Origin of the sequence: Streptomyces sp. NPDC091376 (assembly GCF_044757085.1) — a bacterium.
GTDB classification, from domain to species: Bacteria; Actinomycetota; Actinomycetes; order Streptomycetales; family Streptomycetaceae; genus Streptomyces; species Streptomyces pratisoli.
Window position 1 is genome coordinate 54661 of the sequence record NZ_JBIVUF010000008.1, and the last position, 56123, is coordinate 110783.

Here is a 56123-nt window from a genome sequence, read left to right on the forward strand (position 1 = left end):
GCTGGAAGTCGACGGTGAGCCGGACGATCCGGCCCTGGGCGTCGGGAGTGTCGAGCCGCTCCACGATTCCGCCGTCGAGGAGCGAGCGATAGATGGCGATGGCCCGGCGGATGTGGCGCAGCTGCTGCTTGCGCGGCTCGTGGTTGTCCTCCAGCAGCTTGCGCATCGCGTCGAACGCGTTGCCCGGGCGGGCGATCACCGACAGCAGCATGGCGTGGGTGACCTTGAAGCGGGAGGTCAGCGGCTCGGGATCGGAACCGATGAGCTTCTCGAAGGAGTTCTGGGACCACGCGACGAAGCCTTCGGGGGCCTTCTTGCGGACCACCTTGCGCTTCTTCTTCGGGTCGTCGCCGGCCTTGGCGAGGGCCTTCTCGTTCTCGATGACGTGCTCGGGCGCCTGGGCGACGACGAACCCGGCGGTGTCGAACCCGGCCCGGCCGGCCCGGCCCGCGATCTGGTGGAACTCGCGCGAACGGAGCGTACGCACGCGACTGCCGTCGTACTTGGTGAGCGCGGTGAACAGCACCGTGCGAATGGGCACGTTGACACCGACGCCGAGCGTGTCCGTACCGCAGATCACCTTCAGCAGACCGGCCTGGGCGAGCTTCTCGACCAGGCGGCGGTACTTCGGCAGCATGCCGGCGTGATGGACGCCGATGCCATGGCGCACGTACCGGGAGAGGTTCCGGCCGAATTTGGTGGTGAAGCGGAAGTTGCCGATCAGGTCGGCGATCCGGTCCTTCTCCTCGCGCGTGCACATGTTGATGCTCATCAGCGACTGCGCGCGCTCGACAGCCTGCGCCTGGGTGAAGTGCACGATGTAGACCGGTGCCTGCCTGGTCTCCAGCAGCTCGGTCAGCGTCTCGGTGATCGGCGTCGTGCGGTACTCGTAGGAGAGCGGCACCGGGCGGGTGGCGGACCGGACGACGGCGGTGTCGCGGCCGGTGCGCCGGGTCAGGTCCTTCTCGAACATCGAGACGTCGCCGAGCGTCGCCGACATCAGGACGAACTGCGCCTGGGGAAGCTCCAGAAGAGGGATCTGCCAGGCCCAGCCGCGGTCCGGCTCCGCGTAGAAGTGGAACTCGTCCATGACGACCTGGCCGATGTCGGCGTTCCTGCCGTCGCGCAGCGCGATGGAGGCGAGAACCTCGGCGGTGCAGCAGATGACCGGTGCGTCCGCGTTCACGGACGCGTCGCCGGTGAGCATGCCGACGTTCTCCGTGCCGAAGAGCTTGCAGAGGTCGAAGAACTTCTCCGAGACGAGCGCCTTGATCGGCGCCGTGTAGAACGTGACCTCGTCACGGGCCAGCGCCGCGAAGTGCGCACCGGCCGCGACCAGGCTCTTTCCCGAGCCGGTGGGTGTGGAGAGGATCACGTTGGCCCCGGAGACCACCTCGATCAGCGCCTCCTCCTGGGCCGGGTAGAGCGAGATGCCCCGGTCCTCGGCCCACGACGAGAAGGCTTCGAAGAGGGCATCGGGGTCGGCGTCCGGCGGCAGCTGATCGATAAGGGTCACGCCCCCATCTTGCCTGGCTTCCGGCCGCGACCGGGAACCGGCCACCAATGGGAAGATCGCTACCGGTAGCCTGTCCCGTCAACTGGGCTCAACCACAACAGCAGATGGGGCGGGAACGAGCATGATGGGACCGGCGCACTCCCTTTCCGGGGCGGCGGCCTGGCTGGGGGTGGGAGCGGCGGCGGCCGCCGCGGGCCACGCGATGCCGTGGCCCGTTCTCGTGGTCGGCGCGCTGATCTGCGCGGGCGCGGCGCTCGCGCCGGATCTCGACCACAAGGCGGCGACGATATCCCGGGCCTTCGGGCCGGTCTCGCGAGGCCTGTGCGAGATCGTCGACAAGCTCTCGTACGCCGTCTACAAGGCCACGAAGAAGCCGGGCGACAAGCGCAGGACCGGCGGCCACCGCACGCTCACCCACACCTGGCTGTGGGCCGTGCTGATCGGCGGCGGTACGTCCGTGCTCGCCATGGCCGGAGGGCGGTGGGCCGTCCTCGCGATCCTCTTCGTGCATCTGGTGCTCGCGGTCGAGGGCCTGCTGTGGCGCGCCGCGCGGGTGTCCAGCGATGTCCTCGTGTGGCTGCTCGGTGCGACCAGCGCCTGGATTCTGGCCGGCGTCCTGGACAAACCGGGCAGTGGCGCGGACTGGCTCTTCACCGGACCCGGCCAGGAGTACCTCTGGCTCGGCCTCCCGGTCGTCCTCGGTGCCCTGGTGCACGACATCGGCGACGCCCTCACCGTGTCGGGCTGCCCCATCCTCTGGCCGATCCCGGTCGGAAACAAGCGCTGGTATCCGCTCGGGCCGCCGAAGGGCATGCGCTTCCGGGCCGGCAGCTGGGTGGAGCTGAAGGTGCTGATGCCGGCGTTCATGCTGCTCGGGGGAGTGGGCGGCGCGGCGGCGCTCAACTTCATCTAGCAGCGGCACCGCCCCGGTGCCCCCTGGACCCGTCCGGCGGCATCCGGACGGGTGCCGGCGTGCGGTGTCCGGCCCAGCACCGGGTGCCGGAGCGGGTACCCCCGGGTAGCGTCCCGGCCGTGAGCGCAGCGAGAGGTGAGCGGGGAGCCGAAGACGCCGGTACGGTCGTCAGCCCGGAGCGGCTGCTCACGTTCGGGGACGCGGTCTTCGCCATCGCGATCACACTGCTGGCCCTCGACATCAACGTGCCGTCCGGTCTGCCCGACGCGGACCTCGGCGGGGCGCTCAACGACGCGCTGGCCGACGTGGGTGCGTTCCTGCTGAGCTTCGTCGTCATCGGTGCCCTGTGGCTGGCGCAGTACGCGGTGCTCTCCAGGATCGTCCGGATCGACATGTGTCTTCTGTACCTGTACCTGGCGCTGCTGGCCTTGATCGCGGGGCTGCCGTTCCCGACCCGCCTGATCAGTGAGTACGGGGACACCGCGCTCGCGACTGCGGTCTACGCGGGAGCGATCGCCCTCGCCTCGGGGCTGATCACCGCGATGTCGCTGCGGATCCTCCTCAGGCCGACCCTGGTCGAGCCGGGTGTTCCACGCGCGAGCTTGAGCCACTCCGTCCAGGAGGGCCTGGTCATGGTCGTCGTCTTTGCCGTGTCCGTCCCGCTCACCCTCGTCTCACCGAGGGTCGCCCAGCTCTGCTGGCTGGCCGCCGTTCCGCTCCGCGTCTGGCTCGGCCGCCGGCCCGGGGCCGCCCGGCCCCAGGCCTGAGACCGGGGACGGGGCGGCCGAGCGGGACGGGGCTCACCCGTGCCAGGACCGCCACAACGCCGCGTACGCTCCGTCCGCCGCCACCAGGTCGGTGTGGCTGCCCAGTTCGGTGATCCGGCCGTTCTCGACGACCGCGATGACGTCCGCGTCGTGCGCCGTGTGCAGCCGGTGGGCGATCGCCACGACCGTACGGCCGTCGAGGACCCGGGCCAGGGAGCGCTCCAGATGGCGGGCCGCCCGCGGGTCCAGCAGGGAGGTCGCCTCGTCCAGGACCAGGGTGTGCGGGTCCGCGAGGACCAGCCGGGCGAGCGCGATCTGCTGGGCCTGGGCCGGGGTCAGCGACAGACCGCCGGAGCCGACCTCGGTGTCGAGTCCCTCGTCCAGGGCCTGCGCCCAGTCCTCCGCGTCGACCGCGCCGAGGGCCGCCCACAGCTCCGCGTCCTCGGCCCCCGCCCGCGCGAGCAGCAGATTGTCGCGCAGGGAGCCGACGAACACGTGGTGCTCCTGGTTGACCAGGGCCACATGCTCCCGTACCCGCTCCGCCGGCATCCGGGACAGCTCGGCGGCGCCGAGCGTGACCCGGCCGGTGCGCGGGGCGTAGATGCCCGCGAGCAGCCGGCCGAGCGTGGACTTGCCCGCGCCGGACGGGCCGACCAGCGCCAGCCGGGTCCCGGGCGGCACGTCCATCGAGACCCGGTGGAGCACGTCGACGCCTTCGCGGTATCCGAAGCGCACCTCGTCCGCGCGGACCGCGCGGCCGTCGGGCCGCACCCCGGCGTCGCCCGCGTCCGGCTCGATCTCCCGTACGCCGACCAGCCGGGCCAGCGACACCTGCGCCACCTGGAGCTCGTCGTACCAGCGCAGGATCAGGTTCACCGGGTCGACCATCATCTGCGCGATCAGTGCGCCGGTGGTCAGTTGCCCGATGCTGATCCAGCCCTGCAGCACGAACACGCCGCCGATCATCAGCACCGATCCGAGCACGGTCGCATGGGTGATGTTGATGACCGGGAAGAGCACGGACCGCAGCCACAGCGTGTACCGCTCCCACGCCGTCCACTCCTTGATCCGCCGGTCCGAGAGCGCCACGCGCCGCGCGCCGAGCCGGTGTGCCTCCACGGTGCGCCCCGCGTCGACCGTCTCCGCGAGCACGGTCGCCACCGCCGCGTAGCCCGCGGCCTCCGAGCGGTACGCCGACGGAGCACGCCTGAAGTACCAGCGGCAGCCGAGCACCAGCACCGGCAGTGCCACCAGCACCGCGGGAGCCAGCGGCGGCGCGGTCACCGTGAGGCCGCCGAGCAGCAGCACGACCCAGAACACACCGATCGTCAGCTGTGGGACGGCCTCGCGCATCGCATTCGCCAGGCGGTCGATGTCGGTGGTGATCCGGGACAGCAGGTCGCCCGTACCTGCCCGTTCCAGCACCCCCGGCGGCAGTCCCACGGACCGTACGAGGAAGTCCTCGCGCAGATCCGCCAGCATGCGCTCACCGAGCACCGCGCCACGCAGCCGCACCAGTCGCACGAACACGGCCTGGACCGCGAGCGCGAGCGCGAACAGCGCGGCGGTGCGCTCCAGATGGAGCTCGCGCGCGCCGTCCGCCGCGCGCTCCACCAGCGAGCCGAGCAGCCACGGCCCGGCCATCGAGGCGATGACGGTCACCGTGTTGACGCCGATGAGCAGCGCGAAGGCGCGGCGGTGCCGCCGCAGGAGTTCGTGGACGTACGACCGTACGGTCGCGGGCGTGCCCACCGGCAGGGTGGTCGCCGTCCGGGGGGCCGCCGGATCGTAGTCCGGTGGCGCCACGCCGATCATGCCGTCTCCTCGATGTCGATGCCGATGCCGACGTCGGCCGTCCGGGTCGCTTCGACGGCTTCCAGCGCGCCACCGCCGCTGCCGTTCCTGTGCTTGTTGCCGTTGAGGGCGAGCTGCTCGTCCTCCGTCTCACGCGTCACCACCGCCCGGTACCGCGGTTCCGAGTGCAGCAGTTCGCGGTGGGCCCCGACCGCCGCGACGGTGTCGTCGTGGACGAGCACGACCCGGTCGGCCCGGTCGAGCAGCAGGGGCGACGAGGTGAACACCACGGTCGTACGTCCTGACCGCAGCGCCCGCACACCGCCCGCGATCCGTGCCTCCGTGTGCGAGTCGACGGCCGAGGTCGGCTCGTCGAGCACGAGCACCTCGGGGTCCGCCACCAGTGAACGGGCCAGGGCCAGTCGCTGCCGCTGGCCACCGGAGAGCGAGCGGCCTCGCTCGGTGACGGTGGCGCTCCACGCGTCCCCGTCCAGCGAGGCCTGGCCCAGCGCGTCGAGGACGTCGCCGCACTCCGCCGCTGTCAGCGCCGCGTCCGCCGTCACCGCGCCCGACGAGGGCACGTCCAGCAGCTCGGCGAGCGTTCCCGAAAGGAGCACCGGGTCCTTGTCCTGCACCAGCACCGCGGACCTGGCGGCGTCCAGCGGCAGCTCGTCCAGCGCCACTCCGCCGAGCAGCACGGACGGCTGACCCTCCGGCTCCGCGGGGTGTCCGCCCAGCCGTTCCGCCAGCCGTCCCGCGGCGTCCGGGTCGCCGCACACGACGGCGGTCAGTTCCCCGGCCCGGGCGAGCAGCCCGGTGGCCGGGTCGTACAGGTCACCCGAGGGGGTCGCGTCGGACGTGCCTTCGGCACCGCCCGACGCCCGCTTCAGCGCGAGCACCCTGGCCGCCCGCCGCGCCGAGGGACGGGAGAACGAGTAGGCCATCGCGATCTCCTCGAAATGCCGCAGGGGGTAGGTCAGCAGCATCACCGCGCTGTACACGGTCACGAGTTCACCGATCTCGATCCGGCCGTTGCCGACCAGCCCGATGCCGTGCCAGACGACGGCGATCAGCAACAGGCCCGGCAGCAGCACCTGCAGCGCCGTGATGACCGACCACATCCGGGCACTGCGGACCGCTGCCTTGCGGACCTCCTGCGAGGCGCGCCGGTACCGGGTGAGGAACAGCTCCTCGCCGCCGATGCCGCGCAGCACCCGCAGTCCCGCGACGGTGTCGGAGGCCAGCTCGGTGGCCTTGCCCGCCTTGTCACGCTGGACGTCGGCCAGCCGGGTGGCCCGCGGCAGCAGGGGCAGTACGCCGAGCGCCAGCACCGGGACCCCGATCGCGACGAGGACGCCGAGCGCCGGCTGGTACACCAGCAGCGCCGCACAGACCACGACGATCGTCAGGGCCGCCGCGAGGAACCGTGAGACGGCTTCGACGAACCAGCCGATCTTCTCGACATCGCCCGTGGAGACCGCGACGACCTCACCGGCGGCGACGCGCCTGGTGAGGGCGGAGCCCAGCTCGGCGGTCCTGCGTGCCAGCAGCTGCTGGGTGCGCGCCGCAGCGGTGATCCAGTTGGTGACGGCCGTACGGTGCAGCATCGTGTCGCCGCCGGCGATGCCGATCGCGGCGACGGCGATCAGCCCGCCCGCCAGGGCGAGGCCGGTGCCGGAGCGGTCCACGACGGCCTGGACGGCGAACCCGACGCCGTAGGGCAGGGCCATCACGGAGACGAAGTGGACCATGCCCCAGGCGAGCGCTTTGAACTGGCCGCCGAGCTGGCCCCGCCCCAGCCAGATGAGAAACCGGAGTCCCGACCGGACGTCCGGCTCACCGGGATCGGGATAAGGAAGATCGCGAATCTGCATGACATCCCAGATCGTTCGGAACGTGCGGCTCGGACGTGCAAGGTTCGCTCTCCGCAGTCACGTGGAGCAACCGGTTTTTAGGCATCGCCGCAGAGAACCGGCCATGATCGAACGGATCCTGTGAGCCCCTGCGGACGACGCGCGCGGGGAGGGCGCGCTCGACCGGGTGACGGCGAAGAAGGTGCTGAACGGCGAGGACGTACCCGTACCCGACAAGGACGTACCCGTACCCGAGGAGGGCGCGACAAGGACGCGGACGCCGGTACGGGGCCGGCGTCCGGGACGGCTGCGGAGCAGGTGCGGCCGGCGCCGTCGGCGTGAGGCGGCACGGGACCCGGTTCGGGCGGCAGGGTCCCGTCCGTGCGACCTTTGCGGGCCGGCGAGGCTGACTCCGGCCGGTCCCGCTAGACGCCGGGCTTCTCCGAGTCCACACCCGAGCGGGCCTTGCGCCACTCACCCCGGGTGAAGTCGGGTATCTCCTGCGGAGCGCCGTTCGCCTTCACCGACAGATGACTCAGCGGCACGGGCGCCGTCCAGGTCGCCGCGTCGTACACGTCGAAGTCGGGGACCAGCCCCAGCTGCATGCACTGCATCAGCCGGAACACCATGATGTAGTCCATTCCGCCGTGACCGCCCGGCGGGTTGGCGTGCTCCTTCCAGAGCCAGTGGTCCCAGTCGGCGTACGCGGCGAAGTCGCCCCACTGATGGTCCTTATGGTCCGGCTCCACATAGATCCGCGCTGGATAGTCCTCGAACACACCCTTTGTGCCGCCGAGACTGTTGATCCGGCTGTACGGATGCGGGGTGGACACATCGTGCTCCAGACGGATCACCCGGCCCTTCGCCGTCCGCACCATGCTGATGGTGCGGTCGCTCTCTATGTATGTCTCCTTCCAGCTCGGATCGCCGGGCGGCATGTTCGCCTCGCGGTACTCGGCCAGGCCGAGCGCCGGCGTGCCGAAGCTGCTGATGCTGACGGCGCGGTCACCACGATTGACGTCCATGTAGTTGGCGACGGGCCCGAAGCCGTGGTTCGGGTAGAGGTCCCCGCGCAGCCGCGTGTGCCAGAGCCGCCGCCAGGGCCCCTCGTAGTACGTCGGCGAGAACATCAGGTCACGCAGATCGTGGTTGTAGGCGCCCGCTCCGTGCAGCAGCTCACCGAACGTCCCGGCATGAGCCATCCGCAGCACCCGCATCTCGTTGCGGCCGTAACAGCAGTTCTCCAGTTGCATGCAGTGGCGCCTGGTGCGCTCGGACAGGTCCACCAGCGCCCAGAGCTCATCGAGACGCATCGCGACGGGGCATTCCACGCCGACGTGCTTGCCGTTCAGCAACGCGGTCTTCGCCATCTCGAAGTGCACGTCCCAGGGCGTCGCGACATGGATGAAGTCGACGTCGCCCCGCTCGCACAGGTTCTCGTAGTCGTTCTCGCCGTTGGTGTAGACGGCGGGCGCGGGCTGCCCTGCCTGCACGACCTTGGCGGCGGCGGCCTCCGTCTTGGCTCGCACCGGATCGCACACCGCGACCACCTGGACACCCGGGACGGCGAGATAGAGGTCGATCATGGAGCCGCCGCGGTTGCCGAGGCCGATGAGGCCGACCCGTACCGTGCCGCGCCGCTCGAACGGGACGCCGGCCATCGTGCGGCCCTTGCGGGCCGGCGCGGCGGACTCCGGCCGGTGCGCGCCCTCCGCGGCGGACGCGCTGCCGCCGCCGAGCGCGCCCAGTCCGAGCCCGGCCCCGGCGACGCCTGCCGTGGTCCACAGCACCGAGCGACGGCTCATCGAGCCGTCGTCGTCCTCCGTGTCCCGGCCGGTCTGCGGTGTCGTGTCGTTCATCGAACCTCCCATGGCCATGAAGCGTGGCTGGTTCATGAATTCCGGTAAGGACCATGGCTGTTGGGGCTCGTGATACGCAAGAGTGGCGATTGGACTATTGATGCGAGTCCTTGGACTCTTGCCCCGGCCGCGCCCTCACCGCTCCTGAACCGGCTCGCCCCGACCCGGCACGTGCCCGTGCTCGTCCTCCGGTCGGAGACCCCTCCGCCTGCTCGGCCAATGCCGGTCGTCGCACCTGTGAAGCACGGGTGAAAAGTGCGGTGTTCGGCCCCGCTCGCTCCCGCCGGAGCGCCGCGTCCACAGCTCCCGTGACCGACCTGAATCGTTCAACCCGCGGTCACGCCAGGTTGCCTCGGAGCGGAAAGCGTGACGGAGTCCCATCCGTCCATCGGTCAGGAGCACTTCCGTGCCCGATTCCCTTTCCCGGCGTCGTCTTCTCGGTGTTGCGGCCGGTGCCGCCGCAGGTGTGGGCCTCGGCGCCCACTCGGCCGCAGCCGCCACCCCCGGTAGCGCCCCGGCGTACGCCTCCGCCCAAGCCGCTCTCCCCACCGGCCTCTTCACCCTCGGCGTCGCGTCCGGCGACCCGCTCCCGACCTCGACCGTGCTGTGGACCCGGCTCGCGCCCGACCCCGTCGCCGGCGGCGGCATGCCCGACCAGGCCGTCGAGGTGCACTGGGAGGTCGCGACCGACGATCGGTTCCGCCGAGTCGTCCGCAGGGGCAGCGAGCGCGCGCTGCCCGAGCTCGGGCACAGCGTCCACGTCGACCCGCAGGGACTGCGTCCCGGCACCGAGTACTTCTACCGATTCAAGGCCGGCAAGGAGATATCGCCGACCGGCCGTACCCGTACCGCACCGGCCCTCGGCTCCCGCCCCGGTTCACTGCGGTTCGCGTTCGCGTCCTGCCAGAACTTCTCGGCGGGGTACTTCCACCTCTACCGCGACGTCGTCCAGCAGGACGTCGACTTCGTCGCCTTCCTCGGCGACTACATCTACGAGTCGGCTCCCGTCGCCACCTCCGTGCGTGTCCATGAGGGCACCGGCGAGCCGTACTCGCTCCTCAACTACCGCAACCGGCACGCCCAGTACCGCACCGACGCCGACCTCCAGGCCGGGCACGCCGCCGCGCCGTGGATCGTCACGCTCGACGACCACGAGATCGACAACAACTGGGCCGACGACATTCCGCAGGACCCCGGCAACCAGACGCCGGAAGCCTTCCGCGCCCGCCGGATCGCCGCGTTCCAGGCCTGGTACGAGCACATGCCCGTACGCCGTACCTCGCGTCCCAACGGCCCGGACATGCAGGTCTTCCGCCGCTTCGAGTTCGGCGACCTCGCCCGCGTCCACGTCCTGGACACCCGCCAGTACCGCAGTGACCAGGTCGCCACCGTCGCCGAGGCGGAGGACCCCTCGCGCACCATGCTGGGCCGGCGGCAGGAGAAGTGGCTCGACGCCGGACTGCTGAGCGGCCGGCAGCAGTGGAACCTGCTCGCCAACCAGACGCAGGTCGCCACCAACGACCGCACCGCGGGTGACGCCGACTCCTTCGACCTCGACAACTGGGACGGCTACCGCGCCAGTCGCCGCAAGCTGATGGACACGTTCGCCTCGCCGCGGGTGGCCAACCCGGTCGTGCTCACCGGTGACCGCCACTCCACCTTCATCATGAACCTGGAGCGCAACCCCGAGCAGCCGGGGACCCCGGTCGTCGGCACCGAGCTGTGCGGCACGTCGATCACGTCCGGCGGCGACATCCCGCCGTCCGCGCAGCAGCAGTTCCACACCACGTACGACCCGATCGCGGCCGAGTGGCCGCACTGGCGCTACTGGGACAACCGGCGCGGCTACCTCCTCTGCGACGTCGACCGGGAGCGGATGGAGACCACGCTGCGGGCGACGGAGGTCGTGACCAAGCAGGAGGGTGCCCCGGTGATCTCCGCCGCGCGCTTCGTGACGGAGTCGGGGCGCCGAGGCGTGACAGTGGCCTGATCGCCTGATCGCCTGATCGCCTGATCGCCTGATCGCCTGATCGCCTGAGCCGAACGCCGCGCCGAACGCCGCGCCGGACGCGGCAGGCGGTACACAGGAGGCGGGGGCCCCCCCCCCGGGGGGGGGGCCCCCCCCCGGGGCCCCCCGCCCCCCCCCCCCCCCGGGGGGGGCCCCCGGGGGGCCTCCGCGCTGCCGGCCGCCGCCCCCGCCCCCGCCCCCCCCCCGCCCCCCCCCCCGGCCGCGGGCGGGCCACCCCCGGGGCCCCCCCCCCGGGGGGGGGGGGGCCCCGCCTCCATGTGCGACGGCAGCCCGTCGCCCGGTCCTCGTGCTCTCAGCTGCGGGCCTCGGGCCCTCCGTCGACCAGCGCGGACAGCAGTCCGCCCAGTACCTCCCGCTGATCGGCGGTCAGCGGGGCCAGGATGTCCTCCGCGGCCGCGCGGCGCGCGCTGCGCAGTTGCCGCAGCGTGACGCGGCCGTCGTCGGTCAGCTCGATGCGCACCACCCGGCGGTTGGCCGGATCGGGCACGCGGCGGACCCGGCCGCTCGCCTCCAGCCCATCGACGAGGGTGGTGATCGCGCGGGGCACGACCTCCAGCCGGTCGGCGAGGTCCGCCATCCGCGGCGCCCCGTCGTAGTGCGCGACGACCCGCAGCAGTCTGGACTGTGCGGGGGTGATGCCGACCGGCTCCAGATGCCGCTTCTGAATGCGGTGGAGCCTGCGCGTCAGGCGCAGCAACTGCTCGGCGAGCAGGCCGTCCGCGTCGGGGGCGGGGACTGGGGAGTTCATGCGGGAACAATATCAGGACCTTGTCCATTATGAGTATAGGTAACAGTGAGCTATGCTCTTCAAGTCCGCCCGGCCCCGCCCTTCGGAAGGAGCCCATGCGCCCTCAAGACGGTCCGTCCTGGACACCCCCAGACCGCCCGCTCGACCCGTCGCAGCCGGAGCAGCCCGCGCAGGTGCGGCGCATCCTCCGGCTCTTCCGTCCCTACCGAGGGCGGCTCGCTCTCGTCGGGCTGCTCGTCGGCGCCTCGTCGCTCGTCTCCGTCGCGTCGCCGTTCATGCTCCGCGAGATCCTCGACACCGCGATCCCGCAGGGCCGCACGGGCCTGCTGTCGCTGCTCGCCCTCGGCATGATCCTCATCGCCGTGACCACGAGCGTCTTCGGTGTGCTGCAGACCCTGATCTCGACCACGGTCGGCCAGCGGGTGATGCACGATCTGCGCACGGGTGTCTACGCCCAGCTGCAGCGCATGCCGCTCGCGTTCTTCACCAGGACGCGCACCGGCGAGGTCCAGTCGCGCATCGCCAACGACATCGGTGGCATGCAGGCGACCGTCACGTCCACGGCGACGTCCCTGGTCTCCAATCTGACCGCCGTCGTCGCCACCATCGTCGCGATGCTCGCTCTGGACTGGCGGCTCACCGTCGTCTCGCTGGTGCTGCTGCCGGTCTTCGTCCTGATCAGCCGTCGCGTCGGCCGTGAGCGCAAGTCCATCACGACCCGACGCCAGAAACAGATGGCCGCGATGGCCGCGACGGTCACGGAATCGCTGTCGGTCAGCGGCATCCTGCTCGGTCGCACGATGGGCCGCGCCGACTCGCTCACCCGTTCCTTCGCCGACGAGTCCGAGCGTCTCGTCGACCTGGAGGTCCGCTCCAGCATGGCCGGGCGATGGCGGATGTCCACGATCGGCATCGTCATGGCCGCCATGCCTGCGCTCCTCTACTGGGCCGCCGGCCTCACGCTGCGAGGCGGCGGACCGGCGATATCGATCGGCACGCTCGTCGCCTTCGTCTCGCTCCAGCAGGGCCTGTTCCGGCCGGCCGTGAGCCTGCTCTCCACGGGCGTGCAGATCCAGACGTCGCTCGCCCTGTTCCAGCGGATCTTCGAGTATCTGGACCTGCGGGTGGACATCACCGAGCCCGAGGATCCCGTCCGGCTGGAGAAGATCCTCGGTGAAGTGCGCTTCGAAGGCGTCGACTTCAGCTATGACGAGAGAAGCGGGCCCACGCTCGACGGCATCGAGGTCACCGTGCCCTCCGGAGGGAGTCTCGCGGTCGTCGGGCCCACCGGATCCGGGAAATCCACCTTGAGCTACCTCGTGCCCCGGCTCTACGACGTCACGGGCGGACGGGTCACCCTCGACGGTGTGGACGTCCGCGAGCTCGACTTCGACACGCTCTCCCGGGCCGTGGGCGTCGTCTCCCAGGAGACGTATCTCTTCCACGCCTCCGTCGCCGACAATCTGCGCTTCGCCAAGCCCGACGCCACCGACGCCGAGGTGGAGGCGGCCGCCCGCGCGGCACAGATCCACGACCACATCGCCTCGCTGCCCGACGGCTACGACACCCTGGTCGGCGAGCGCGGATACCGCTTCTCGGGCGGTGAGAAGCAGCGCCTCGCCATCGCCCGCACGATCCTGCGCGACCCGCCGGTGCTCATCCTGGACGAGGCGACCAGCGCTCTCGACACGCGTACGGAGCACGCGGTGCAGCAGGCCATCGACGCCCTGTCGGCCGGACGCACCACCATCACCATCGCCCACCGGCTCTCCACCGTCCGGGACGCCGACCAGATCGTCGTCCTCGACAGCGGGCGCATTGCCGAGCGCGGCACGCACGAGGAACTGCTCGATCGGGACGGGCGATACGCAGCCCTGGTCCGCAGGGACGCCGAGTTGGCCCCCGCCGTGTCCTGAGCCGGGCGGCGGCCCCTGCCCACGTGCATCGCGCGCTCCCGGTGCGTTCGCCGGACCGGTGACGGCGCGCGTTCCGGTATGAGTGGTTTCTGCGGGTTAGCGTGCCCGCATGAAGAGCGAGTTCCCGAAGGCCCGGCGGCGCCGTCGCGGGCTCCGCCTGACGCGCCGCGGCCGACTGGTTCTGGTGGCCTGCCTGGCCGGCCTCGTCGGTGTGGCGGCGGCTGTCGTCGTGACGCTGATGCAGCCGCCGCAGAAGAAGCCCACCAAGCCCGAGGCGAGGCCGAAGACCCTGCTCATCCCGGAGGGGTGGAGGTCCTCACAGGTCTACGCGGCGGTAGACAAGGCGCTCGCCGTCCGGGCCGGCACCACACGACGGACGGCGGCAGCGGCCGGTGGGCGGCTGAGGCTGCCCGCGGACGCCCGGGGCAACCCCGAGGGGTATCTCTTCCCGGCCATCTATCCCGTCAACCCGAAGTCGACACCGGCGAGCCTGCTCAGCTTCATGGTCAACACGGCGGGCCATCGGTTCGGCACCTCGTCCATCAACGACGCTGCGCAACGCAACGGTATGACCCTCTACCAGACGGTGACGGTCGCCAGCATCGTGCAGGCCGAGGCGGACACCGTCGCGGACATGGCGAAGGTGTCCCGCGTCGTCCACAACCGGATGGCCCAGGACATGCCGTTGCAGATGGACTCGACCCTCAACTACGCCCTGAACCGCTCCACCCTCGACACCACCCGGCAGGACACCCAGCTCCAGAGCCCCTACAACACCTATGAGCGCAAGGGCCTGCCACCCACCCCGATCGGGAATCCGGGCGAGGCCGCGATGAAGGCGGCCGTCAGCCCGGCGGCGGGGGACTGGCTGTACTTCGTCACCGTCGCACCAGGGGACACCCGCTTCACCGCCGACTACGAGGAACACCGCAGAAACGTGGAGGAGTTCAACAGGAACCGCAAGACCGCGACCACCTCCACCCCGAGCTGACCCGGCGGCTCTCCCCGGGCAGACCCGGCGGCTCCCCTCTCGGCCGGGGGAGCGGATGCCGGGACGCATCAGCTCCGCACCGCGGTGAGCTCTCCGGCCGGCCCGCCGTCCGTCTCGCCCGCGGACCCCGGCAAGGCGGCGGGTGCGATGTCACGGTCCAGCAGGTGCTTGATCTCGGAGACCGCGGCCCGGCCGGCCCGGTTGGCTCCGATCGTCGAAGCCGAAGGGCCGTAGCCGACGAGGTGGATCCGTTCGTCCCGTACCGCGCGTGTGCCTTCCACCGCGATGCCGCCGCCCGGCTCGCGGAGCCTGAGCGGTGCCAGATGGTCGATCGCGGCGCGGAAACCGGTCGCCCAGAGGATGACGTCCGCGTCGACCGTCCGGCCGTCGTCCCACGCCACTCCGTCCGGTGTGATCCGGTCGAACATCGGCAGCCGGTCGAGGACGCCCTGCGCGCGGGCGCGCCGTATCGCGTCGTTCAGCGGCAGCCCCGTCACCGAGACGACACTCCGCGGGGGCAGCCCCCGCCGTACGCGCTCCTCCACCATGGCGACGGCCTCGCGACCCTGCACCTCGCCGAACGGGCCCTCGCGGAAGACCGGTGGCCTGCGCGTGACCCAGGTCGTCCCCGCCGCCACCTCGGCGATCTCCATCAGATGCTGGGTCCCCGAGGCCCCGCCGCCGACCACGATCACGCGCTGCCCCGCGAACGCCTCCGGCCCCGGGTACTGCGCCGTGTGCAGCTGCCGCCCGCGGAACATCTCCTGCCCCGGGTAGCGCGGCCAGAACGGACGGTCCCAGGTGCCGGTGGCGTTGATCAGCGCACGTGTGGCGTACGTCCCTTCCGATGACTCCACCAGCAGCCGCCCGCGCCCGCCCTCACGCACCGCGCGCACATGGACGGGCCGGTGCACCCGCAGATCGAAGGCGTCCTCGTACGAGGTGAAGTAGTCGCCGATGACCTCGGAGGACGGTCTGGCGTCGTCGGCACCGGTCAGTTCCATCCCCGGCAGCGCGTGCATGCCGTGGACCTTGCCGTACGTCAGCGAGGGCCAGCGGAACTGCCAGGCACCGCCCGGTAGCGGTGCGTGGTCGAGGACCACGAAGTCCGCGTCGGGGCGCAGCCCCACCCGCCGCAGATGGTAGGCGCCGGACAGCCCAGCCTGCCCGGCACCGATGACGACCACGTCCACGTCGCGCGCGTCCTCGTCCCACACCCTGAAGTTGTTCACGCTTCTACCAACTGTGGGGGTGCCGAGGATCTTCCCGTACCGCCTCCGGACCGGCGTCCCGCGTCAGAGGAAGTTGACGCCCTGGGCCAGCGGGAGGTCGTCGGAGTAGTTCACGGTGTTCGTGGCCCGGCGCATGTACGCGCGCCACGCGTCCGAGCCCGACTCACGGCCGCCGCCCGTCTCCTTCTCGCCGCCGAAAGCACCGCCGATCTCCGCCCCGGAGGTGCCGATGTTGACGTTGGCGATGCCGCAGTCCGAGCCGTCGGCGGCCAGGAAGCGTTCCGCCTCCCGCTGGCTCCGGGTGAAGATCGAAGAGGACAGGCCCTGGGGAACTCCGTTGTGCAGCTCGATCGCCTCGTCCAGCGTCCGGTAGGTCAGGACGTAGAGAACCGGCGCGAAGGTCTCCTCGCGGACGATCTCCGTCTGCGCCGGCATCCGTACGACCGCCGGCCGTACGTACGCGGCCTCGGGTGCCGCCTCCAGCAGCTGCCGGTCGCCGCCCGTCAGCACCTTTCCCCCGTCCGCCTGCGCCGTCCGGAGGGCCTTGGCCATCGCGTCGTACGCCGCCGTCGAGATCAGCGGACCGACCAGGGTGTCCGGCTGGAAAGGATCACCGACGGGCAGCTGACCGTAGGCGTTCACGATCCGCTGCGTGAGCTCGTCCGCGACGTCCTCGTGCACGATGAGCCGCCGCAGGCTCGTACAGCGCTGCCCCGCCGTCCCCGCCGCCGAGAAGACGATGCCGTGCACCGCCAGGTCCAGGTCGGCGGAAGGGGTGACGACCGCCGCGTTGTTCCCGCCCAGTTCCAGCAGGCAGCGGCCGAAGCGGGCGGCCACCCGCGGACCCACCTCGCGGCCCATCCGTACCGAACCGGTGGCGCTGACCAGCGCCACCCGCGGATCGTCGACGAGCCGTTCACCGCACTCCCGGCCGCCCAGCAGCAGCCGGTGGACGCCGTCGGGGGCGCCGGTGTCCTCGGCCGCCCTGCGGAGCAGTGCGGCACAGGCGACGGCGGTGAGCGGGGTCAGCTCCGAGGGCTTCCAGACCACGGTGTCCCCGCAGACCAGCGCGATCGCCGTGTTCCACGACCACACCGCGACGGGGAAGTTGAAAGCCGAGATGACCCCGACCACGCCCAGGGGGTGCCAGCTCTCGGACAGCCGGTGGCCGGGCCGCTCGGACGCCATGGTCCGCCCGTACAGCTGCCGGGAGAGACCGACCGCGAACTCGCAGATGTCGATCATCTCCTGGACCTCGCCCAGTGCCTCGGAGTGGATCTTGCCTGCCTCGATGGTGACCAGCCCGGCCAGATCCTCCCTGTGCTCGGTGAGCAGCTCGCCGAGCCGTTTGACCAGTGCGCCTCGGCGCGGCGCCGGGACCGTGCGCCACTCCAGGAAGGCGGCCCGCGCCTGAGCGATCATCGCGTCGGCGTCCTCGGGCGTGGTCATGGGCAGCGTGAGGAGCGTTCCGCCGGTCAGTGGCGTACGGGCGGCGAGGTGCCCGGCAGCCCCTCCGGCGGGCAGCCGTGCACCGCACCGGCGCAGCGCTTGTTCGGCCCGCGCCCGCAGCGCGTCGGTGTCGGGCAGTGCGGTGGTGGTCATGCGTCGCTCTCCTCGGTGAGTCCAAGGGCCCGTCCGGCCCGCGCCAGCGAGTCGCCCTGCTGTACGGCGTAGAGGTCGAAGGGGTCGTGCACCGTGCGCCCGATCGCCCCTGACATCCAGTGCTGGTCGTAGTGCGTGCCCGTCTGCGCGGAGTCGCGGGCGCCCGGGTCGGTGAGGTTCGACTGGAAGATCCCCGCCGCCGAGCGCGGCAGGAAGTCCTCGTAGACGATCGGCCGGGCGGTGAGCCAGCCGCCGTCGAGCAGCCCGGCCGGCTCGTCCGGGGGCCGCCGGCCGTCCCGCGGCCGGTCGTGCGCCGCCTCGTACGTGAAGAACCCCAGTCCGTCCACGGCCAGTTGACGCTCCGTACGGGGAAAGTGCGCCGCCCACTCCCCGGCCGGGCCGTCGACGAGCCGGTCGTACAGCGCGCGTCCCGCACGGCTGAGCGCGATCCCGCGCGCCTCGACCTCACCGAACCGCACCCGCAGCGAGCCGGTGACCAGGCCGCCGTCCTCCTCGCGGAACGTGCGAGGCTCCGCCAGCGCCCGGAACGACGTCTGACGCAGCAGCACATCGGGACCGTCCCAGCGCGGCGGCCCCTGGATGCGGTCGATCATCGTGATGCCCCGCTCCTCCATCCGCCGGTAGAGGTCGTCGATGTCCAGCACGCGCGGGGTGAGGTGGTTGATGTGGGTGCTGGTCACACCGCCGATGTCGGCGGCGACCGCGGAGACCTTCTCCAGCTCGGCGTACCAGGCCCGGTCCACCGGCTCCGGGGAGAGTTCGAAGGCCGCGACCGCGAGGGTGAGGAAACGCTCCGCCCGCTCCTCGTCGAGCCCTGCCTCGCGTTCGGCGCGCGCCGCAAGCTCCAGCAGCTCCGGTGGGAACAGCTCGCGGCGCTCCAGGAACGTCCCCAGCCGCTTCTCCAGGTCCGCGTCGAAGAAGCGGCGGTCCGCGGGAGTCAGCATGGAGGTGAAGACACGGAAGGGATTGCGGTCCAGTTCCTCGGGGAGTACCGGCCGGAACGCGGTGGAGACGACCGGGACGGCGCTCGCCGACGCGTCCCGCAGATCGTAGAAGCCGACCGGCTCCATGCCGAGCGCGGCGAAGATCTGGGCGGCTTGGCACAGTTCGCGCGGAGTGCCGACGCGGATCGCGCCGTGCCGCTCCGCCGTCACCCGCGCGATGCTGCCGAGCCGCTGGGCCCGCTCGCCGCCCGCCCGCATCACGGTGTCGTTCACCTGCCCGGCGACCTCGACCAGGGTCGTGTAGGCGGGGACCTCGGTGCCGTACATGGCGGAGAGGCGGCGGGCGAACGCGGCACGCAGCCGCCAGGTGGGGAGGACGGTGGACGCCATGGGACCTCCTGAGCCGGACGGGGTGGTCGGTCGTGCGGTAGAGGGAGCGGTTGTCGGGGCGGTCGTCAGGGCGGCTGTCCGGGCGATCAGATGATGTGGGCCTCCGGCCGGGCCGCGGTGGCGGACGGCGCCGCCTCGAACCGCGTAGCGGACAGTGGGCCCACATCGAGGAACGGCTCCCGCCCCAGGAACAGATCACGCATGATCTCGCCCACCGCGGGCGCCTGGAGGAAGCCGTGCCCGGAGAACCCCGTGGCGTACAGGAAGCGGGAGACGCCGGACGCCTCGCCGATGAGGGCGTTGCGGTCAGGCGTCATCTCGTAGAGCCCCGCCCAGCCGCCGCCCGCCGGCGCCATGCCCGCGAGGGCCGGCGCGACGCGGGCGGCGGCCTCGCGGAACGGCTCCAGCCACTCCTCGCTGAATTCCCGCCCGAAGCCCGGCTCCTGGCGGGCGTCGGACAGCCCGAGGACCAGGCCGCCGGCGTTGTCGTTGTGGAAGTACAGGGTCGAGTCGAAGTCGAGGGTGAAGGGGATACGGGGCGGGCGGGGCGCGAGCGGTCCGGTGAGCGCGATCTGGCGGCGCAGCGGCGTGACGGGCAGCCGCAGCCCGGCCATCTCGGCGATACCGGCCGACCAGGCGCCCGCCGCGCAGATCACGGTGGTGGTGCGGACCGTCCCGTACGGCGTACGGACGGCACGCAGCACGTCGCCGTCGCGGTCGATACCGGTGACGGGGCAGTGGCTGAGCACGGTCGCACCGAGAGCGCGGGCGGCCCGCAGATAGCCGAGCACGGCCGCCTCGGGCAGGGCGTATCCGTCACCGGGGGAGTGGGCGGCGGCCACGAACCCGGACGGGTCGACGTACGGGCACAGCGCCTGGGCCTCCCGGGGGCCGACGAGACGGCTGTCCACGCCCAGTTCCCGCTGCAGGGCCGACGCCTCGCCGAACGCCGCCACATCCTCGTCGCGGTTCAGCAGGAAGAGATAGCCGACCTGCTCCAGCCCCACGTCCGTACCGGGCCGCCTGCCGAACTCGCGCCAGGCCCGGAGACTGTGCTGCCCGAGACGGATGTTGAGCGGATCGGAGAACTGGGCGCGTACGCCGCCGATCGGCTTGCCCGACGAGCCGGAGGCGGGAGTGTCCCGCTCCAGCACGAGGACGTCGCGGACGCCTGCCTCGGCGAGATGGAACGCGATGCCGGCCCCGATGACGCCGCCGCCGATGATGACGACTCCGGCTGCGGAGGGCGGGGCCTTGTGAGCTGTCCCGTGGGCCATGAGGCCATGGTGACGCCCTCCCCCGCCGCCGTCCACGACGCCTCGAAGGGCGTCCCCGGCACGGCGCACCTCCGGCTTCCCACAGCCGGTGCCGCGCCGGGCCCCGTGAACGAGCCCCACCCGGGACGGTCTCCGCGTCCCGCCCGGCCCTCCCGACCGGCCCCGCGTCTTGTCCGGTCCTCTCGACCGGTCCCCGGCCTCTCGACGGTCCCGGGTGTCCCGTCCGGGGGCCGGCCCCGTGTCCGGTCCGGCGGTCGGACTCCGATGGAGCCCGGTCGCCGGCCGGGGACGGGCGTCCGTACCCGGTCCCGGGCGGGAGAGTCCGGGGCCCTCTCGACCGATCCCCGGCGTCCCGTCCGGGGGCCGGCCCCGTGTCCGGCCCGGCGGTCGGACTCCGATGGAGCCCGGTCGCCGGCCGGGGACAGGCGCCCGAACCCGGTCGCGGGCGGAGAGCCCGCAGGGGACTACCGTCCGCCCGCCACCAGGAGGGGCGCGCCGCCCGGGGCCGAGGCGGGACGGCCGTTCGCCGCGGGGACGCCGAGGAGCGGGGAGGGCGGGATCCGGTGGAGGAGACCGCGCGCCGCCAGTTCGGGGGTGACGCCCTCCCCGAACCAGTAGGCCTCCTCCAGATGCGGGTAGCCGGACAGGACGAAGTGCTCGATGCCCAGCTCGTGGTATTCCTCGATACGGTCCGCGACGTCCGCGTGGCTTCCCACCAGAGCCGTCCCCGCCCCGCCGCGCACCAGCCCCACGCCGGCCCACAGATTCGGCGAGATCTCCAACGACTCCCGCCTGCCACCGTGGAGGGCGAGCATCCGCTGCTGGCCCACCGATTCGCTCCGGCCGAGTGCCTGCTGCGCCGCGGCGATCGTCTCCGGGTCGAGATCGTCCAGCAGCCGGTCCGCCGTAGCCCACGCCTCGCGCGCCGAGTCGCGCGAGATGGTGTGGAGCCGGATCCCGAAGCGCACCCGGCGGCCTCGTTCCTCCGCGAGCGCGCGGATCCAGTCGATCTTCTCCTTCACCTGCTGCGGCGGTTCGCCCCAGGTGAGGTAGACGTCGGCGTGGTCCGCGGCCACCGGCCCCGCGGCGGCCGACGAGCCGCCGAAGAAGATCTCCGGCAGCGGGTCCGGCGGAAGCGCCGTGAGCCCGCCCTCCACCTGGAAGTGCGCGCCCTCGAAGTCGAACGGGCCGCCGCCCCACACACCCCGCACGACCGACAGGAACTCCGCCGTCCGCGCGTACCGCCGGTCGTGGTCGAGACGGTCGCCGAAGCGCCGCTGTTCGGTCGAGTCGCCACCCGTCACCACGTTCAACAGCAGCCGGCCACGAGTGATGCGCTGGTACGTCGCCGCCATCTGCGCCGCCAGCACCGGCGAGATCACCCCGGGCCGGAACGCGACGAGGAACTTCAGCCGCTCGGTGTGCTGCGACAGCGCCACCGTCGTCAGCCAGGCGTCCTCGCACCATGTCCCGGTGGGCGTCAGTACGGCCTCGAAGCCCAGCTGCTCGGCGGCCTTCGCGATCTGTGCCAGATACTCGATGTCCGGTGCCCGGACCCCGCTCACCGGGGTGATCCGGGAGCGTTTGACACCGCCGTCGGTGTAGGCGTGCCGGTCGACGAGGGTGCGGCCGTCGCCGCCGGTCGGCAGGAACCAGTGCAGATGAACGCTCATCAGGATGTGGCCTTTCCATAGCTGCGCGCCGGGGAGGTCGACGGCGGCAGGTCCTTGTTGAAGCGGTCGTCGACGTAGTCGGCGAAGTCGAAGCGGCGCGGAACGAGCTTCAGTTCGGCGAAGGTGTCGGCGATCCGCTGTTCGGACGCGATCGCCGCGGCGTCGACGGCGACCGGCACCCTGGTCCCGTACGACCGCTTCACCGCGTCGAGCGCGACCTCGTAGGGCAGCCCGGTGTCCTTCGCCCAGACCTTCGCCCACTCCTGCGGGTGCTTGAACACCCAGTCCTGGGCGCGCCGCAGCCGCTCGATGAGGTCACCGATGGCGGCGGCCTTCTGCTTGTCGGCGAGTGCCGAGGGCGCGGCGACCTGGAAGCCGAGTCCGTTCACCAGCCCGTTTCCGTCGGTGAGGACCCGGCTCTTGCCGCCCCGCAGCACCTGGGAGGTGTACGGGTCCCACACCGCCCATGCGTCGACCCGGCCGCTGGTGAACGCGGCGAGCGCGTCGGCGGGCTGGAGCAGACTGATCTTGATGTCCTCGGGCCCGAGACCGGCCTTACGCAGGGAGGCGATCAGCTGGTAGTGCGCCGAACTGCCCTGTGCGACAGCGACCGACTTCCCCTTCAGATCCGCGGGGGTCCGCAACGGCGAGTCCTTGGGCACGAGGATCGCCTCGCCCGCCGAATCGCCGTGGGTGGCGGCCACGATGGTGATCCGCGAACCGGAGCCCGCGGCGAAGACGGGCGGGGTGTTGCCGACCGAGCCGACGTCCACGGCCTTGGCGTTGACGGCCTCCAGCAGCGGCGGTCCGGACGTGAACGTGGACCACTTGATCCTGTAGGGGAGATCGTCGAGTTCGCCGGCGGCCCGCAGGACGGCTTCGGAACCGCCCTTCTGGTCCCCGACGTTGAGCGTGAGCGAGCCCTTTCCGTCGACACTGCGGCCGGCTCCGCCCGAGGAGTCGTCGGCGGCGGAGCTGCCGGAGCAGGCGGACAGCAGCAGGGCGAGGGGGAGCAGGGCGGCGGGAAGGAAGCGTTTCATGACGGGTGACTTTCTCGTGAGGGTGGTTCAGGCGGCGGTGCGGGCGGTCCGGGTGGCGGGGCCGTCGACGCCGAGTTCGGTCAGCAGCCGGGTGCGGAGCGCGGCGAGCCGCGGATCACCGGCGGTTCGAGGACGGTCCGGAGTGACGGCCGTGTCGTACGCGATGACGCCGTCCCGCATCACCAGGGCCCGGTCGGCGAGCAGCAGGGCTTCGTCCACGTCGTGCGTGACCAGCAGCACGGCGCAGCCGCGCCGCTGCCACAACTCGGCCACCAACTGCTGCGCCGTGAGCCGGGTCAGCGCGTCCAGCGCGCCGAACGGCTCGTCGAGCAGCAGCAGATCGGGTTCGCGTACGAGGGCACGGGCGAGGGAGGCCCGCTGCGCCTCGCCGCCGGACAGCGTCTTCGGCCAGGCTCCGGAGCGATCGCCGAGGCCGACCTCCGCCAACGCGCGCTCCGCGACCGCCCGGTCGGGCTTGCCCGGCAGGCCCAGCAGCACATTGCGCCACACCCGCTTCCAGGGCATCAGCCGGGGCGCCTGGAACGCCACGGCCCGCCGCTCGGGCACGAGGACCGTTCCCTCGATGTCCCGGTCGAGACCCGCGAGGACCCGTAGCAGTGTCGACTTCCCGCAGCCGCTGTGTCCGAGCAGCGCGGTGAACTCCCCGGGGCGGAGCGTCAGATCGAGGCCGTCGATCACCGGACGGCCGTCGAAGGAACGGGTCAGCCCTTCGACCCGGACGGCGGCCGTCCTGCCCGCCGCTGTGTTCACTGTCCCTTGAACGTCGGTCGCCATTGCAGCAGCAGCCTTTCGAGAGTGCGGACGAGGGCGTCGGCCAGCAGGCCGAGGAAGGCGTAGACGACGAGGCAGACGACGATGACATCGGTCCGGAAGAACTCCCGGGCCTGGTTCATCAGGAAGCCGATCCCGGCGTCCGCGTTGATGGACTCGCCGAAGACGAGCGCCAGCCAGGCGGTGGCGAGCGAGTAGCGCAGTCCCGTCATGGCGCCGGGCAGCGCTCCCGGCAGGACGACATGGCGGATCAGCCCCCAGCGGCCGAGACCCAGTGAATGCCCGGCCTCGACGAGCTGCTCGTCGACGCCTCGGATGCCGGCGTAGACGTTGAGATAGAGATGGAAGGCGACACCGAGGGCGATGAGCGCGACCTTCGGCGCCTCGCCGATGCCCAGCCAGATGATGAACAGCGGGATCAGCCCGACCCAGGGGACCGTACGCAGCATCTGCACGGTCGCGTCGACGAGGTCCTCGCCGAGCCGGGACAGACCGGAGACCAGGGCCAGGGCGATGCCGATCGCGCCACCGAGGAGCAGCCCCGCGGCGACCCGCCGCAGTGAGACACCCATGGCGTTCGGCAGGGTGCCGTCGGCGACCAGGTCCCCGGCGGCGCGGGCGATGGTCCCGGGCGAGGCGAGCGTGTCCGGGCTCAGGAACCCGGTGGAGCTGGACACCTGCCACAGCACGAGCAGGAGCACCGGGCCCACGGTGCGCCGCAGCCAGCGAGGTACGGAGCGCAGGCCGGCGCGGCCGCCGCGTGCTCCGGCCGGGGTGACGGCTTCGAGTGCGGGCTCGACGGAGTCGACCGGCACCTCGGCCGGAGCGTTCTTGGATACGGCGGAGATGTCCGGTGGGGCGTGATCGACGGTCATGGAGGCTCCTGGGCAGGGGAGGGCAAACCCCGGCGCAGGCTGCGGCGCCACGGCATGGCCGTGGACGGCAGGACGGGCGGGGCGGGAGGGAGGAGAAGGGCGGGTCAGCGTCCGGCGCGCGTCGACGGCGCTCGGCGAACGCAGGCACTCAGGGCGCGACGAGTGGATGCGGGCCGCGGCGTCATGGGCGCTACGACGAGGAACGCGGCGCGCACCGGGCGCGCTTCAGGCACTGAGAAGGCGTCAGCAGCCGCGACGACACGCGGCGGAAGCCACCCGCAGCAGGTCGATGTGACCGCGCGTGGTGAGCAGGGCTGTACGCAACATGGCGCAGAACGTAGCGACCGGTTCCGCCACCGGTCAACGCCGTCTCGTACTGCGGACGCGCGATCCTGCGGGATGGGCGAGAGGATGGAGGTATGCCCGACGCCTTCACCACCCGAGTTCTGAACGTGGCCACCGGCACGGCGGAGGCCGTGACGGATCTGACGCGCGAGTGCGCGGAATTCCTCGACGAGACCGCCGACGGTCGCGACGGCCTGCTCCATGTGTTCGTGCCCCACGCCACCGCGGGGATCGCGGTCATCGAGACCGGCGCGGGCAGCGACGACGATCTGCTGGCCGCACTGCACGTCCTGCTCCCCGCCGACGACCGCTACCAGCACCGCCACGGCAGCCCGGGCCACGGCCGCGACCACGTCCTGCCCGCGCTCGTGCCGCCGCACGCGACGCTGCCGGTCATCGGCGGCCGGCTGGAGCTCGGCACCTGGCAGTCGGTCTGTCTGGTCGACACCAATAAAGACAAAGGCAACCGTCAAGTGCGGTTGAGCTTCCTGGGCTGATCGCAGCCTCCTTCCTCGAGGACATCCTGCGACTCGACTTCCGCCCGGAGCTGGACGCCTGGCGCACCATGCCGATGCGCGCGCTCGTCGTCGCGAACCGCACGGTGGACGGGGCAGTCCGGCAGTTCGTCGTCGACGCCAGGCCGAGCGGCGTACGCGGCACCGCCTCCGACCCGGTCGACGTCCCGGCCGCGTACGAACTGGACGACCTGACTTACGGCATCCTGTGGGCCATGTCGGGATTCGAGGCGGCCCTGCTCGGCGACGACCAGGTCCTGCACACCTCGCTGGCTTCGCTCACCGCTTCCCCAGGCTCGCCGCTCGCCTCCGACCACGGCCTGACCGAAGTGTCCACGATGCTGATCGGCTCGGAGACCGCGGCCCGGTACATCCTGGGCCACCGTGACCACCTGGGCGACGCACCCGTCTTCTGGACCAGGGAACCGCGCGGTGAGGAGGCCGCCACCTGGCTGTTCTTCCGGCACAAGTACCGCTACCTCGAACGAATGGCGCCCCGGCGTCCAGGCGGTACCAGCGGCCGGGGGTTCTGCGTCCCCGAGACGGCGGTCGCCTCCTCGCCGGCGTACGAGCGCGTTCTGCTTTTCCTCGCCATCGCCCTCATGGAGTCCGTCGGCATCCGCACCTGGGTCACCGGCGACGGAGGCTTCGCCCACACCGACGGTTTCGCCCTCTCCCGGGCGCCGGGCTGTCATCGCCTCACGGGTACGGACCGAGGGAGCTGGGCGAAGACGTACGTCACCAACGTCGAGGCGTTCGGCGCCGGCACTCTCGCCCATGACCCCGCCACCGGCGGGATACTTCCGCACATCCACGTCTCCGCCGGCCTGAGGGCTCAGTCCGCCGACGGCAGGACGAGCCACCTCCTCAGCGCCAAGGTCCAGTTCCTCGGCGAGCTGCTGATCGTGGAGGTCACGTCGCCCACGATGACCTGGCCCCGGAACCCCGACCTCTACGACGTGCCGCTGCTCACGTTCGGCTGAGCGGCAGGAGCCGCCGGAGCCAGTGGTGGGTGGGCGCGATCACCTTGATCGCATCCGCCAGCCAGGCGCGTGCCGGAGCGTCGAGCAGCGGCAGTACCGCCTCGAAGTCGGTCTCGTCCTTGTCCCGGGTCGCCTTCGCCTTGTAGAAGAGCTGGACCTCGGGCGCGAGATACGGGATGCCTGTCGCGCTCCGTGCGCCCGAGCTGGTCGATCGGGAGCCGGATCGCCGGGGTGCGCCGCGAGACCCACGGCTGTCCGGGGACGTCGTCAGTGACGGCGCCCTGGCCGTCTCGGAGCTCGTGGCGAACGCGTACGAGCACGCGTGCGGCCCGTACGAGGTGCATGTCCGCTCGGCCGCCGGCAGATACATGAGATTCATGACAGGGACCCTCTGCTCCCCGCGGGCCTCTACCGCGGTGACACGTCGTCGGATCCCGAACCGGTCGAGGAGGCAGGCGGGTTGCTCGTCGAGCGTGGACGGGGCCTGCGCATCGTGAACGAGCTGGCCCAAGGGCAGTGGGGCCTGCTCGCCGGGCCGGCGGTGCTGACCACCTTCCGCCGGGCCGCGCGCAAGGCCCGCTTCCGTGCGCCGGTGCGCTTCGCTGACCCTCGGACGGCGGATTCCGAATCACGCTGACCAGCCGACTTCTGGCGGATGACCCCCCAGCACTGGATTTACTAGGACGTCCAACTATATATTCGAGAGGTAAGCCCGCGGTGCAGGGAAGCCGGTGTGAATCCGGGACGGTCCCGCCACTGTGACCGGGGAGTACGTCGTCGAGCGATACGCCACTGACGAGCTGGATGTCGGGAAGGCGGACGGCGCGCGCTGATCCGGGAGTCAGGATACCGGCCGTGGGGTGTTCCGTGTTGTCCACGAGGATGGAGCTGACACGCATGGCACCGGTGTGTACCCACGACCCTGGTGAGCCTGTCGTCTGACGGGGCTCCGGCCATACGCGATCTCGCGCCCCCGGCACCCGTACGCCACCCGCGTGCGTGTGCGAGGCCGGCGCGCCATCCTCGGATCCCTCCTGACGAGAGCAGGCAGTCATGGTCCGCGAGCATGAACGCGCCCCCGTGCGCGAGTTGACGCACTTCGTCGGCGGCAAGCACACCCCGGGAACATCGGGGTCCTACGGCGAGGTGTACGACCCCAACACCGGCGAGGTCCAGGCCCTGGTGCCGCTGGCGAGCCGGGCCGAGACCGAGGCGGTGATCGCCGACGCCGCCCAGGCGCAGGGTGCGTGGGGGGAGTGGAATCCACAGCGCCGCGCCCGCGTTCTGATGCGGTTCCTGCAACTTGTGGAGCAGGAGAAGGACGATCTGGCCCGGCTGCTGTCCGCCGAGCACGGCAAGACGATCGCCGACGCGCACGGCGACATCCAGCGCGGCCTGGAGGTCGTGGAGTTCGCCGCCGGCATCCCGCATCTGCTCAAGGGCGAGTTCACCGACAACGCCGGCACCGGCATCGACGTCCACTCGCTGCGCGCCCCGCTCGGCGTGGTCGCCGGGATCACACCGTTCAACTTCCCCGCGATGATCCCCCTGTGGAAGGCCGCTCCGGCCCTGGCCTGCGGAAACGCCTTCATCCTCAAGCCGTCCGAGCGGGATCCGTCCGTTCCGCTGCGGCTCGCGGAGCTGTTCCTGGAGGCCGGCCTCCCGCCCGGGGTCCTGAACGTCGTCAACGGCGCCCGAGAGTCCGTCGAGACCCTCCTCGAAGACCCGCGCGTGGCGGCTCTCGGCTTCGTCGGCTCGACGCCGATCGCCGCGCACGTCTACGCGACCGCCGCCGCCAACGGCAAGCGCGCCCAGTGCTTCGGCGGCGCGAAGAACCACATGATCGTGATGCCGGACGCCGACCTCGACCAGGCCGTGGACGCCTTGATCGGTGCCGGGTACGGCTCGGCGGGGGAGCGCTGCATGGCGATCTCCGTCGCCGTCCCGGTGGGCGAGGACACCGCCGACGCGCTCGTGGCCCGGCTGAAGGAGCGCATCGGCTCGCTGAGGATCGGCCGCAGCGACGACCCCGAGGCCGACTTCGGTCCCCTGGTCGGCCGCGACGCCGTCGACCGGGTCCGCTCCTACGTCGACCTCGGAGTCGAGGAAGGCGCCGAACTTGTCGTGGACGGAAGGGACTTCGTCCTCCCCGGCCATGAGAACGGCTTCTTCGCCGGTGCCTCTCTCTTCGACCGGGTCACGCCCGCGATGCGCATCTACCAGGAGGAGATCTTCGGGCCGGTGCTGTGCGTCGCGCGCGCCGCCGACTACGAGGAAGCGTTGCGCCTGCCCAGCGAGCACACCTTCGGCAACGGCGTCGCCATCTTCACCCGGGACGGCGACACCGCCCGTGATTTCACCCGGCGCGTGAACACCGGCATGGTCGGCGTCAACGTGCCCATCCCGGTGCCGGTCGCCTATCACACCTTCGGTGGCTGGAAGCGCTCCGGATTCGGCGACCTCAACCAGCACGGTCCTGACGCCATCCGCTTCTACACCCGGACGAAGACGGTCACCTCGCGCTGGCCCGCCGGTCTCCGCGAAGGCGCGAGCTTCACGATTCCCACGATGGGTTGAGCGACATGACCAGCACTCTGCTCACCGAGGACCAGCAGGCCCTCGTGGAGACCACGCTCGACTTCGCCCAGGACCACCTCGCCCCGCACGCCCTGGACTGGGACCGCGACAAGCACTTCCCCGTCGACGTACTGCGCAAGGCGGCCGGCCTCGGCCTCGGCGGCGTCTACGTCCGTGAGGAGTCCGGGGGAAGCGGCCTCACCCGTTCCGATGGCGTCCTCGTCTTCGAGACCCTTGCCTCCGGCTGCCCGTCCATCGCGGGCTACCTCTCGATCCACAACATGGTCGCCTGGATGATCGACCGTTACGGCGACGACGCCCAGCGCGAGCGGTGGCTGCCGCGTCTTTGCGCCATGGAGGACCTTGCCAGCTACTGTCTGACCGAGCCGGGCGCCGGTTCGGACGCGGCGGCCCTGGCGAGTCGTGCCGTACGAGACGGTGACGACTGGGTGCTCACGGGCGTGAAGCAGTTCATCTCCGGCGCGGGGGCTTCCCAGTTGTACGTCGTGATGGCCCGCACGGGCGGCGAGGGCGTCGACGGGATCTCCGCGTTCGTGGTCGACAAGGACGATCCCGGTCTCTCCTTCGGGCCGAACGAGCGGAAGATGGGCTGGAACGCCCAGCCCACCCGCCAGGTGGCCATGGACGGTGTACGCCTGCCCGCCGACCGGCTCCTCGGCCGTGAGGGTGAGGGCTTCCGTATCGCGATGAACGGTCTCAACGGCGGCCGGCTCGGCATCGCGGCCTGCTCACTCGGCGGCGCCCGCAGCGCCCTCGACCGCAGCCTGGCCCACCTCGCCGACCGGGAGGCGTTCGGCGCCCGGCTCCTCGATGCCCAGGCGTTGCGCTTCCGGCTCGCCGACATGGCGACCGAACTCGCCGCCGCACGCGCCTTGGTCCAGCAGGCCGCCCAGGCACTCGACCGGGGCGATCCGCAGGCGCCGTACCTGTGCGCGATGGCGAAGCGGTTCGCCACTGACACCGGCTACTCGGTCGCCGACCGCGCGCTCCAGCTGCACGGCGGTTACGGCTACCTGAGCGAGTACGGCATCGAGAAGATCGTCCGCGATCTGCGGGTCCATCAGATCCTGGAAGGAACCAACGAGATCATGCGCGTCATCGTGGCCCGCGGTCTGACGGAGGCGTTCGGATGAGCGACGACGTCCTGTTCCGAAGGAGCGGCTACGCCGCTCACATCACCCTCAACCGCCCCAGGGCCCTGAACTCCCTCACCCACGAGATGGTGCTGCGCATCGACGAGGCGCTCACGAAGTGGGAGCACGACCCGGCTGTCGAGGTGGTCGTCGTCACCGGTGCGGGGGAGCGCGGTCTGTGCGCCGGAGGTGACATCCGGGCCATTCACGACGACGCCCGCGACGGCGACGGCAGCGCCTCGGCCGCCTTCTGGCGCGACGAGTACCGCCTCAACGCCCGGATCGCCCGCTACCCGAAGCCGTACGTCGCCGTGATGGACGGGATTGTGATGGGCGGCGGTGTCGGCATCTCCGCGCATGGCAGCGTCCGCGTCGTCACTGAGCGGTCCAGGATCGCCATGCCCGAGACCGGCATCGGCTTCGTACCCGACGTCGGCGGCACCTATCTGCTCGCCCTCGCCCCCGGAGAGCTGGGTGCCCATCTCGCACTGACGGGCGCGCCGATCGGTGCCTCGGACGCCCTGCTGTGCGGGCTCGCCGACCACTACATGCCCTCGGGCTTGCTGCGATCCTTCGTGGACGACCTCGCCGAGCGGCCGGTACGCGAGGCCCTCGGGCGTCATGTCCAGGACCCGCCGCCGGGGGAACTGGCCGCCCGCAAGGGCTGGATCGACGCCTGCTTCTCCGCGGACACCGTCGAGGAGAGCATTCAGCGGCTCCTCGCCCACGACGACCCGGCCGCGAAGGAGACCGCCGACACCCTGCTCGCCAAGTCCCCGACCGCGCTCAAGGTCACCCTGGCGGCTCTGCGTCGCGCCCGCGGGCTCGGCGCGCTGGAGCGGGTCCTCGACCAGGAGTACCGCATCTCCTGCGCCTGTCTGCGCGGCCCGGACCTGGTGGAGGGCATCCGCGCCCAGGTCATCGACAAGGACCGCAACCCCAGCTGGTCGCCCGCGACCCTCGTCGAGGTCACCGACGCGGACGTCGAGCGCTTCTTCGCCCCCCTCGGCGAGCGCGAACTCGGCCTCGCCGCCGCATCCGACACCACCGAGGAGGTGGTTTGGTGAGCCGGACCGTCGTGTTCATCGGCCTGGGACACATGGGCGGCCCGATGGCCGTCAACCTGGCCAAGGCCGGTCATCGGGTACTCGGCCACGACCTCGTCCCCGCGGCCGTGGAGGCCGCCGCCCAGGCCGGTGTGGAGTCCGTCGCGTCCGTGACCGAGGCCGTCGCCGCCGCCGACGTGGTCATCAGCATGCTGCCCGCCGGACGCCACGTCCTCGGGCTCTACGACGACATCCTCACCACCGCTCGCCCCGGCACCCTCTTCGTCGACTGCTCCACCATCGACGTGGCCGACGCGCGCACTGCCCATGATCGGGCCCTCGCCGCCGGAATGCGCGCCCTGGACGCGCCCGTGTCCGGCGGGGTGGTCGGGGCCGAGGCCGCCACGCTGACCTTCATGGCAGGTGGGGGTGAGGGGGAGTTCGCCGAGGCCCGCCCGCTGCTGGAGACCATGGGCAAGAAGGCCGTGCACTGCGGTGGTCCGGGAGCCGGGCAGGCCGCCAAGATCTGCAACAACATGATCCTCGGCGTGTCCATGATCGCCGTCAGTGAGGCGTTCGTCCTCGGTGAGAGCCTCGGCCTGTCCCACCAGGCGCTCTACGACGTGGCGTCCACCGCGTCCGGTCAGTGCTGGGCCCTCAGCGTGAACTGCCCCGTCCCCGGCCCCGTTCCGACCAGCCCCGCCAATCGCGACTACCGGCCCGGGTTCGCCGCCTCCCTGATGGCCAAGGACCTGGGCCTGGCCGCCAACGCCCTTCGCGAGGGCGGCGTGCACGCGGAACTCGGCCTCCGAGCGGCCGAGTTGTATGCCGCCTATGCCGAACGAGTCGGTGGCTCGGAGGACTTCTCCGGCATCGTACGAACCATCAGGGAACAGAGCGGAGAAGCCACGTGACCACCGAGTACGAAACCATCCTGGTCGAACGCAAGGGCCGCACCGCCCTGCTCACTCTCAACCGGCCGAAGGCGCTCAACGCGCTGAACCTCCAGGTGATGAACGAGGTCGTCGCCGCCGGCGAGGCCCTCGACCGGGACCCGGACTGTGGCTGCATCGTCATCACCGGCTCGGAGAAGGCGTTCGCGGCAGGCGCCGACATCAAGGAGATGCAGCCGCAGGGGTACATGGACATGTACCTCAGCGACTGGTTCACCGCCTGGGACCGGCTCGGACAGCTGCGGACCCCGACCGTCGCCGCTGTCGCCGGATATGCCCTCGGTGGCGGCTGCGAACTGGCCATGCTCTGCGACATCCTGCTCGCCGCCGACACCGCCGTCTTCGGCCAGCCGGAGATCAAACTCGGGGTGATCCCCGGCATCGGCGGCTCCCAGCGGCTGACTCGGGCGGTCGGCAAGGCCAAGGCCATGGAGCTCTGCCTGACCGGGCGCACCATGGACGCCGCCGAGGCGGAGCGGGCCGGGTTAGTCTCACGGATCGTGCCCGCCGACGAACTGGTCGGGGAGGCGCTGGCGGTCGCTGAGACCGTCGCCGGGATGTCACTGCCCGTAGCCATGATGGCGAAGGAGGCCGTCGGCCGCGCCTTCGAGACCACGCTCACCGAGGGCGTCCGATTCGAACGCCGCCTGTTCCACGCGGTGTTCGCCACCGAAGACCAGAAGGAGGGCATGGCCGCCTTCACCGAGAAGCGGTCACCCGCCTTCCGGAACCGCTGAACGACGCGGAACGCGAGTGGCCCCGGAACTGTTTCGGGGCCACTCGCGTTCGACCGTACGACCACGAGAACGGGGAACGGGGGCATGATGCCCAGACGTCCACAGCCGTCACGCATCACCGTAGGAGGAGTGGAAGCGGTCGCCCTGCCAGTGGCGGAGTACGAGCAACTCCTCGCGAGCCGACGGCAGGTCGGTGGCCAGAGCGCCCGCCTCCGGGCCCTGAGCGAGCGGCTGCGACGGACCGAGCAGCTGCTCAGCGACCTGGAAGGACTGATCGAGGACGCGGGATCCTCTCCGCGCGCCCATCGGGGCGGCGAGGGTCGCGTGGCGAGCGGACAGGCGGGCGCCCTGAGTGGTACGGCGGCTGAGAGCGGCGACACCGACCGCCTGCGTGGAGCCGTCGCCGAGCTGCTGCGCCGGCACCGGGGGAAGTCCGTCTGAAAGAGCCGGCGCCGTCACCGCACGGTGCTCTCCACCGGATACGGCACATACGTCCGCCGGTCGGGATCGACGGCCAGCCGTCCGCCCGCCGGAGGACGGGCCCGTTGCGCGCAGTCACGGCGCTCGCAGATCCGGCAGCCGAGACCGATCGGAGTGGCGGCGCGGGGATCGTCCAGGGCGACCCCTTCGGCGTAGACGAGCCGGTGGGCGTGGCGCAGTTCGCAGCCGAGGGCCACGGCGAACTCGGTGCGCGGGGCGTGATGGCCGAAGCCCCCTCGCGTGATGGTGCGTGCGACCCAGAAGTACCGCTTGCCGTCGGGCATTTCGGCGACCTGGGTGAGGATCCTGCCGGGCGCGGAGAACGCCTCGTACACCGTCCACAGGGGACAGGTGCCGCCGAGCCGGGAGAAGTGGAAATCGGTCGCCGACTGCCGCTTGGAGATGTTGCCGGCCCGGTCGACGCGCAGGAAGGAGAACGGAACGCCCCGCCGTCCGGTGCGCTGGAGGGTGCTCAGGCGGTGGCAGACGGTCTCGAAGCCGACGCCGAAGCGGGCGGACAGCAGTTCGATGTCGTAGCGCACCTCCTCGGCGACCGTGTGGAAGGCGGTGTACGGCATCAGGAGCGCGCCCGCGAAGTAGTTCGCCAGCCCGATACGGGCCAGCGCCGGCGACTCCGGCGAGGTCAGCTGCGCGGCGCTGTCCGCCAGTTGGTCGAGGAGCGGCCCGTGTTCCAGCAGGGCGAGCTGGGTGGCGAGCTGGAAGGCGCGCTGGCCTTCGCTGAGCCAGGGCGAGAGGAACAGCAGTCCGGTATCGGGGTCGAATCTGCGGGCGTCACCGGAGCGCCCGGGAGCGGCCTGTACGACCTTGATCCCGTAATCCTCGGTGAGACGAGCGATGAGTGCGTCGGAGATGCGGCCCGGGCGCAGGCGCATGGCCTCGGCGACGCGTTCGGCCTCGGTGTCGAGCAACTCGAAGTGGTTGTGGTGCGTGTAGAAGAAGTCCCGTACCTCGTCGTGCGGCTCGGCAGCGGGCAGCAGACCGCCGACGGGTCCGGGGGAGCCGAGGGCGGCGGCCTGCTCCACCGTGTCGCGATAGCGCCGGTGCAGGGCGACCAGGGCGCGCGCCACCTCCGGGTGATCCCGCGCCGCCTCGGTGATCTCCTCGGGTGCGAGGGGCGCCACGCCACACGCCTCGTCCGCGACCGCGGCCCGTAGATCGGCGGCGAGCCGGTCCTCGTCGGCCTCGGAGAAGAACTCCGCGTCGACCCCGAAGACCTCCGCGATGCGCAGCAGCACGGAGGCGGTCAGCGGGCGCTGGCTCTGTTCGATCTGGTTGGCGTAGCTGGTGGAGATGCCGAGCGCGCGGGCCATGTCGACCTGGTTCATTCCGTGCTCACGCCGGAGCCGTCGCAGCTTGGCGTGGGCGTAGACCTTTCGGTCGGCTGCTCCTCGCGGCACGGCGCACCTCCTTGTCGTGAACCGGGAAGGGGGACATTCCGGTAGGGACTGCTTGCGAACATAGCATCCGCGTTCTTCGCAGAATTCGCAGATTCGCAGCTCCGGGATGTAGGGATTCCGCAGATTGGAGAGGTGGCCGTGCCCATTCGTACCGGGCACTGTCGATCACGTCAGCACTGACAAGGATCGTCCGCACCCCGCGAGGAGTCCCGTGATCGAGCACCACGTCCGTGTCCACGCCAGCGCCGACCGGCTTCCGCGCGAGGACCAGCTCGCCTGGAAGCTGGCCGCGGTGGCCACCGGCCCCGAGGAATCGGACCCCGACAGCGCCGCCATGGTCGTCAACCGGGTGATCGACAACGCCTCGGTCGCCGTCGCCTCCCTGCTGCGCCGCCCCGTCGCCGTCGCCCGCGCCCAGGCCACCGGCCACCGCGCCACTACCCCCGGCGCCTCGGTCTTCGGCACGCCCGTCCGGGTCACCCCCGAGTGGGCCGCCTGGGCGAACGGCACGGCGGTCCGCGAGCTGGACTTCCACGACACCTACCTCGCCGCCGACTACTCCCACCCCGGCGACAACATCCCGCCCCTGCTCGCCGTCGCCCAGCACACCGGCCGACCCGGCGCCGACCTGCTGCGCGGAGTGATCGCCGCGTACGAGATCCACGTCGCGCTGGTCAAGGGCATCTGCCTGCACGAGCACCGTATCGACCACGTGGCCCACCTCAGCGCCGCGACCGCGGGCGGCCTTGGGGCGATGCTGCGGCTGCCGACCGAGACGGTGTACCAGGCGATCCAGCAGGCCGTGCACACCACCACCGCCACCCGCCAGTCCCGCAAGGGCGAGATCTCCAGCTGGAAGGCGTACGCCCCCGCCTTCGCCGGCAAGGCAGCCATCGAGGCCGTCGACCGGGCGATGCGTGGCGAGACGTCCCCGTCACCGATCTACGAGGGCGAGGACGGCTTCCTCGCCTGGATGCTGAACGGCCCGGATTCCGACTACACCGTCCTGCTCCCGGAGCCGGCCGAGCCGCGCCGCGCGATCCTCGACACCTACACCAAGGAGCATTCCGCCGAGTACCAGGCCCAGGCGATCATCGACCTGGCCCGGCGCCTGCGGGAGAAGACCGGCCCCCTGGACCGCGTGCGCTCCGTCGTCCTGCACACCAGCCACCACACCCACCACGTGATCGGCTCGGGTGCGAACGATCCGCAGAAGTACGACCCCTCGGCCAGCCGCGAGACCCTCGACCACTCGGTGCCGTACATCCTCGCCGTCGCGCTGGAGGACGGGATCTGGCACCACGAGCGCTCCTACGCTCCCGAGCGCGCCGCCCGCCCGGAGACGGTCGAACTGTGGCGGAAGATCACGACGGTCGAGAACCCGGAGTGGACCCGCCGCTACCACGACCCCGACCCGGACCGGCGGGCCTTCGGCGGGCGCGCGGTCATCACCCTCGACGACGGTTCGGTGATCGAAGACGAACTGGCCGTCGCCGACGCCCACCCGGCCGGCGCCCGCCCCTTCGACCGCGCCGGATACGTCGGCAAGTTCCGCACGCTCGCCGAGGGCGTCGTCACCGAGTCCGCGCAGGAGGCGTTCCTGGACACCGCCGCCCGCCTCGCCGAGCTGACGGCGGCCGACCTGGGCGGTCTGTTCCCGGCTGTCGACACCGACGCGGTCGCCGCCTACGACGCGAGCCTGCCGAAGGGCTTGTTCTGATGTTGCTGCACACGCGGACCACGCCCGCCGAGCGCCGCCGGACCTTCCGCGAGCAACTCGCCTCGGGACGCCTGCTGCGTATCCCCGGCGCGATCAACCCGCTGTCCGCCCGGCTGATCCAGGACACCGGCTTCGACGCCGTCTACCTGTCGGGCGCGGTGCTCGCCGCGGATCTGGGCCTGCCCGACATCGGCCTGACCACCTCCACCGAGATCGCGGCCCGCGCCCAGCAGACGACCCGAGTCACCGACCTGCCCGTCCTCATCGACGCCGACACCGGCTTCGGCGAACCGATGAACGCGGCGCGCACCGTCCAGCTCATGGAGGACGCCGGACTGGCGGGGCTGCACCTGGAGGATCAGGTCAACCCCAAGCGCTGCGGCCACCTCGACGGCAAGGCCGTCACTCCCCGTGAGGAGATGGTCCGGCGCGTCCGGGCCGCCGTCGACGCCCGCCGGGACCCGGACTTCGTGCTCATGGCCCGCACGGATGCCCGTTCCGTGGAGAGACTGGAGGCGGCGATCGACCGCGCCAAGGCGTATGTCGACGCCGGCGCGGACGCGATCTTCCCCGAAGCGCTCGCGGACGTCGCCGAGTACGAGGCGTTCCGCGAGGCCATCGATGTTCCGCTGCTCGCCAATCTCACCGAGTTCGGCAAGACCCCCCTCCTCGACACCGCCACCCTGGAGAACCTCGGCTACAACATCGCCCTCTACCCGGTGACGCTGCTGCGCATCGCCATGGGCGCGATCGAGGACGGCCTGCGCACGATCGCCGCCGAGGGCACACAGGAGTCCCTGCTGCCGCGGATGCAAACCCGCTCCCGCCTGTACGAACTCCTCGGCTACGAGGAGTACTCGGCCTTCGACGGGACCGTCTTCGACTTCACCCTCCCGCCCGGAAACTGATCCGGCACCTGACCCACGAAGGCAGGCAACCCATGACCACCACCGCACCCGGGATCCACCGCGGCCTGGCCGGCGTAGTCGTCGACACCACCGAGATCTCCACCGTCATCCAGGAGACCAACTCCCTCACCTACCGCGGCTACCCGGTTCAGGACCTCGCCGCCCGCCGCTCATTCGAAGAGGTCGCCTACCTGCTCTGGCACGGCGAACTCCCCGATGAGGGGCAGCTCCGCGACTTCCAGGCCCGTGAACGCGCCCTGCGCCCCCTCGACCGCACCACACTGGAGCTGCTCACCCGGCTGCCCGAGACCTGCCACCCCATGGACGTCCTGCGCACCGCCGTCAGCTTCTTCGGCGCCGAGGACCCCACCGAGGACGACGGCAGTCTCGCCGCCAACCGCGCCAAGTCCCTCACCCTGCTGGCGAAGCTGCCCACCGTCGTGGCGGCTGACCAGCGCCGCCGCCGGGGCCTGGCCCCGATCCAGCCCGACCCATCCCTCGGGTACGCGGAGAACTTCTTCCACATGTGCTTCGGCAGAGTGCCCGACCCGGACGTCGTCCGCTGCTTCGAGATCTCCCTCACGCTGTACGCAGAACACAGCTTCAACGCCTCGACGTTCACCGCCCGCGTGGTCACCTCCACCCTCTCCGACCTCTACAGCGCGGTCACCGCCGCCATCGGCGCGCTCAAGGGCCCGCTGCACGGCGGCGCCAACGAGGCCGTGATGCACATGCTGCTGGAGATCGGCGACCCGCAGCGCGCCGAGAAGTGGCTGGACCATGCACTGGCGTCCAAGCGGAAGATCATGGGTTTCGGGCACCGCGTCTACAAGCACGGTGACTCCCGGGTCCCGATCATGCAGGAAGCACTCGACCGGCTGGTGGCGCGGGCCGCCGACCCCGAGGTGACCCGGCTCGCCGTCCTGCACGCCTCCCTGCGGCACGCCATGATCAACCGCAAGGGGATTCACCCCAACCTGGACTACCCGGCCGGACTCGCCTACCACCTCATGGGCTTCGACATCCCCGCCTTCACCCCGATCTTCGTGATGAGCCGTATCACCGGATGGACCGCCCACATCACCGAGCAACTGGCTCACAACGCCCTGATCCGCCCGCTGGCCTCCTACGACGGTCCGGGCCAGCGGGCCGTGCCGGGCGCAGCGTAGTTCAGCACAGGCAGTGCCGCCGCCTCGTCCACGGCGACCAGGTTGGCCAGCGTCTGGCTGGCCACCTGCCCCAGACTGTCGCCCGTCACCAGCGCCTGCGCACCGGTGCGGGCGGCCAGCGCTGAGGCGGTACGCACCATCAGCCGCCGTTGGGCGACGACCTGGAGCCGTCCGGCCCCGGCCACGGCGAGCTGCTTCTGCGCCTTGCCGAGCGCGATGACGTGCAGTCGGCCGGGTGGCTGGTAGCGGTTCAGCTCCCGCGCCAGGGCGTACGCCTTGTACACGGACGACGGGTTGGTGTACGGAGCCCCGTTGAAGTGCACGAAGTCGCAGGCCAGCCCGCGCCTCATGGCCCGGTGGGCGGCGACGGGGGAGTCGTAACCGCCGGACAGCAGGACCAGGGCCCGGCCGCTGGAGCCTACGGGGAGCCCGGTCAGACCGGGGAGGCGTTCGCGGGACAGGTAGGTCTCCTTGCGGTCGATCTCCACCGCCAGCGTGACGTCCGGCCGGGCCAGGTCCACGCGCAGCCCCGGGAACCGTGCCAGGATCCGGGCGCCGATGTACGCGTCCAGCCGGGACGAGGTCAGCGGGAACTGCTTGTCCCGCCGCTTGGTCCGCACAGCGAACGTGACGCCGCTCCGGGTGCCGTGCAACGCTTCGAGGGCCGCCGAGGTGATGGCGTCCAGTTCACTGGGCACCCGCACGGCCGGCTCCACCGAAGTGAAGCCGACGACCCTGCGGGCCCGCTCCAGCAGGGCCTCCTGGGGCACCTGCCCGCCCAGTACGGTCACGTTCTGGGCGGTCTTGATCCACGTGGAGCCGCCGATCCCGCGCAGCGCGAGACGCAGGTTGTCATGCAGTCGCTCGGTGAAGAGGTGCCGGTTGCGGCCCTTGAGGAAGATTTCGCCGTGCTTGAGCAGCACGCACGGGCCGTGCGGGACGGACGCCGTACGGGGAGCGGGCACGCTGGGTTTGCCGGACATGTCAGCCTCTCAGAAGTCCCAGTCGTCGTCGGCGGTGTCCTCCGCCTTGCCCATGACGTACGACGATCCGGAGCCGGAGAAGAAGTCGTGGTTCTCGTCCGCGCCCGGTGACAGCGCCGCCAGGATCTCCGGGTTGACCTCGGTCTCGTCCGCGCCGAAGCGGGCCGGGTAGCCGAGGTTCATCAGTGCCTTGTTGGCGTTGTACCGGACGAAGACGGCCACGTCGTCCATCAGCCCGAGCGGCTCGTAGAGTTCGCCCGAGTACTGGAGTTCCAGCTGGTACAGCTCCTCCAGCAGGTCGTATGTGAACGTCCGCATCTCCTCCTGCCCGGCCGCGTCGAGCTTCTCCAGACCGCGCTGGTACTTGTAGCCGGAGTAGTAGCCGTGTACCGCCTTGTCGCGCAGGATCAGGCGGATCATGTCGGCGGTGTTGGTGAGCAGGGCGTGGGTGGAGAAGTGCAGCGGGAGGTAGAAGCCGGCGTACAGGAGCAGTGACGACAGGAGGGTGGAGGCGACCTTCCGCTTGAGCGGGTTGTCGCCGTAGTAGTACCCCAGGACCGTCTTGCAGCGCTGCTGGAGGACGTCGTTGTCCACGGCCCAGCGGTAGGCGTCGTCGATCTCGGGCGTATTGGAGAGGGTGGAGAACACGGAGGAGTAGCTGCGGGCGTGCACGGCCTGCATGAAGGCGATGTTCGTGTAGACGGCCTCCTCGTGCTCGGTGCGCGCGTCCTGGATCTGCACGATCTCGCCGACCGTGGCCTGGACTGTGTCGAGCATGGTCAGGCCGGTGAACACCCGCATCGTCAGGGTGCGTTCCTCGGCGGTGAGCCGCTGCTGCCAGGCGTTCACGTCGTTGGACAGCGGGACCTTCTCGGGCAGCCAGAAGTTGGCGGTGAGACGGTTCCAGACCTCCAGGTCCTTCTCGTCGGTGACGCGGTTCCAGTTGACCGGGCGGAGCCGGGCGGCCGGGTCGTGGCGGTAGGAGGGAGGGGTGACCGAGGTCTCGGTCACGGGGGTGGTGGTCATCGCTGATGCCTCGGAGATCGCGTACGGGAGGTGGTCACAGGGTGCAGGACAGGCAGTTCTCGATCTCGGTGCCCTTCAGGGCCTCCTGGCGCAGCCGGATGTAGTACAGCGTCTTGATGCCCTTGCGCCAGGCGTGGATCTGCGCCTTGTTCAGGTCGCGGGTGGTGGCCGTGTCCCTGAAGAACAGCGTGCAGCTCAGGCCCTGATCGACGTGCTGGGTGGCCGCCGCGTACGTGTCGATGATCTTCTCGTAGCCGATCTCGTACGCGTCCTGGAAGAACTCCAGGTTGTCGTTGTCCATGCCCGGCGCCGGGTAGTAGACGCGGCCGAGCTTGCCCTCCTTGCGGATCTCCACCTTGGAGGCGATGGGGTGGATGGAGGCGGTGGAGTCGTTGATGTAGCTGATCGAACCGGTGGGCGGCACTGCCTGGAGGTACTGGTTGTAGATGCCGTGCTCCTGGACCGAACGCTTCAGCTCACGCCAGTCCTCCTGGGTGGGCAGCACGATCCCGGCATCGGCGAACAGGGCACGCACCCGCTCGGTGGCCGGCTCCCACACCTGCTCGGTGTACTTGTCGAAGTACGACCCGTCGGCGTACGCCGTCCTCTCGAAGCCATCGAAGGCCGTGCCGCGCTCCATCGCGATCCGGTTCGAGGCACGCAGCGCGTGGAAGGCGACCGCGTAGAAGTACATGTTCGTGAAGTCGACACCCTCCTCGCTGCCGTAGTGCACATGCTGCGAGGCGAGATACCCGTGCAGGTTCATCTGGCCGAGGCCGATGGAGTGCGACAGGTCATTGCCGCGTGCCACGGACGGCACCGCGTCGATGTGGGATTGGTCGGACACGGATGTCAGACCGCGCACCGCCGTCTCGACCGTCACGCCGAGGTCGGGGGAGGCCATCGCGGCGGCGATGTTCAGCGAGCCCAGGTTGCAAAAGATGTCCCGGCCGACCGTCTCGTAGCCGAGCGAGGCGTCGTACGTGCTGGGGGTGTTGACCTGGAGGATCTCCGAGCACAGGTTGGACATGTTGATCCAGCCCGGGATCGGGTTGGACCGGTTCACCGTGTCTTCGAACAGCAAGTAGGGGTAGCCGGACTCGAACTGCAGCTCCGCGATCGTCTTGAAGAACTCGCGGGCGCTGAGCGTCGTCTTGCGGATGCGCGGGTTGGCGACCATCTCCTCGTAGTGCTCGCTGACCGACAGGTCGGCGAGCGGCTTGCCGTACTCGCGCTCGACGTCGTAAGGCGAGAACAGGTGCATGTCCTCGTTGCGCTTGGCCAGTTCGAACGTGATGTCGGGGACGACGACGCCGAGAGAGAGGGTCTTGATGCGGATCTTCTCGTCCGCGTTCTCCCGCTTGGTGTCCAGGAACCGCATGATGTCCGGGTGGTGCGCGTGCAGATACACCGCGCCTGCGCCCTGGCGGGCGCCGAGCTGGTTGGCGTAGGAGAAGGAGTCCTCCAGGAGCTTCATGACCGGGACGACGCCGGACGACTGGTTCTCGATCTTCTTGATCGGGGCGCCCTGTTCCCGCAGGTTGGTCAGCAGCAGTGCCACGCCGCCGCCCCGCTTGGACAGCTGGAGCGCGGAGTTGATACCGCGTCCGATGGACTCCAGGTTGTCTTCGACGCGCAGCAGGAAGCAGGAGACCAGCTCGCCGCGCTGCGCCTTGCCCGCGTTGAGGAAGGTGGGGGTGGCGGGCTGGAAGCGGCCGGTCATCATCTCGTCGACCAGGCGGGAGGCGAGGGTCTCGTCGCCGGCACCCAGGAACAGGGCGGTGGCGACGACCCGGTCCTCGTAGCGCTCCAGGTAGCGGGAGCCGTCGAAGGTCTTGAGCGTGTACGAGGTGTAGTACTTGAACGCGCCGAGGAACGTGCGGAAGCGGTGCTCGTGCGCGTACGCCTGCCGGTACAGGTCCTCCAGGAACTCCCACCGGTAGCGCCGGATCGGCGCATCCTCGTAATAGTCGTGTCCGACGAGGTAGTCGATCTTCTCCTTCAGCGATCCGAACTCCATCGTGTTGGGGTTCACGTGCTGGAGGAAGTACTGCCGCACGGCCTCTCGGTCCTTGTCGAACTGGATGCGGCCGTCGCAGTCGTACATGTTCAGCATGGCGTTGAGCGCGTGGTAGTCCTTGCGCGTGCCGACCGATTCGCGCGGGGCCGCGGGGACCGTGATCGCCGTGGTGACGGTGTTCATGCTGCCTGTCGCTCCGTCGTCCGCCTGGTCGACGAGTGTCGTGTCCAAAATTCCTGCAGCCCTTCCCTCACGGCGCGGACATCGCGGTCCGTGCCCAGCAGTTCGAATCGGTACAGCTCCGGGACCTGGCACTTCGCCGAGATCACCCGGCCGGCCAGGCAGTAGTCGGCGCCGAAGTTGGTGTTGCCGGAGGCGATGACCCCCCGCAGCAGCATCCGGTTGGCCTCGATGTTCAGAAAGCGGATCACCTGTTTGGGGACCGCGCCGGCGCGGGCGCCGCCGCCGTACGTCGGCGTGATCAGCACATACGGCTCGGTCACCGGCGGCATGCCCTCACGGCGTGGGTGCAGGGGGATGCGCGTGGCAGGCAGGTCCAGCTTCTCCACGAAGCGCCTGGTGTTCTCCGAGACGCTGGAGAAATACACGAGACCGCTCATCGGTCGCCGTCTCCTCTCGCTCGTTCCCGTCTTCGCCCAAGGACCGGGAGGGGAGGAGCGGCGCGGCAGGTGCGGCGAGGTACGGGGCGGCGGAGAACCGATACGCCTCACCCACGACCGTGCGTCTGCCACCTGGCCCTCCCTCGGGGCCTCGGAGCGCGCACACCGCTGTCCGGCGTACGCACCGGTGGCAGGTCTTCGGACTCGCGGGCGTGTCTCGTGTCGTACGAGACCCCTACTGGCCGTCGCTTCCCAGGCCCGGTACACCGGGCCCAGTGCGTATGACGGCGGTCGTTCCCGCTCACCGCTGCGGGGCAGTCCCGGTCTTGCACCGGGTTCCCTCTTGCGACGCCGAACACAGCTGCCCGGCGAACCACCAGCACCGCCAACACTACATCTAGAACACGGCGGGTGCATGCATCCCAGATGTTGTGTCGCACGTAAAAGTTAGGTATACCTAAGTCGGGCTGCGGTCGGACGAGTGCCGGCCCCTGGGAGTGCGTCCTGCCCCGGTGATGGCGCGTGCCTGTTGTGCTCGTCGGCGTATCTCCGTGACCAGTTCCGGCCGGGGACGCGAGGGGTCGGAAGGGGGCGACGTGATCTCCTGCGGCTCGGGTGACGCGTCGGCGTCGAGCGTCTCGGCCACGGAGTCCAGGAACTCGCCGAGGTCGGCCAGCGTGTCACGTAGCGTCCGCATCTTGGCGGTCTGGCTGCCGAGTTGTCTGCGCATGGCCAGCAGGCTCTCGAACTGCTTCTCGGACATGGCGATCACGGGCCTGCCGTCCACGACGACCTCTCGCGGTTTGCCGCGCACCATTGGCCCCCTTCTTGCCTTGGTTTTGGCGGTGCTGTGGGACGGGCCGGGACGCTTGTGGCGTCCCGGGCCACTGGGTTCCTCGGTCAGGAGGTGGGTAGCTCACTCCGGACGGTGCGGGCGGCGGCGACCAGGTTCTCCAGGGAGGCGCGGGTCTTCAGGCCGCAGTCGGGGTTGACCCACAGCCGTTCGGCGGGGATGGCCTTCAGTCCGGTGCGCAGCAGGTCCGCGGCCTCGTCGGTGCTCGGGGCACGCGGGGAGTGGATGTCGTACACGCCGGGGCCGGCTTCGCGCGGGTAGCCGTGGGCGGCCAGTTCGCGGGCGACCTGCATGTGGGAGCGGGCGGCCTCCAGGCTGATGACGTCGGCGTCGAGGTCGTCGATGGCCTGGGCGATGTCGCCGAACTCGGCGTAGCACATGTGGGTGTGGATCTGGGTGTCCGGACGTACCCCGCCGGTGGTGAGCCGGAACGCCTCGGTCGCCCAGTCGAGATAGGCGGCGCGGCCGGCGGTCCGCAGGGGCAGTGTCTCGCGCAGGGCGGGTTCGTCGACCTGGATGACGGAGGTGCCGGCGGCCTCCAGGTCGCCGACCTCGTCGCGCAGGGCGAGGGCGACCTGCCGTGCGGTGTCGCCCAGGGGCTGGTCGTCGCGGACGAAGGACCAGGCGAGCATGGTGACCGGCCCGGTGAGCATGCCCTTGACCGGAAGGGCCGTGAGGGACTGCGCGTACGCCGTCCAGCGCACCGTCATCGGCTCGGGACGCGAGATGTCGCCGGCGAGGATCGGCGGGCGGACGTAACGGGTGCCGTAGGACTGGACCCAGCCGTGTTGGGTGGCGAGGTAGCCGGTGAGCTGTTCGGCGAAGTACTGGACCATGTCGTTGCGTTCGGGTTCGCCGTGCACCAGGACGTCGATGCCGGTCTTCTCCTGGAAGGAGATGACCTCCTAGGATCTTCACCGGCCCGCCGCCGGACAGGCCCCAGGCAGGCGCAGGGCCCTCGGCGTGGACCGGTTCGCGCTCGACGATGTGCGGAACCATCGTGAGGCCCACCCGTCACGCGTACGGCTCCGAGGTCCCCACCTCGGTATGGAGACCCTGCGCTGCTCCGAGAACTGGGCTGCGCCGTTCGTGATCGTCGGCGCGCTCGTGCTCCTGGTGTGGATCGCGGTCAGGGCTGGTGACTTCGACCCACTCCTGGGTCGTCCGTTCGACGTGGGCCTGGTACGAGGGCGATCCTCCAGCGCCGGGCCTTCTCTGGAGCTGAACGCATGTGCTCCGGGAGTAACATCGGGGTTGTCCTTACGGAGGTCGGCGGACACCAACAAGGACAACCCGGAGCGTCAGGTGCGGCTCAGCTTCCTGGGGTGACCGAGCCGATCAAGATCGTCCTGGGTGTTGCCGCCCATTGTCCGTAGCTTCTATGGAGCCGGTGTCGATGCCGCAGGGGACAGTGACGATCGCTCGTCGAGTTCCGCGCAGTCGGATGCGTCCGTACGCCGGGCCTCCTACGACACGCGAATCTGCTGAGATCGGGATTCTGTTGATCACGCCGTCCACCTCGTCGTTGGAATGCGGTGAGGGCCGTGCGTGCGGATATGCGGCAGCGCGGTGGCTTTAAGATGGCGACTGCCTCGGCCGTACGAGACTCGCTTGGCCGCCTGTCTCGGACGGCCGAGTGCTTTTTGGGCTCAGCGCAGCAGGGCCCGAGAATTCGCGGGAAGGGCGTTCCCCAGGTTCGATACGATGGATCTGGCTTGCAGACCTGACCTGTCACCGTGCGATATGCCCACGTGTGACTCGAGTGATCGCGTCGGCTGCAGCCTCCCGACTTGGGCCCGCCGCGACACCGTCATCGGCGCCGTACGTACGAAATGGAGCATCCAAGGATGGCTCGACACCTGATCACCAGCGCGCTTCCCTACATCAACGGGATCAAGCACCTGGGCAACATGGTCGGGTCGATGCTTCCGGCGGATGTGTACTCCCGGTACCTCCGCCAGCGCGGTCACGACGTCCTCTACATCTGCGCCACCGACGAGCACGGCACGCCGGCGGAGCTGGCCGCCAAGGAGTCCGGGCTGACGGTCGCCGAGTTCTGCGCGCAGGCGCACGATGCGCAGAAGGCGGTGTACGACGGGTTCGAGCTGGGGTTCGACTTCTTCGGGCGCAGCTCGTCGCAGCAGAACGTCGAGATCACTCAGCACTTCGCGCGCAAGCTGAACGACAACGGCTTCGTCGAGGAGCGCGCGATCCGCCAGGTGTACTCGCCTGCTGACGGTCGCTTCCTTCCGGACCGGTACGTCGAGGGCACCTGCCCGCACTGCGGCTACGACAAGGCCCGCGGCGACCAGTGCGAGAACTGCACCCGCGTCCTCGATCCGACCGACCTGATCAACCCGCGCTCGGCGATCAGCGGTTCCACGGAGCTGGAGGTCCGCGAGACCAAGCACCTCTTCCTGCTGCAGTCCAAGCTTCAGCACGAGGTCGAAGCATGGATCGACGCGGTCAGCGAGGAGTGGCCGCACCTGTCCACGGCCATCGCTCGCAAGTGGTTGACCGAGGGCCTGCACGACCGTGCGATCACCCGCGACCTGGACTGGGGTGTCCCGGTCCCGGCCGACACCTGGCCGGAGCTCGCGGCCGACGGCAAGGTCTTCTACGTCTGGTTCGATGCCCCGATCGAGTACATCGGCGCGACGAAGGAGTGGGCGGACGCCGCCGCGGACGGCGAGAGTCGCGACTGGAAGTCGTGGTGGTACGAGGCCGATGACACCGTCCGCTACACCCAGTTCATGGCCAAGGACAACGTCCCCTTCCACACGGTGATGTTCCCGGCCACCGAGCTCGGCGTGCGCGAACCGTGGAAGAAGGTCGACCTCGTCAAGGGCTTCAACTGGCTGACCTACTACGGCGGCAAGTTCTCGACCTCCCAGAAGCGAGGCGTCTTCACGGACGCCGCCCTGGAGATCCTGCCCGCCGACTACTGGCGCTACTTCCTGATCGCCAACGCCCCCGAGTCCGACGACTCGTCCTTCACCTGGGAGCACTTCACCGCCACGGTCAACAAGGACCTGGCCGACACCCTCGGCAACTTCGTCAACCGCGTGCTGTCCTTCTCCCGGAAGCGGTTCGGCGACGAGGTCCCGGCGGGCGCCACCGCCGGCGCGGCAGAGGTCAAGCTGGGCGAGGAGATCGCACGGCTGCTCGCCGAGTACGAGGAGCAGATGGAGGTCCTCCAGTTCCGCAAGGCCGCGGCCGCGCTGCGCGCCCTGTGGTCCGCGGGCAACTCCTACCTGGAAGAGAAGGCCCCCTGGTTGGAGATCAAGACCGACCCGGACGGCGCCGCGCTGACCCTGCGTACGGCGATGAACCTGATCCACCTGTACGCGGTCGTCTCCGAGCCGTTCATTCCGGCTACGGCCGCTGCCATGCGCGGCGCCTTCGCGCTGGAGGGTGACACGGCGACCTGGGTGACCGCAGAGCAGGCCAAGGCCCTGGACGCGGTTCCGGTCGGCACGGCGTTCACCGTCCCGCCGGTGCTCTTCGCGAAGATCACGGAGGAGGACCTGGAGTCCTACCGTGAACGCTTCGGCGGTGCTGAGACCGCCTGACCGTCTTTCTCGCACCCGTACCGCCCGCGTCCTCATCGGGCGGTGCGGGCAGATTCCCCCACCGTGCCCGATGAGGACGGTCGTGCGGTGTGGTCCGGCGCAGACTTCAGCCCACAGGCGCACGTAGCGGGCTTGGACGTCCTCGGACGACTCGCCACCTGGTGTGCGGAGTTGGTGGACGGGAGACCTTTTCGGGCGTCGTCGGCCACACGCTTCACGACCTCGTGCAGTCCCAGGTGTTCCTGACCTTCGCGGACGTGTTGGACCCGCACAGGCGGGCGGTGATCCGATTGACCCTGACCGCCACGGCGGCCCAGTACGACGAAGTCCTGGAAGAGTTCCAGGACTTCGTGCCCACGGTACGCCCGGACACCGGCACGGGAGCGGACACGGGCCCCGGAGCAGGGACGGGGGCCTGACCATGGGCATCCTGGACAGCTACCTCGGCACTCGGCACCCGGACGCGGGGATGCCGGCCCGTACGGCTCAGGAGGTCCGCTCGGCGCTGCTCGCGCTCAACGGTCCGGGCGTCCTCTTCGTCGTACGCAACGGCACCGGGAAGAAGGGGGACCTGGTCGCCGAGTGCCGGCTCCCTCAGCTGCGCGTACGGCTCAGGACCCGGATGCGCCTGGACGCGGCCAAGCGCGAGGTACGGGCGCTCGACGAGCAGTGGGAAGTCTCGCTGAGCGATCACACCCGCGGTCAGCACTCCCGCGGTCCCGCGAACGCGGTGTACCGGGTGTGGGAGAAACAGAAGGGGCCGGACGGCCGCGAGCGCCGGGTCGAGACCTTCCGCTTCGAGACCCGGGAGATGAAGGACCCCCTGCGCCACGTCGTCCTTGACGCGGGCTGGACCTGGCGCGGAAAGCTGTTCCGGCTCTGACCGATGCACGTAGCCTTCCGCCCGGCATCCGTTTGCGACCCCCTCCAGGCGCCCCGAGGCACTACGGGTGCACCGGGAACCGCGACACGACGCCGGCGCAAGGCGCCCGGATGTCCTTCAGCAGCCTCGGGCAGAGCTCGCCGTACGTATGGCGCGTGCAGCACCGCGTTCAGGGCCGCGACGAAGAGGCGGGCGAAGTGGCGTACGGTCGCGGTCCGTTCGGCGTCCGGGTCCTACTCGAAGCGGCCGCCCACCGGACCCGCGGGAGCGCGCTCACAAGGACGGAGCCGACCGCCCGATCCAGTCGTACGCCGCCTGCGCCGTGAACTCCGCCTGCCCGCCCGGGAAGATCAGCCCGGCCGTGCGGAACGCCTCGTCGGTGGCCGTCTCTGCCACATAGGGAACGGCGATGCAGCGCATCCCCGCGGCATGCGCCGCCGCCGCTCCGGGTGGAGCGTCCTCCAGCACGACACAGTCGGCCGGGTCCGCGCCCAGCCGGCGGGCCGCCTCCAGGAAGACATCGGGCCGCGGTTTGCCGTGCGCGACCTCCTCGGCCGACACGAGCGTGGTGAGGAACGCGTCGAGCCCGGTGCCGGCGAGCACCGCCTCGATGGCCGCGCGGGAGGAGCCCGACGCCACCGCCATCGGCACGCCCGCCGCGTGCAGCAACTCCACGAACTTCCGCATCTCCGGGTAGACCTCGGTCCCGGCACGGGCCAGCTCCAGATAGGTCCGGTTCTTGCCGGCCAGCAGATCCTCGATCGGGGCGTCGAGCCCGTACTCCTCGCTCAGCCGCTCCAGCGTCTCGCGGGTGCCGATGCCGATGAAGCGCGTGTGGTGCTCCCAGCTGAAATCGGTGACGCCGTAGCCGGCGAGGACCTGACGCCCCGCTTCGTAGTAGTTCGGCTCGCTGTCCACGAGCGTCCCGTCGAGATCGAAGATGACCGAAGGATAGGCAGTGCTCATGCCCTCCAGGATGCCAACCGGGCCCCGGGGCCGTGGTCACCGCGCCGCGCGTGTGCCCCTGCCGACCGACTCCACCAGCGGCAGCATCCGGTGCGGGACGCGCTCGCGCAGTGCCATCTCCGTCCGGGTACGGACCACGCCCGGCAGATTGATCAGGCGCTGGATCACGTCCTCCAGATGGCCGTTGTCGCGGGCGACCACCCTGGTCAGCAGATCCCCGCCGCCGGTGATCGAGAACGCCTCGACGATCTCCGGCACCTCCGCCAGTTCGTCGCCCACCTCGTCCAGATGCCCCTGCGTGACCTCGATGTGGACGAACGCGAGCACCGGATGACCGAGCGCGGCCGGGGACAGCACCGGGCCGGTGCCGGTGATCACGCCGTCGCGCTCCAGCCGGTCGATCCTCGCCTGGAGCGTGCCCCGCGCGATGCCGAGGATGCGCGCGTACTCCCGCACGCTGGTGCGCGGCTGCTCGATCAGCAGCCTCAGGATGCGGGTGTCGAGCTCGTCCACCGCCATGGCCCGTCGGCCTCCTCGCAGCCGGTTGATCCCGTCGACGACTGTACCAATGGCCCAGTGAGCCGCCGCTGCGACGGACATCCGTGCACACATGAGGCGTGAGGCCCCCGTCGCCCCTCGGGTGGTGGTGGGATCAGGTCTCCTCCTCCATGCGGATCGCGGCCCTGAGGTCGTCGTGGGCCTTGCCGGGCCCGCCCTCCCGGGCTTCGAGCATGGCCGCGGCGATGGCATCCAGCTTGCGCTGGATCGCCCGTTCGGAGCGAAGCTCCGAGTTCTTCAGCAGGGCGAGGAGGAGCAGCGTCACCGCGGTCATGCAGTCCCCGGCGAGCACCTGCCACTTCAGGTCCAGCCCGACGAAATGCACGGAGACGGCCCCGGCGACCAGCAGCAGGCAGAGCCCGAAGAACGCCGGTGAGCTGGTGAAGCGCGAGGTTCCCTCCGCGAATCGTTCGAAGTGCCCTCGCCCGTCGCCACCGCGGTCCGCGGGGTGCTGAATGGCCATCGTCCGTGCCGCCTTCCTTGCCGCCGTCATCACTCGGCCCAGCATGGCCGAGGCACTCAGCACAGCATGGCCGAGGGGTGCCGCAACCCGTTGGGTTGGTTTCCCCACGGCGCGGGTTACTCGTCGTCCGGTGCGGGTTACTCGTCATCCATGTCCGACGACGACCCCCGTGCCGCACGGGACGAGACAGAGCTGGAGCGGGCGGACCGCAATTTCGCCGAACTCCTCCAGGAGCTGCGCGTCATCCAGACGGGCGTGCAGATCCTCTTCGCCTTCCTGCTGACGCTCGCGTTCCAAGCGCGCTTCCCGACCCTCGACTCGTTCCAGCGCGGCACCTACGTGACGACGCTGATGCTCGCCGTGATCGCCGCAGCTCTGTTCACGGCCCCGGCGGCCGTGCACCGCGGCCTCTTCCGCAAGGGCGCCAAGAAGGAGATCGTCGCCGTCTCCTCCCGTCTCTCCGGGATCGGCATGGCGGTGCTCTCGCTGGCCCTGACCTCCGCCGTCCTGCTGGTCGTCGACGTCGTCCACGGCACACCCGAGGGGATCGTCGCCGGCGCGGCGACCCTGCTCGTCTGCGCCGGGCTGTGGGGTTTCCTGCCCTGGATCATGGACCGGCACATCACCGGGGACGACGAGTCCTCGTCGGAGCCGGACACCAGGCCGACGTCGAGGCCGGCCCCCGGCGGCGGGCGCTGACCCGGACCCGAGCCGCGGGCACTGACCCCGCCCGGGGTGGTCCGTTGGTCCTGCCGGCCGGTCTCACTCCGACTCAGAGCTGTACCAACGGCTCACCTCCACGGGGCCGCCTTGAGCCAGTGGGGCACGAGATGGTCTCATTGAGGTGTCGATGGCGCTGCGGATTCCGCGGCGCCTTTTTCATGCCAGGACGTCGAGGGGCGAGAAGCAGTGCTGAAGAGGGTGTTCGTGGCTCCGGATCCGGGGCTGCTGCGGCTGCGCAGCGCCACGCGGTCCGTCCTCGGCGTCGGCCTGGCCGTGGTCGTGTGCGCGCTGACGGGCCACGCGCTCACCGCGGTCATCACCGGCGGGCTCGCCGCGCTCCTGGCCCTCTTCACGGTCGTCGACCCCACGGTTCGCGGCCAGGCCGCCACCACCGCGCTGCTGCCCGCGGTGGGCTTCCCCGTGCTGGCCCTCGCGGCCGTGCTGCACGACACCCCGGGGGCGCGCGACGTGGCCTTCGTCGCCGTCGCCGGCGCGGCCGTGTACGCGCGCCGCTGGGGGCCTCGCGGGCACGCACTTGGGGTCTTCGCCTTCATGACGTTCTTCGTGACCCAGTTCCTGCGCACGGTTCCGGCGCAGCTGCCCGAGCTGTACTCCGCCGTCGTGCTCGGCATCCTCGCCTCCTCGGTGGTCCGCTTCGGCGTCTGGTGCTTCGAGCGCCGGCTGCCCCCGTCCCCGGTTCCTTCGCTGCCCGCCGGCTCGGGACTCGCCCGGACGACGACCCGCCAGGCGATCCAGGTGACCGCCGCCGGTGCCTTCGCCCTCGCCGCCGGCCAGCTGCTCTCGCACGAGCGCTGGTACTGGGCCGTCGGCGCGGCCTGGTGGATCTTCGTCAACACCAACGCGCGCGGCGAGACCCTCGTCCGCGGCTTCCGCCGGGTCCTCGGCACGATGACGGGCATCGCCGCCGGGCTGCTCGTCGCCCTGCCCGTGCAGGGCGCGACGGGCCCGACCGCCGCCCTCGTCATGCTGTGCGTCTTCGCGATCTTCTTCACCGCCCCCGTCTCGTACAGCTGGATGATGTTCGCCGTGACGCTGATGGTCTCGCTGCTGTACGGGCTGCTCGGCGCGCTGGGACCGGCTCTGCTCGCCCTGCGCCTCGCGGAGACCGCCGTCGGCGCCGTCGGCGCGGCGCTGGCGGTGACGCTCGTGCTGCCCGTCACGACGCACGCGGCGACCAACGCCTGGATCCGGCTGGCCGTGCGCTCGGTGCACGAGTGCACCACGGTGGCGATGCGCAGGCTGGCCGGGGACGAGGACGCCGACCCGGCACCGCACGCCGCCGAACTGGAGCCGCTTCTCGCGCGGGTACGGATGTCCCTCGCGCCCCTCGTGCACCCGCTGAGCCCGCTGCGCGCCCGCAAGGCACGTGCCCGTCAGGTGCTGGTCCTGCTGGACGACTGCGCCCGTGAGGTACGGGGGCTGGCGGCCGTCGCCGCGGACCCGTACGCCTCGCACGACGCACGGCTCGCCGCCGCCTGCTGGCGGGTCGAGGCTGCCGTGCACGCCCTGGAGCCCGGCACCGGGCCCGCCCACGCGCCGGCCGACGGTGATGCCGCGGCCGCCGCCCACCACCATCCGGGGGTCGAGGCCGCGCTGGCGCATCTGCACGGACTGGAGAGGGCGCTCGCGGGCCTCGCGACTCCGTTGCGCACCTCTCCGCGCGCCCCGCTCGCGACCGTCTGACTCCTTCCGCTTCCGCGGCTCCCGGGGACGACCCGCAGGCTCCCGGGGGAGGTCCCGTCGGCTCCCCGAGCAGCCGCGGCGGCCGTCGCGAGGCACCGTGCGTTCGCTGCCGGCGCTGCTCCCAACTGGGCACGTGCATCTGGCACTTACAGGGTGGATCAGTCCGCGATCGGGGTAGGTCGGGCGGCATCAATCGTCGCCTTCACCACCCGGGGTGCGCACCATGCGGAAGTTCCGTCGTAGAGCCGCCGTCCGCAAGTCCAGTTCGTCACGTCCCGAGTCCACAGGCGCGCCGCGCAGCCGGGCGGAGCAGCCCGCCGCGCCCGGGCAGTGCCCGGCCGGGCACTCGGACGCCGTCGGGCACCCCGCACCCCACGGCGGACCTGCAGACCCGGCACGACTGCGCCGGGAGGCCGAGGAGTTCCTGCGGCTCTACCACCGCGAGGAGCGCGGAGACGGCGACCCCGCCGCCCGGATAGCGGCCGTGCACGCCGAGATCGACGCGACCGGGACGTACCGGCACACCGCCGACGAACTCGCCCATGGGGCGCGCGTCGCCTGGCGCAACAGCAACCGCTGCATCGGCCGCCTCTACTGGCGCTCGCTGCGGGTCCGTGACCGGCGTGACGTCCGCGACGCCGACACCATCGCCGTCGAGGCCGCCGCCCATCTGCGCGAGGCGACCAACGGCGGCCGGATCCGACCGGTGATCACCGTCTTCGCGCCCGACGCCCCCGGCCGCCCCGGACCGCGCATCTGGAACGAACAGCTCGTGCGGTACGCGGGCTACGCCGAAAGCGACGGCCGGTGCACCGGCGATCCGCGCAACGCCGGGCTCACAACCTACGCCATGGGCCTGGGCTGGCCCGGCGGACCCGGTACGCCGTTCGACGTACTTCCGTTGGTGATCCAGGGCAGTGACGACAAGCCCCGCTGGTTCGCACTGCCCGACGGCGCCGTCCTCGAGGTCCCGCTGCGCCACCCCGACGACGACTGGCACGCCTGCCTCGGTCTGCGCTGGCACGCCGTACCCGCCATCGCCAACATGTGCCTGGAGATCGGGGGGATCTGCTACCCGGCCGCCCCGTTCAACGGCTGGTACATGGGCACCGAGATCGGCGCCCGCAACCTCGCCGACACGGACCGCTACGACCTGCTGCCGGTCGTCGCCGAACGCCTGGGCCTGGACGCGACCAATGACCGCACCCTCTGGAAGGACCGCGCGCTCGTCGAACTCAACCGGGCCGTCCTGCACTCCTTCGACCGCGCCGGGGTGACCATCGCCGACCACCACACCGAGGCACGCCGGTTCCTCGCCCACCTGGAGCAGGAGGAGGGCCGGGGGCGCCGGGTGGGCGCCGACTGGTCCTGGATCGTGCCGCCGCTGTCCGGCGCCGCCACACCCGTGTTCCACCGCACCTACGACACGATCGAGTTGCGGCCGACGTTCGTGCACCACACGGAGGCACTCGCCCGCGCCCGGGGGGAGGAGCCCGCGCAGAGCCCCGGGTTGGTCTAGACCGCCTGCTACCGTCGGCCGGGCAGGGCACACGAGCGGCCGGCGGTGGCGCCGGACCGCGGAACAGGAGGGGCGCAGTGGGCGACAGGAGCTCCGCACGGGCGTTCGTCGGATCGTTCACCTCGGCGGGCGGTCCCGGGATCGTCACGGCCGACGTGGACGCGGCGACGGGGGCCCTCACCTGGACCGGGGCGACAGACGCCGTGCCGGACCCGTCGTATCTGACCGTCGGCACGGGGGAGGACGGACCGGTCCTCTACGCGGTCTCCGAGACGGCGGACGGCGCCGTCGCCGCCTTCGACATCAGCGGTGAGCAGCCCCGACTCATGGGCGCGCCGGTCCCGGTGAGCGGATCGGGACCCACCCATCTCTCCCTGGCCTCCGGCCATCTGCTGACGGCCAACTACGGCTCCGGCAGCATCAGCGCGCTCCCGGTCGGACCCGGTGGCGAGCCGCGCTCCGCGTCCGGCGTCCTGCGGCACGAGGGCCGGGGTCCGGACCCGGAGCGTCAAAGCGAGCCCCACGCCCACCAGGTGCTTGCGGACCCCACCGGGCGCTGGGTCGTCAGTGTCGACCTGGGCACCGACTCCGTACGGGTGTACGCCCTCGATCCGGCCACCGGGGTGCCGGCACCGCACACGGAGACCGCGGTCGGCCCCGGCACGGGGCCGCGGCACCTCGCCTTCCACCCGGCGGGAGGCCATGCGTATGTGCTGGGGGAGCTGCGGCCGGTGCTCACCGTCTGCCGGTGGGACGCCACGGCGGGGCGGCTCGAACCGCTCGCCGAGGTACCCGTGCTGCCGGACGACGGACACGACGGGCCCAGCTACGCCTCGGCGGTCGTCACGGCCCACGACGGACGCTTCCTGTGGGCCGCCAACCGGGGCCATGACTCCCTCGCGGTCTTCCGGCTCGACGGCGGCGGCGAGAAGGCCGAACTCGTGACCACCGTGCCGTGCGGCGGGCACTGGCCGCGCGATCTCGCCCTCGACCCCACGGGGACGCGGCTCTACGTGGCCAACGAGCGATCCGGGGACGTCACCTGGTTCGACGTCGACACGGAGACCGGGGTGCCGCGCCGCGCGGGCTCGCTAGCGGTCCGCGCGGCGTCCTGCGTCGTGTTCGCCTGACGATCGGACAGAGCAATCGGGAGGCCCGCGCCGAATCGGCGCGGGCCCTCCCGAACGTGCGTGACGACCGGGCGGCGTCAGTGGGACTGCGCGCTCTGCGGCAGCGTGGTGATGCCCAGCGCGGTCGTGTACTGGGACAGCACCAGCTTGCCGATCGCCGGGTACGCGCCCAGCGGCTCGGCCGCGGCGCAGCCGGCCTCCGCGGCGGCGGCCTCCAGCAGACCCTCCGGCAGCTCAGGGCCGACCAGGTACGGAGCGAGCGCGAGCTGGCCCGAGCCGGAAGCGCGCAGCTCGTCGGCCGTCGCGGCGATCGCGCCGTCCTGGTCCAGGGCCGCGGCCATGACCGGCACGGCGAGCCGCGCGGCCAGCAGCATTCCGGTGATACCGGCGGCCTGGACGGCCTCCTCGCCGCCCACCGTCGCCAGGACGATGCCGTCGGCGGCCGTGGCGACCGTGAACAGCCGGGCGCGGTCGGCGCGCGCCAGGCCTGCCTCGGACAGCCGCACGTGCAGGGCCTCGGCGAGCAGGGGGTGCGGGCCGAGCACGTCGGTCAGCTCCGCGGTCGTCCGGCTGTCCATGACCGCCTGGCGGATCCGCCGGGTCAGGGCGCTGTCCGGGCCGGCCAGCAGCGGCACGACGACGGACGCCGGACCCTCGGGCTCGGCGACCTCACGGCCCGCGGCCTTGGCCAGCTCGTACCGCTCGGACCGCAGCGCGGCCGCCTGCACCAGCACGCTCCCCAGCGTGGGGTACTCGGCGTCGTCGCCGTCGAGATAACCGATCGCGGCCTCGAGGCCGGGCAGCTCGGAACGGGCAATGCTGACGACTTCCTCGGCCAGACTGCGTATCGCGGAGGAAGGCGTGCC

At 71.0% G+C, this 56123-nt stretch carries 49 protein-coding genes, 2 pseudogenes and 2 riboswitches (2 of these 53 only partly in view); of the genes and pseudogenes, 24 read left to right on the forward strand and 27 right to left on the reverse strand.

The genetic code is table 11. The features are described 5' to 3' along the window. Nucleotides 1-1516, reverse strand: the 5' portion of a protein-coding gene (locus tag ACIQMR_RS18790) for a DEAD/DEAH box helicase (protein WP_401388066.1). 998 nt of this gene lie to the left of the window's left edge; 1516 of the gene's 2514 nt are visible here — the first part of the coding sequence; the start codon lies at nt 1514-1516; its stop codon lies beyond the left edge, outside the window. Nucleotides 1517-1637: 121 nt separating this feature from the next. Here ACIQMR_RS18790 and ACIQMR_RS18795 point away from each other — a divergent pair, with 121 nt between their 5' ends. Then, a complete protein-coding gene (locus tag ACIQMR_RS18795) occupies nt 1638-2429 on the forward strand; it encodes a metal-dependent hydrolase (RefSeq protein WP_401388069.1) in 792 nt (263 codons plus the stop codon). Between the two features lie 119 nt (nt 2430-2548). Next, nucleotides 2549-3196 carry a TMEM175 family protein gene (locus ACIQMR_RS18800; protein WP_401388072.1) on the forward strand — a complete coding sequence of 216 codons (648 nt, stop codon included), beginning with the start codon at nt 2549-2551 and terminating at the stop codon, nt 3194-3196. A gap of 33 nt (nt 3197-3229) precedes the next feature. Here the strand turns inward: ACIQMR_RS18800 and ACIQMR_RS18805 are convergent, their stop codons facing one another. The 3 genes from ACIQMR_RS18805 to ACIQMR_RS18815 form a co-directional block, all read right to left on the reverse strand. After that, complete coding sequence (locus ACIQMR_RS18805) at nt 3230-5011, reverse strand: ABC transporter ATP-binding protein (protein WP_401388075.1); 1782 nt, start codon at nt 5009-5011, stop codon at nt 3230-3232. Then, nucleotides 5008-6864 carry an ABC transporter transmembrane domain-containing protein gene (locus tag ACIQMR_RS18810; protein WP_401388078.1) on the reverse strand — a complete coding sequence of 619 codons (1857 nt, stop codon included), beginning with the start codon at nt 6862-6864 and terminating at the stop codon, nt 5008-5010. The genes ACIQMR_RS18805 and ACIQMR_RS18810 overlap by 4 nt, the downstream gene beginning before the upstream one ends. A 404-nt stretch (nt 6865-7268) precedes the next feature. Continuing rightward, on the reverse strand, nt 7269-8702 hold the full coding sequence (locus tag ACIQMR_RS18815) for a Gfo/Idh/MocA family protein (RefSeq protein ID WP_401388081.1): 1434 nt from the start codon (nt 8700-8702) through the stop codon (nt 7269-7271). Nucleotides 8703-9108: 406 nt separating this feature from the next. Here ACIQMR_RS18815 and ACIQMR_RS18820 point away from each other — a divergent pair, with 406 nt between their 5' ends. Beyond that, the gene (locus tag ACIQMR_RS18820) at nt 9109-10692 is read left to right on the forward strand and encodes an alkaline phosphatase D family protein (RefSeq protein WP_401388084.1); all 1584 of its coding nucleotides are present in this window, start codon (nt 9109-9111) and stop codon (nt 10690-10692) included. A gap of 331 nt (nt 10693-11023) precedes the next feature. Here ACIQMR_RS18820 and ACIQMR_RS18825 read toward each other — a convergent pair whose 3' ends face one another. Continuing rightward, nucleotides 11024-11479, reverse strand: a complete 456-nt coding sequence (locus ACIQMR_RS18825; RefSeq protein WP_401388087.1) for a MarR family winged helix-turn-helix transcriptional regulator — start codon at nt 11477-11479, stop codon at nt 11024-11026. 95 nt (nt 11480-11574) lie between these two features. Between ACIQMR_RS18825 and ACIQMR_RS18830 the strand changes: the two genes are divergently transcribed. Continuing rightward, nucleotides 11575-13395, forward strand: a complete 1821-nt coding sequence (locus ACIQMR_RS18830) for an ABC transporter ATP-binding protein (protein WP_401388090.1) — start codon at nt 11575-11577, stop codon at nt 13393-13395. 109 nt (nt 13396-13504) lie between these two features. Continuing rightward, nucleotides 13505-14386, forward strand: coding sequence for an endolytic transglycosylase MltG (gene mltG, locus ACIQMR_RS18835; protein ID WP_401388093.1), 882 nt, complete (start codon nt 13505-13507; stop codon nt 14384-14386). Between the two features lie 68 nt (nt 14387-14454). Here the strand turns inward: mltG and ACIQMR_RS18840 are convergent, their stop codons facing one another. From ACIQMR_RS18840 to ACIQMR_RS18880, 9 genes are all read right to left on the reverse strand, one after another. Beyond that, complete coding sequence (locus tag ACIQMR_RS18840; protein WP_401388096.1) at nt 14455-15618, reverse strand: NAD(P)-binding domain-containing protein; 1164 nt, start codon at nt 15616-15618, stop codon at nt 14455-14457. Nucleotides 15619-15681: 63 nt separating this feature from the next. Continuing rightward, nucleotides 15682-17220, reverse strand: coding sequence for an aldehyde dehydrogenase family protein (locus ACIQMR_RS18845; RefSeq protein WP_401388099.1), 1539 nt, complete (start codon nt 17218-17220; stop codon nt 15682-15684). Then, the gene (locus ACIQMR_RS18850; RefSeq protein WP_401388102.1) at nt 17217-18575 is read right to left on the reverse strand and encodes a 2-oxoadipate dioxygenase/decarboxylase family protein; all 1359 of its coding nucleotides are present in this window, start codon (nt 18573-18575) and stop codon (nt 17217-17219) included. Before ACIQMR_RS18850 ends, ACIQMR_RS18845 begins: the two co-directional genes overlap by 4 nt. Nucleotides 18576-18661: 86 nt before the next feature. Continuing rightward, nucleotides 18662-19852: an NAD(P)/FAD-dependent oxidoreductase gene (locus ACIQMR_RS18855; RefSeq protein WP_401388105.1), complete on the reverse strand. Its 1191-nt coding sequence runs from the start codon at nt 19850-19852 to the stop codon at nt 18662-18664. A 464-nt stretch (nt 19853-20316) separates the two neighbouring features. Further along, complete coding sequence (locus tag ACIQMR_RS18860) at nt 20317-21525, reverse strand: LLM class flavin-dependent oxidoreductase (RefSeq protein ID WP_401388108.1); 1209 nt, start codon at nt 21523-21525, stop codon at nt 20317-20319. Continuing rightward, nucleotides 21525-22565: an ABC transporter substrate-binding protein gene (locus ACIQMR_RS18865; RefSeq protein WP_401388110.1), complete on the reverse strand. Its 1041-nt coding sequence runs from the start codon at nt 22563-22565 to the stop codon at nt 21525-21527. Before ACIQMR_RS18865 ends, ACIQMR_RS18860 begins: the two co-directional genes overlap by 1 nt. Nucleotides 22566-22592: 27 nt before the next feature. Then, a complete protein-coding gene (locus ACIQMR_RS18870) occupies nt 22593-23360 on the reverse strand; it encodes an ABC transporter ATP-binding protein (RefSeq protein WP_401388113.1) in 768 nt (255 codons plus the stop codon). Next, a complete protein-coding gene (locus ACIQMR_RS18875) occupies nt 23333-24232 on the reverse strand; it encodes an ABC transporter permease (protein ID WP_401388116.1) in 900 nt (299 codons plus the stop codon). The genes ACIQMR_RS18870 and ACIQMR_RS18875 overlap by 28 nt, the downstream gene beginning before the upstream one ends. Before the next feature lie 243 nt (nt 24233-24475). After that, nucleotides 24476-24559 (reverse strand): putative leader peptide, encoded by an 84-nt coding sequence (locus tag ACIQMR_RS18880; RefSeq protein WP_351816447.1) that lies wholly within the window; start codon nt 24557-24559, stop codon nt 24476-24478. Between the two features lie 92 nt (nt 24560-24651). On the opposite strand from ACIQMR_RS18880, the gene ACIQMR_RS18885 reads away from it, so the two are divergent. Together ACIQMR_RS18885 and ACIQMR_RS18890 are read left to right on the forward strand one after the other, a co-directional pair. Beyond that, nucleotides 24652-25074 carry a secondary thiamine-phosphate synthase enzyme YjbQ gene (locus ACIQMR_RS18885; RefSeq protein WP_401388119.1) on the forward strand — a complete coding sequence of 141 codons (423 nt, stop codon included), beginning with the start codon at nt 24652-24654 and terminating at the stop codon, nt 25072-25074. 74 nt (nt 25075-25148) lie between these two features. Beyond that, nucleotides 25149-26075 (forward strand): hypothetical protein, encoded by a 927-nt coding sequence (locus tag ACIQMR_RS18890; protein ID WP_401388122.1) that lies wholly within the window; start codon nt 25149-25151, stop codon nt 26073-26075. Here the strand turns inward: ACIQMR_RS18890 and ACIQMR_RS18895 are convergent. Next, complete coding sequence (locus ACIQMR_RS18895) at nt 26062-26454, reverse strand: hypothetical protein (RefSeq protein WP_401388125.1); 393 nt, start codon at nt 26452-26454, stop codon at nt 26062-26064. The two genes, ACIQMR_RS18890 and ACIQMR_RS18895, sit on opposite strands and share 14 nt — an antisense overlap. 81 nt (nt 26455-26535) lie before the next feature. Between ACIQMR_RS18895 and ACIQMR_RS18900 the strand changes: the two genes are divergently transcribed. The 6 genes from ACIQMR_RS18900 to ACIQMR_RS18925 all read left to right on the forward strand — a co-directional run bounded on the left by ACIQMR_RS18900 (nt 26536) and on the right by ACIQMR_RS18925 (nt 32542). After that, nucleotides 26536-26712, forward strand: coding sequence for a hypothetical protein (locus ACIQMR_RS18900; protein WP_401388128.1), 177 nt, complete (start codon nt 26536-26538; stop codon nt 26710-26712). 61 nt (nt 26713-26773) lie between these two features. Further along, a riboswitch (cobalamin riboswitch) is annotated at nt 26774-26948 on the forward strand. A 180-nt stretch (nt 26949-27128) separates the two neighbouring features. After that, nucleotides 27129-28652 (forward strand): CoA-acylating methylmalonate-semialdehyde dehydrogenase, encoded by a 1524-nt coding sequence (locus tag ACIQMR_RS18905; protein WP_401388131.1) that lies wholly within the window; start codon nt 27129-27131, stop codon nt 28650-28652. Nucleotides 28653-28657: 5 nt separating this feature from the next. After that, complete coding sequence (locus ACIQMR_RS18910) at nt 28658-29806, forward strand: acyl-CoA dehydrogenase family protein (protein WP_401388134.1); 1149 nt, start codon at nt 28658-28660, stop codon at nt 29804-29806. Continuing rightward, a complete protein-coding gene (locus tag ACIQMR_RS18915; protein ID WP_401388137.1) occupies nt 29803-30873 on the forward strand; it encodes an enoyl-CoA hydratase/isomerase family protein in 1071 nt (356 codons plus the stop codon). Before ACIQMR_RS18910 ends, ACIQMR_RS18915 begins: the two co-directional genes overlap by 4 nt. Further along, nucleotides 30870-31766 (forward strand): 3-hydroxyisobutyrate dehydrogenase, encoded by an 897-nt coding sequence (gene mmsB / locus ACIQMR_RS18920; RefSeq protein WP_401388140.1) that lies wholly within the window; start codon nt 30870-30872, stop codon nt 31764-31766. Before ACIQMR_RS18915 ends, mmsB begins: the two co-directional genes overlap by 4 nt. Next, nucleotides 31763-32542, forward strand: a complete 780-nt coding sequence (locus ACIQMR_RS18925) for an enoyl-CoA hydratase (protein WP_401388143.1) — start codon at nt 31763-31765, stop codon at nt 32540-32542. Before mmsB ends, ACIQMR_RS18925 begins: the two co-directional genes overlap by 4 nt. A 108-nt stretch (nt 32543-32650) precedes the next feature. On the opposite strand, the gene ACIQMR_RS18930 is transcribed toward ACIQMR_RS18925, so the two are convergent. Together ACIQMR_RS18930 and ACIQMR_RS18935 are read right to left on the reverse strand one after the other, a co-directional pair. Next, nucleotides 32651-32965 carry a hypothetical protein gene (locus ACIQMR_RS18930; RefSeq protein ID WP_401388146.1) on the reverse strand — a complete coding sequence of 105 codons (315 nt, stop codon included), beginning with the start codon at nt 32963-32965 and terminating at the stop codon, nt 32651-32653. A gap of 32 nt (nt 32966-32997) precedes the next feature. After that, nucleotides 32998-34440: a short-chain fatty acyl-CoA regulator family protein gene (locus ACIQMR_RS18935; RefSeq protein WP_401388148.1), complete on the reverse strand. Its 1443-nt coding sequence runs from the start codon at nt 34438-34440 to the stop codon at nt 32998-33000. Between the two features lie 211 nt (nt 34441-34651). On the opposite strand from ACIQMR_RS18935, the gene ACIQMR_RS18940 reads away from it, so the two are divergent. Genes ACIQMR_RS18940 through ACIQMR_RS18950 form a run of 3 tightly spaced genes read left to right on the forward strand, consistent with a single transcriptional unit; the run spans nt 34652 to nt 38237 of the window. Next, the gene (locus ACIQMR_RS18940; RefSeq protein ID WP_401388152.1) at nt 34652-36160 is read left to right on the forward strand and encodes an MmgE/PrpD family protein; all 1509 of its coding nucleotides are present in this window, start codon (nt 34652-34654) and stop codon (nt 36158-36160) included. 2 nt (nt 36161-36162) lie between these two features. Continuing rightward, on the forward strand, nt 36163-37068 hold the full coding sequence (prpB, locus tag ACIQMR_RS18945) for a methylisocitrate lyase (protein ID WP_401388868.1): 906 nt from the start codon (nt 36163-36165) through the stop codon (nt 37066-37068). 32 nt (nt 37069-37100) lie between these two features. Then, the gene (locus tag ACIQMR_RS18950; RefSeq protein ID WP_401388155.1) at nt 37101-38237 is read left to right on the forward strand and encodes a bifunctional 2-methylcitrate synthase/citrate synthase; all 1137 of its coding nucleotides are present in this window, start codon (nt 37101-37103) and stop codon (nt 38235-38237) included. Nucleotides 38238-38239: 2 nt separating this feature from the next. On the opposite strand, the pseudogene ACIQMR_RS18955 reads toward ACIQMR_RS18950, so the two are convergent. From ACIQMR_RS18955 to ACIQMR_RS18980, 6 genes and pseudogenes are all read right to left on the reverse strand, one after another. Next, nucleotides 38240-39220 (reverse strand): annotated as a pseudogene (locus tag ACIQMR_RS18955) (tRNA sulfurtransferase); the annotation flags it as partial. A 9-nt stretch (nt 39221-39229) separates the two neighbouring features. Next, nucleotides 39230-40246, reverse strand: coding sequence for a class 1b ribonucleoside-diphosphate reductase subunit beta (gene nrdF / locus ACIQMR_RS18960; RefSeq protein ID WP_401388158.1), 1017 nt, complete (start codon nt 40244-40246; stop codon nt 39230-39232). A 34-nt stretch (nt 40247-40280) separates the two neighbouring features. Then, nucleotides 40281-42449 (reverse strand): class 1b ribonucleoside-diphosphate reductase subunit alpha, encoded by a 2169-nt coding sequence (gene nrdE / locus ACIQMR_RS18965; protein WP_401388161.1) that lies wholly within the window; start codon nt 42447-42449, stop codon nt 40281-40283. Beyond that, nucleotides 42446-42886 carry a class Ib ribonucleoside-diphosphate reductase assembly flavoprotein NrdI gene (nrdI, locus tag ACIQMR_RS18970; RefSeq protein WP_401388164.1) on the reverse strand — a complete coding sequence of 147 codons (441 nt, stop codon included), beginning with the start codon at nt 42884-42886 and terminating at the stop codon, nt 42446-42448. Before nrdI ends, nrdE begins: the two co-directional genes overlap by 4 nt. A 171-nt stretch (nt 42887-43057) precedes the next feature. Beyond that, nucleotides 43058-43279: riboswitch (cobalamin riboswitch) on the reverse strand. Nucleotides 43280-43343: 64 nt separating this feature from the next. After that, nucleotides 43344-43703, reverse strand: a complete 360-nt coding sequence (locus ACIQMR_RS18975) for a hypothetical protein (RefSeq protein ID WP_401388166.1) — start codon at nt 43701-43703, stop codon at nt 43344-43346. An 83-nt stretch (nt 43704-43786) separates the two neighbouring features. Next, nucleotides 43787-44644 (reverse strand): annotated as a pseudogene (locus ACIQMR_RS18980) (5-methyltetrahydropteroyltriglutamate--homocysteine S-methyltransferase); the annotation flags it as partial. A 142-nt stretch (nt 44645-44786) separates the two neighbouring features. Here ACIQMR_RS18980 and ACIQMR_RS18985 point away from each other — a divergent pair. The 4 genes from ACIQMR_RS18985 to ACIQMR_RS19000 all read left to right on the forward strand — a co-directional run bounded on the left by ACIQMR_RS18985 (nt 44787) and on the right by ACIQMR_RS19000 (nt 48194). Then, nucleotides 44787-45068, forward strand: coding sequence for a hypothetical protein (locus ACIQMR_RS18985; protein ID WP_401388907.1), 282 nt, complete (start codon nt 44787-44789; stop codon nt 45066-45068). A 518-nt stretch (nt 45069-45586) separates the two neighbouring features. Beyond that, complete coding sequence (gene metG / locus ACIQMR_RS18990; protein WP_401388169.1) at nt 45587-47311, forward strand: methionine--tRNA ligase; 1725 nt, start codon at nt 45587-45589, stop codon at nt 47309-47311. 224 nt (nt 47312-47535) lie between these two features. Then, nucleotides 47536-47730, forward strand: coding sequence for a hypothetical protein (locus ACIQMR_RS18995; RefSeq protein WP_401388172.1), 195 nt, complete (start codon nt 47536-47538; stop codon nt 47728-47730). 2 nt (nt 47731-47732) lie between these two features. Beyond that, nucleotides 47733-48194, forward strand: a complete 462-nt coding sequence (locus ACIQMR_RS19000; RefSeq protein WP_401388175.1) for a hypothetical protein — start codon at nt 47733-47735, stop codon at nt 48192-48194. A 273-nt stretch (nt 48195-48467) separates the two neighbouring features. Here ACIQMR_RS19000 and ACIQMR_RS19005 read toward each other — a convergent pair whose 3' ends face one another. The 3 genes from ACIQMR_RS19005 to ACIQMR_RS19015 form a co-directional block, all read right to left on the reverse strand. After that, nucleotides 48468-49160, reverse strand: coding sequence for an HAD family hydrolase (locus ACIQMR_RS19005; RefSeq protein WP_401388178.1), 693 nt, complete (start codon nt 49158-49160; stop codon nt 48468-48470). 36 nt (nt 49161-49196) lie between these two features. Continuing rightward, nucleotides 49197-49679: an Lrp/AsnC family transcriptional regulator gene (locus ACIQMR_RS19010; protein WP_401388181.1), complete on the reverse strand. Its 483-nt coding sequence runs from the start codon at nt 49677-49679 to the stop codon at nt 49197-49199. Nucleotides 49680-49812: 133 nt separating this feature from the next. Beyond that, a complete protein-coding gene (locus ACIQMR_RS19015) occupies nt 49813-50181 on the reverse strand; it encodes a low affinity iron permease family protein (RefSeq protein ID WP_401388184.1) in 369 nt (122 codons plus the stop codon). Between the two features lie 150 nt (nt 50182-50331). On the opposite strand from ACIQMR_RS19015, the gene ACIQMR_RS19020 reads away from it, so the two are divergent. The 4 genes from ACIQMR_RS19020 to ACIQMR_RS19035 all read left to right on the forward strand — a co-directional run bounded on the left by ACIQMR_RS19020 (nt 50332) and on the right by ACIQMR_RS19035 (nt 55257). Next, on the forward strand, nt 50332-50880 hold the full coding sequence (locus tag ACIQMR_RS19020; RefSeq protein ID WP_401388186.1) for a DUF6328 family protein: 549 nt from the start codon (nt 50332-50334) through the stop codon (nt 50878-50880). Nucleotides 50881-51090: 210 nt separating this feature from the next. Next, entirely contained in the window at nt 51091-52608 is a 1518-nt protein-coding gene (locus ACIQMR_RS19025; RefSeq protein ID WP_401388189.1) for an FUSC family protein, read from the forward strand. Nucleotides 52609-52831: 223 nt separating this feature from the next. Continuing rightward, nucleotides 52832-54127: a nitric oxide synthase oxygenase gene (locus ACIQMR_RS19030; RefSeq protein ID WP_401388191.1), complete on the forward strand. Its 1296-nt coding sequence runs from the start codon at nt 52832-52834 to the stop codon at nt 54125-54127. 77 nt (nt 54128-54204) lie between these two features. Beyond that, nucleotides 54205-55257 carry a lactonase family protein gene (locus tag ACIQMR_RS19035; protein ID WP_401388194.1) on the forward strand — a complete coding sequence of 351 codons (1053 nt, stop codon included), beginning with the start codon at nt 54205-54207 and terminating at the stop codon, nt 55255-55257. Between the two features lie 77 nt (nt 55258-55334). Here the strand turns inward: ACIQMR_RS19035 and ACIQMR_RS19040 are convergent, their stop codons facing one another. Further along, nucleotides 55335-56123 carry the 3' portion of a sirohydrochlorin chelatase gene (locus ACIQMR_RS19040; protein WP_401388197.1) on the reverse strand. It continues 132 nt past the right edge of the window, so the window shows 789 of its 921 coding nt (coding positions 133-921); the start codon falls outside the window, past its right edge; it ends in the stop codon at nt 55335-55337.

What these genes read in the sequence shown, in the direction of transcription:
- ACIQMR_RS18795 (WP_401388069.1), top strand. Translation starts at nt 1,638, where the DNA reads ATGATGGGACCGGCGCACTCCCTTTCCGGGGCGGCGGCCTGGCTGGGG.
- ACIQMR_RS18860 (WP_401388108.1), bottom strand. Translation starts at nt 21,525, where the DNA reads ATGAGCGTTCATCTGCACTGGTTCCTGCCGACCGGCGGCGACGGCCGC.
- nrdF (WP_401388158.1), bottom strand. Translation starts at nt 40,246, where the DNA reads ATGACCACCACCCCCGTGACCGAGACCTCGGTCACCCCTCCCTCCTAC.
- ACIQMR_RS18905 (WP_401388131.1), top strand. Translation starts at nt 27,129, where the DNA reads ATGGTCCGCGAGCATGAACGCGCCCCCGTGCGCGAGTTGACGCACTTC.
- ACIQMR_RS18810 (WP_401388078.1), bottom strand. Translation starts at nt 6,864, where the DNA reads ATGCAGATTCGCGATCTTCCTTATCCCGATCCCGGTGAGCCGGACGTC.
- nrdE (WP_401388161.1), bottom strand. Translation starts at nt 42,449, where the DNA reads ATGAACACCGTCACCACGGCGATCACGGTCCCCGCGGCCCCGCGCGAA.
- metG (WP_401388169.1), top strand. Translation starts at nt 45,587, where the DNA reads ATGGCTCGACACCTGATCACCAGCGCGCTTCCCTACATCAACGGGATC.
- mltG (WP_401388093.1), top strand. Translation starts at nt 13,505, where the DNA reads ATGAAGAGCGAGTTCCCGAAGGCCCGGCGGCGCCGTCGCGGGCTCCGC.
- ACIQMR_RS18985 (WP_401388907.1), top strand. Translation starts at nt 44,787, where the DNA reads ATGGAGACCCTGCGCTGCTCCGAGAACTGGGCTGCGCCGTTCGTGATC.
- ACIQMR_RS19020 (WP_401388186.1), top strand. Translation starts at nt 50,332, where the DNA reads ATGTCCGACGACGACCCCCGTGCCGCACGGGACGAGACAGAGCTGGAG.
- ACIQMR_RS19030 (WP_401388191.1), top strand. Translation starts at nt 52,832, where the DNA reads ATGCGGAAGTTCCGTCGTAGAGCCGCCGTCCGCAAGTCCAGTTCGTCA.
- ACIQMR_RS18850 (WP_401388102.1), bottom strand. Translation starts at nt 18,575, where the DNA reads ATGGCGTCCACCGTCCTCCCCACCTGGCGGCTGCGTGCCGCGTTCGCC.
- ACIQMR_RS18885 (WP_401388119.1), top strand. Translation starts at nt 24,652, where the DNA reads ATGCCCGACGCCTTCACCACCCGAGTTCTGAACGTGGCCACCGGCACG.
- ACIQMR_RS18805 (WP_401388075.1), bottom strand. Translation starts at nt 5,011, where the DNA reads ATGATCGGCGTGGCGCCACCGGACTACGATCCGGCGGCCCCCCGGACG.
- ACIQMR_RS18815 (WP_401388081.1), bottom strand. Translation starts at nt 8,702, where the DNA reads ATGAACGACACGACACCGCAGACCGGCCGGGACACGGAGGACGACGAC.
- ACIQMR_RS18890 (WP_401388122.1), top strand. Translation starts at nt 25,149, where the DNA reads ATGCGCGCGCTCGTCGTCGCGAACCGCACGGTGGACGGGGCAGTCCGG.
- nrdI (WP_401388164.1), bottom strand. Translation starts at nt 42,886, where the DNA reads ATGAGCGGTCTCGTGTATTTCTCCAGCGTCTCGGAGAACACCAGGCGC.
- ACIQMR_RS19000 (WP_401388175.1), top strand. Translation starts at nt 47,733, where the DNA reads ATGGGCATCCTGGACAGCTACCTCGGCACTCGGCACCCGGACGCGGGG.
- ACIQMR_RS18895 (WP_401388125.1), bottom strand. Translation starts at nt 26,454, where the DNA reads ATGAATCTCATGTATCTGCCGGCGGCCGAGCGGACATGCACCTCGTAC.
- ACIQMR_RS18855 (WP_401388105.1), bottom strand. Translation starts at nt 19,852, where the DNA reads ATGGCCCACGGGACAGCTCACAAGGCCCCGCCCTCCGCAGCCGGAGTC.
- ACIQMR_RS18870 (WP_401388113.1), bottom strand. Translation starts at nt 23,360, where the DNA reads ATGGCGACCGACGTTCAAGGGACAGTGAACACAGCGGCGGGCAGGACG.
- ACIQMR_RS18845 (WP_401388099.1), bottom strand. Translation starts at nt 17,220, where the DNA reads ATGACCACCACCGCACTGCCCGACACCGACGCGCTGCGGGCGCGGGCC.
- ACIQMR_RS18875 (WP_401388116.1), bottom strand. Translation starts at nt 24,232, where the DNA reads ATGACCGTCGATCACGCCCCACCGGACATCTCCGCCGTATCCAAGAAC.
- ACIQMR_RS19010 (WP_401388181.1), bottom strand. Translation starts at nt 49,679, where the DNA reads ATGGCGGTGGACGAGCTCGACACCCGCATCCTGAGGCTGCTGATCGAG.
- ACIQMR_RS18910 (WP_401388134.1), top strand. Translation starts at nt 28,658, where the DNA reads ATGACCAGCACTCTGCTCACCGAGGACCAGCAGGCCCTCGTGGAGACC.
- ACIQMR_RS19015 (WP_401388184.1), bottom strand. Translation starts at nt 50,181, where the DNA reads ATGGCCATTCAGCACCCCGCGGACCGCGGTGGCGACGGGCGAGGGCAC.
- ACIQMR_RS18865 (WP_401388110.1), bottom strand. Translation starts at nt 22,565, where the DNA reads ATGAAACGCTTCCTTCCCGCCGCCCTGCTCCCCCTCGCCCTGCTGCTG.
- ACIQMR_RS18880 (WP_351816447.1), bottom strand. Translation starts at nt 24,559, where the DNA reads ATGTTGCGTACAGCCCTGCTCACCACGCGCGGTCACATCGACCTGCTG.
- ACIQMR_RS18830 (WP_401388090.1), top strand. Translation starts at nt 11,575, where the DNA reads ATGCGCCCTCAAGACGGTCCGTCCTGGACACCCCCAGACCGCCCGCTC.
- ACIQMR_RS18950 (WP_401388155.1), top strand. Translation starts at nt 37,101, where the DNA reads ATGACCACCACCGCACCCGGGATCCACCGCGGCCTGGCCGGCGTAGTC.
- ACIQMR_RS18825 (WP_401388087.1), bottom strand. Translation starts at nt 11,479, where the DNA reads ATGAACTCCCCAGTCCCCGCCCCCGACGCGGACGGCCTGCTCGCCGAG.
- ACIQMR_RS18975 (WP_401388166.1), bottom strand. Translation starts at nt 43,703, where the DNA reads ATGGTGCGCGGCAAACCGCGAGAGGTCGTCGTGGACGGCAGGCCCGTG.
- ACIQMR_RS19005 (WP_401388178.1), bottom strand. Translation starts at nt 49,160, where the DNA reads ATGAGCACTGCCTATCCTTCGGTCATCTTCGATCTCGACGGGACGCTC.
- ACIQMR_RS18915 (WP_401388137.1), top strand. Translation starts at nt 29,803, where the DNA reads ATGAGCGACGACGTCCTGTTCCGAAGGAGCGGCTACGCCGCTCACATC.